We start from the raw sequence: 57,671 nt of genomic DNA, 5'->3' as shown, positions 1-57,671 counted from the left end.
CCATCACGCGGTTGACCGGTTGGCTGAAATAAAGCGCTTACAGATCGAATAAAAAAGCCGGCTCGAAAGCCGGCTTTTTTGTTGAGTTCGTTCAGGCTCAGAAAAAGCCCTTTCGCTGCCACCAACCCTGACGGCGCGGCTTTTCCTCGACCAGCGCTGCCTCGTTGGCCGGCTCGGGCCGCTCGATTTTCTCGGCGGGCGCAGGTACAGGTGCGGGAGAAGGTTCGGCGGGAACCGCCTCTTCGCTGCGGCCTTCGACGACTGCTTCCGCCGCCGCGCTTTCAGGCTCGACCGCAATGACGGGCGTGTCCTCCTTGGCGGCTTTCGTCTTGGCCGGTGCCTTTTTGCGCGTGGCACGCTTCTTCGGCGCGGGCTTGGCGTCTTCATCGCCGAGATCACTCGCCGCCGTTTCGGTCGCCTCGGTCTCGGATGTCGCCTTGTCCTCCGTTGCAGCCTTGGCACGGCTCTTGCGCGGCGCGCGAGCCCGCTTCGGCTTGACGGCTTCCTCAACCGGAGCTTCCGCTGCCTCAGCGGCTTCTGCGTCCGTTGTTTCGGTTGCGGCGACCGGCTCAGGCAAAGCTGCTTCCACAGCATTCATCGCCGCGTCGTCGACCTGTTCTGACGCCTCACCAGCCTCTGCCGATTGCTCGCCATCTTCGCGGCGATTGCGGCGGCCACCGCGCTTGCCGCGACGGCGCTTCTTGCGGGCGGCGTCGCCGTCATCGTCCGACGCCTGCTGCTCCCCTTCGCCAGCCACAGCGTCCTCGTCGTCAAGGTCGCCTGCGGCGGTCTCGACGGTCTCGGTTTCACCGTTTGGCTGCTGATCACGGTCCTTGCCGCGGCGACGGCGGCGACGGCGGCGTTTGCGATTGCCATTTTCCTCGGATGCCTCGCCGTTCTGCTGGGCGCGGTCTTGCTCCTGGTTCTGGTCCTCGGCCTCGTCTTCCGCGTCGTCCTCGAACGCGCCTGCGGCGGCTGCCGCAGCTTCGTCCTTTGCCGCTTCCGCCTCATCGTCCACGGTCGGCGTGGAAACGGGAAGCGTAGGCGGCTGATAGCCTTCCGGCCGATCGATCTGGGCACCGCGCGAAATCGCGTAGTGCTGCGCGCCGACTTCCTCGTCCGCCTCGACGGTGATGGTCAGATCGAAACGGCGCTCGAGATCGGCCAGCGTCGCGCGCTTGTGGTTGAGCACGTAAAGCGCAGTGGATGCGGGCGTTCGCACGGTGATGTGGCAGCGCGAATCCTTGAGCAGATATTCCTCGATGGCACGCACGACGAGCAGGGCGACCGACGATTCGGAACGCACATGACCCGTGCCGCCGCAATGGGGGCAGGGCTGCATGGTCGAATCGAGAACCGATGCGCGGATGCGCTGGCGCGACATTTCCAGAAGCCCGAAATGCGAGATGCGGCCGACCTGGATGCGGGCGCGATCGTTCTTGAGGCATTCCTTGAGTTTCTTTTCGACCGCCCGGTTGTTCCGGTTCTCCTCCATGTCGATGAAGTCGATGACGATCAGACCAGCAAGATCGCGCAGGCGAAGCTGGCGGGCCACTTCCTCGGCCGCTTCCAGATTGGTCTGGAGTGCGGTGTCTTCGATGGAATGTTCGCGTGTCGAGCGACCGGAATTGACGTCGATTGCGACGAGCGCCTCGGTCTGGTTGATGATGACATAGCCGCCGGATTTCAGCGTCACCTGCGGTTGGACCATCTTGTCCAGTTGCCCCTCGATCCCGTTGCGCGCGAAGATCGGCACGCTTTCGCGGTAAGGCTGGACCATCTTGGCATGGCTGGGCATCAGCATGCGCATGAAGTCCTTGGCCTCGCGATAGCCGTCCTCGCCCGCAACGAGAATCTGGTCGATATCCTTGTTGTAAAGGTCGCGCACCGATCGCTTGATCAGCGAGCCTTCCTCGTAGACCAGCGTCGGCGCGGTCGATTCGAGCGTCAGTCCGCGCACACTTTCCCACATGCGCATCAGATATTCGTAGTCGCGCTTGATCTCGGCTTTTGAGCGGCTTTCGCCGGCCGTGCGCAGGATAACCCCCATGCCGTCCGGCACGTTGAGGTCTTCCACGATCGACTTCAGGCGCTTGCGGTCGGCAGCGTTCGTAATCTTGCGCGAAATGCCGCCGCCGCGCGCCGTATTCGGCATCAGGACGGAATAGCGACCGGCAAGCGAGAGATACGTCGTGAGAGCCGCGCCCTTGTTGCCGCGCTCTTCCTTGACGACCTGCACGAGCAGGATCTGCCGGCGCTTGATGACTTCCTGAATCTTATAGTGCTTGCGAACCGGACGGCGGCGCGAGGCTGCTTCCTCGATGGCGTCTTCCGCACCGACCGATTCGATCTGGTCGTCGTCACCATTGGCTTCGTCGCCGTTCGTGCCACGCTCGTCGTCGCGATCGGTGACGGGACCTTCTTCGGACACGACGTCCGCGGCTACGCTTTCGGCGATGGCGTCGGAGCCTTGCGCGTCTTCCTCGCTAGCTTCGCCGTTCCCGACGGCTTCATCCTGGCTCGCGGATTTCTGGCTGGCGCGCTCGCGCCCTTTTCCGCCGCGTCGGCGGCGACGGTTCCGGCCGTTGCCGTCCTCATCGTCCTCTTCTTCGTCGGAGTGCGCGGCGGCTTCCGCCTCGGCGCGCAGGAGCGCCTGCCGGTCGGCGACGGGAATCTGGTAATAGTCGGGATGGATTTCGGAGAAGGCCAGGAAGCCGTGACGGTTACCGCCATATTCGACGAAGGCCGCCTGAAGCGAAGGCTCGACCCGCGTTACGCGCGCCAGATAGATATTGCCTTTGAGCTGCTTCTTGTCCTGGGATTCGAAATCGAATTCTTCAATGCGGTTGCCGCGAACGACGACGACCCGCGTCTCCTCCTGGTGGGAGGCATCGATAAGCATTTTGTTCGGCATGGGATAAAATCTCCCCGGCACGCACCGTCCCGGGGGAGGTCGTTGATACGCCGAGCCGCGAAGACGGATATGGCATGCCGGATAAAAGGGGGACCCGGGGCCGCTGGCGCAACACGTGAGGCCGACCACCCGCTGCCGTCGAGGCGCGGTCACATGCGGTCATGGGCCTGAATGTGTCGAAAGCCATGCTACAGCCTGCGGATCCTTTCTGAACCAAGGCCCGGCGGTCGCCGAACCAGCTGCGATTTGCTCGTGTAGCGAGCCGGCATGGGGTTTCCCTGCCGTTTTCCAAACGGCACGGGGCTGAAAGCCGACATGCCGAAGAATTCTTTCCGAACTTATGCGTGGCACGGGAGGAATGGCTCCTTAAAAGCCTGCGCGAGTGCGCTTCCTTCAACGGATTCCGCATAAATCCTGATTTGCTTTTATGATTTGCCAGCCTTCAAGGCAACCCTGATTTCCGAAACTATTTTCGTGGCTGCTAAAGCAGGGGATGACCGTTTGAAGACAGGTTCGTCGACTTGAAAAGGTTTGGTTAACCACGTCCGTCTAGGAGTTGGTGATCCCGGTCGCCGAGCGACTGCGCCGAAGCGGGACGTGCGAAATGCCATCATTCTTAAAAGGACCGGTTTCCGTCTTTTCGCGCATATTCGCATGCGCCATCCTGCTCGTGGCGTTTGGCTCGAACGTCCTTGGCGCGCCAGTTCAGGTTGATGAGCTGCGCGTCGTGGGCGATGCGTCTCGTGCGCGCATTGTCATGGACGTTTCTCAAAGCCCGGATTTGCGCTGGTTCCTTTTGCGGTCGCCGCACCGGCTGGTCATCGAGCTCGATAATGTCGAATACCTCCACGACGATGCTGCTGCCAAACCGCGCGGCTTGATAACGGATATCGCTTTCGCCCATGCCGGCGGCACGAAATCGCGCATGATCGTGACGGCCGATGGAGCCTTCGTGGTCGAGAACGTCGATATTCTCAAGAACGAGGACGATGCGGGTTATCGCGTCGTTGTCGATCTGGTGGCGGGTTCCGACCGGCAGTTCGAGGCGGCCCTTGCAGACCAGATCGCGACAACGGCGGTAACGAGCGTCGGCGAGGCGCCTGCCGCGCCACGTTTCACGATCGTGATCGATCCCGGTCACGGCGGAAACGACAGCGGCGCTCGTGGCGTTTCCGGTGTTCTGGAAAAGACGATCACGCTTGCCTTCGGGCTGGAACTGAAAAAGGCGCTGGAAGACCTCGGCGATTACGAGGTCCATATGACGCGCGATCGCGACAGGTTCCTGCGCCTCGACGAGCGGGTCAGGATCGCGCGGCGGCACGAGGCAGACCTTTTCATCTCGATCCATGCCGATGCGATTCGCCATCGCGACGTTCGCGGCGCGACCGTCTACACCGTTTCCGAGACACCGTCCGACGCGGCATCTGCGGCAAAGGCGATTCGCGAAAATCTCGCCGATCAGCTCGCCGGTTACGGATCGACCGAGGAAAGCGATGAGGTTTCCGGCATTCTCGCCGATCTCGTCCGGCGCGAAACGGACGGATTTTCGTTGCGCTTTGCGAACGCGCTTGTCGATCGCCTGTCCTCCGAAATCGCCATGATCAAGAATCCGCACCGCTTCGCGGGTTTTCAGGTTTTGAAAGCGCCGGACGTGCCGTCCGTGCTTGTCGAACTCGGTTATCTGTCGAACGTGGCCGACGAAGCGCAGTTGCGCGATGTCGAATGGCGCGCGCAGGCAACGTCGGCTATCGTTGAAGCGGTCGGCCTTTTTGCCGAAGGGCGCTCCGGCGCGATGGATTAGGGGCCAGGGACGGCGCTCAAATGATCGTGGCTTGACGGCAACAGGCTGGCGATTAATCCTCCCTATATGTAGGCACTTGCTTTCGGTGCCGCAATTTGCCCACAAGCGCACGACACGTAGCGTCTTGCGAAACGGCCGGCAGCGGGCAGGCTATCCAAGCGCGGCCGTATCGAACGACAGACTGGAGCGGGCATGATTCGTCTCATCGGGTATTTTTTCGGCATCGGCGTGATGCTGGCGCTGGTGGTTGCCGTCGGCGTCGCCGCCTATATCGGGACGGTCTCCAGGGACTTGCCCGATTACGAGGTGCTGGCCCGCTACGAGCCGCCGGTGACGACGCGCGTCCATGCCTCCGACGGTGCGCTGATGGCCGAATTTGCGCGAGAACAGCGTCTTTATCTGCCCATCCAGGCGATCCCCGACCGCGTCAAGGCGGCGTTCCTGTCGGCCGAAGACAAGAATTTCTACCAGCATCCCGGTATCGACGTGGTCGGCATCGTCCGCGCGCTCGTCACCAATGTGCGTACCGGCAGCATGCAGGGCGGCTCGACGATCACGCAGCAGGTCGCAAAGAATTTCCTTCTGGATTCCGAGCAGACCTATGAGCGCAAGGTGCGGGAGATGATCCTGTCCTTCCGCATCGAGCAGGCCTATTCGAAGGACCGCATACTCGAACTCTATCTCAACGAAATCTATTTCGGCTTCGTTTTTCCGGGGCGAGGCGCCTACGGCATCGCTGCCGCCGCGCTCGTCTATTTCGACAAGGCGGTCAATGAACTGACCGTTTCGGAAATGGCTTATCTCGCGGCGCTTCCGCGCGGGCCGTCGAACTACCATCCGTTCCGGCACACGCAGCGTGCGCTGGACCGCCGCAACTGGGTCATCGACCAGATGGTCGCAAACGGCTTCGTGGAGCCGGAAGAAGGCGCGCGTGCCAAAGCCGAGGACCTCGGCGTCAATGCGCGCCGTGGCGGCACCTACATGATGGCCGGCGAGTACTTCACCGAGGATGTGCGCCGCGAGATGATCGCGCGCTACGGCGAGGACGCGCTTTACGCCGGCGGGCTTTCGGTGCGCACGACGCTCGATCCGCAGACGCAGCTTCTGGCGCGCAAATCGTTGCAGCACGGCCTGATCCGCTATGACACGCTGCGTGGCTTCCGTGGCCCTGTCGAGGAAATCGAGCTTGGCGACGACTGGGGTGCGGCGCTCGGTCAGGTGCGTGCTCTGTCCGACGTTCCCGAGTGGCGGCTGGCAGTCGTGCTGGAAACGTCCGGCAGCGATGTCTCGGTCGGTCTCCAGCCTGCCCGTCAGGCGTCGGGCGAACTCGTTGAGGATCGCGAAACGGCAACGCTCAGCGTCTCCGACATGGAATGGGCACTTCGCCACACGGTCAACGATCAGCGCGTGCGCGCGGGTTCGATCGGCGAGGTCCTGCAGGCGGGCGACGTCGTCTATGTCGAAGAAAAGCCCGATGGCGGCTGGATGCTGCGTCAGGTGCCGCAGGTGTCAGGCGGCATGGTCGCGATGGACCCGCAGACTGGCCGCGTTCTTGCCATGGTCGGCGGCTTTTCCTTTGCGCAATCCGAATTCAACCGCGCCACGCAGGCGATGCGCCAGCCCGGCTCGTCCTTCAAGCCGATCCTTTACGCGGCGGCACTCGACAATGGCTACACGCCAGCGTCGGTCGTCGACGACGCGCCGATCTCGATCCGCGTCGGAAACGATGTCTGGGAACCGCGCAATTACGGCGGCGATTTCGCCGGTCCGTCGACGCTTCGCATGGGAATCGAGCGCTCTCGCAATCTGATGACGGTGCGCCTTGCCAACGATATGGGCATGGACATCGTCGCCGAATATGCCGAGCGCTTCGGCGTCTACGACAAGATGTTGCCGGTTCTGGCCATGTCGCTCGGTTCGGGCGAGACGACCGTCATGCGCATGGTCTCGGCCTATGCCGTGATGGCCAATGGCGGGCGCTATATTCAGCCTTCGCTGGTCGACCGTATTCAGGACCGCTACGGCAAGACCGTGTTCAAGCACGACCAGCGCGTTTGCCATGGTTGTAACGCCGCGACATGGGAAAGCCAGTCCGAGCCGGAACTCATCGACGAGCGCGATCAGGTTCTCGACCCCATGACGGCCTACCAGATCACGTCGATGATGGAGGGCGTCGTTCAGCGCGGCACCGCCACGACGCTTGCCGAACTCGGCCACCCGATCGCGGGCAAGACAGGCACGACCAACGATGCGCGCGACGTCTGGTTCGTCGGTTATACGCCCGATCTCGTCGTCGGCCTTTACGTCGGATACGACCAGCCGCGCTCGCTCGGTTCCGGCGCGACGGGCGGCGGTCTTGCCGCGCCGATCTTCAAGGAGTTCATGGCCGAGGCGCTGAAGGACAAGACCCCTGTCGCTTTCCGCGTGCCTGAAGGCATGCAGCAGATCGCCATCAACCGCCAGACGGGCATGCGCGCCCGTCAGGGCGAAGGCGGCACGATCATGGAAGCGTTCAAGCCCGGCACCGGCCCGGCCGACAGCTACTGGGTCATCGGCATGGACGGAGCGACCGCCGAACGTGCGCGCGAAATCTCGCCGCAGGCGAGCGAAGCCCTCATTTCCGGCTCCGGCGGCGGACTTTACTGACCGTCGCCTGCACGCGGACCGTGCCGGCTTTACAGGCCGGCACGCCCCTCCTATGTTCCGCGCCGATTTCCCACCCATCTGACAGAAAGGCGAAGCTCCATGCGCGCCGAGACGGAAAATCTCATCGACGAAATCAGGCAGGGCATAACCCTGCTGAGGAGGCATCTTTGACTGGGATCAGGCTGTAAAGCGACTTGATTACCTGAACAATCGTGCCGAAGACGCCGATCTGTGGAACGATCCGCAGGAGGCGCAAAAGCTGATGCGCGAGCGCCAGTCGCTCGAAGACGGGATCACGGCCGTCCGCGGGATCACACAGGCGCTCGACGACAATATCGGCCTGATCGAGCTTGGCGAGGAAGAGGGCGACCAGGAAGTCGTGCGCGACGCAGAGGCCGCGATCCGGTCGATGCGCGGTGAGGTTGCCGCGCGCCAGGTCGATACGCTCCTGTCGGGCGAGGCCGATGGCAACGATACCTATCTGGAAGTCCATGCCGGCGCGGGCGGCACCGAAAGCCAGGACTGGGCCTCGATGCTTCTGCGCATGTATACGCGCTGGGCGGAACGACGCGGCATGAAGGTCGAAGTGCTGGAAGTCCATGACGGCGAAGAGGCGGGCATCAAGTCCGCGACGATCCTCGTCAAGGGCGAGAAAGCTTATGGCTGGCTGAAAACCGAATCCGGCGTTCACCGTCTCGTGCGTATTTCGCCATACGATTCGAATGCGCGCCGCCATACCTCGTTCGCCAGCGTGTGGGTCTATCCCGTCATCGACGATTCGATCGAGATCGACGTGTCGGAATCCGACGTGCGCATCGACACCTATCGTGCTTCGGGTGCGGGCGGTCAGCACGTCAACACGACGGATTCAGCGGTCCGCATCACTCATATCGCGACCGGCATCGTCGTTGCCTGCCAGCAGGAGCGTTCCCAGCACAAGAACCGCGCCAAAGCGTGGGACATGCTGCGCGCGCGTCTCTACGAGGCCGAGCTGAAAAAGCGCGAGGAAGCGGCGAGCGCCACTGAAGCCTCGAAGACGGAGATCGGCTGGGGACACCAGATCCGCTCCTATGTGCTTCAGCCCTATCAACTCGTGAAGGACCTTCGCACCGGCACCGAAAGCACGTCGCCGCAGGACGTGCTCGACGGAGGGCTCGACGAGTTCATGGAAGCAGCTCTCGCCCACAAGATCGAAGGATCGTCGGGCGAGCCCATCGCCGATATCGACTGATCGGTTCCGGCGGCTCGATCGTTAAATCGGGCCACCGCTTTGATCGCACTGAGTCCGTATCGCAACGGTCAGCCGTCGGCGTCTATTGTCATTAAACATCCCGGTTGTGCCTCGCAAATCGATCGCGCACTGTAGTCGCGCGTGATTCGAGGGTTCACGTTGACTGGGGACGATAGATTGCGGACGTCTTTCAATTTCTGGCATCTGCTTTGTCTGGCAGGAACGGGGCTTGCTCTGGCCGCGTGCGCGTCGCCGACCGATCTCCAGCGTTCGAGCATGTCCGAACGCACCGGGCCGGCAGGCGCGATGGCCGTGCCGCCGCCGGGTGGTCCAACCATTGTCGACGTCGTCGAACGACGTTACGCCAATGCGATCCAGCAGGACGTGGTTCTTGGCGCGAATGCGTCGGTTCCGGGCCAAAACACCTTGCGCGTTCAGCTTTTCGGCTCTGTCGGCAACGAGGCGGGCCAGACGGACTTGTCAAACCTGCCACCAACGGAAGGCGTCATTCGCCGCGAGATGCGTACGGCATTCCCGGGCGTGGCGATGCAGGTTTCGCCGCTCTATGCCCAAAACAGCTATGGGCCGTTTGGCTATGCGATGGGCCGGTCGGGCCGCGATCTTTGCCTTTATGCATGGCAGCGTATCCGGGGCGCGGAGCGTGCCGCGCCGTTCGGGCAACGCGGCACGATCCAGACGCGGTTGCGACTGTGTCAGGCCGGGGCCAGCGAGCAGCAGCTTTTGGCGGTCATGTACGGCTATACAATCACAGGCGGCTTTGCGGCGGACGGCTGGAACCCGTTCGGCGCGGCGGCATCGCCCGATCCCCGGTTGGGTGCGGTCGGAACGCAGATATTTCCTGTCGGCGCGTCGTGGAACGAGACGGTCGCACCGGCCGAGCCCGAACCCCTGATTCTGCGACCGGCACGAAGGGCGGTATCGACAAGCGATGGAATGCGGGCTTCACAGACGATGCCTGCGGTCCAGCCTGCGGCTTCCAGTCCGGCTGTTCCGGCGCCAACGGTGGCGGGCGATGCTCCGCTCGTTCCGCCGCCGCCGGGTGCGTCGACCGCGAACCCTGTCGCCGCTCCTGCGGTGCCTGCGCCGCCTCCGACGCAGCCATGAAAGAAGCAAGGATCGAACCGGTTCGAAATTTACGGATGGTTAGTTACATCCGCCGGTTTCAAAGCCGCTTAATCTTTAACCCTGCCGTTTCGGCTAGGTTGGCCGTTGGCGGGGGTGCAGTGTCAATGAACGGTATTGGGCGCTGAATACGAAATGGCGAAGTTCGTATCTGTCTTGGTCTGGTTCACGATGGGGATATGCGTTCTCGCGATCGTATCCCTGCCCATCAATTTGCAGACACATTTGATCGCAGGGACGATTATTCTCGGCGTGATGATCGTCTTGAAGACCTTTGCGTCATCGAGCACGTGGCGGCTGATCGCGCTGGCGCTCGGTACGGCGATCGTCATGCGCTACGTCTACTGGCGCACGACCAGCACGTTGCCGCCGGCTACGCAGCTCGAAAACTTCATCCCCGGCCTGCTTTTGTATCTCGCTGAGATGTACAGCGTGTTCATGCTGTTTCTCAGCCTGTTCATCGTCGCAAAACCACTGCCGTCGCGCCCCGCCGAGGTCGCCGAGACGCAGAACATGCCGACCGTGGACGTTTTCATTCCAACCTATAACGAGGATGCCGCGCTGCTCGCCGATACGATATCGGCGGCGATTGCGATGGACTATCCCCCCGACAGATTGAACGTGTGGCTGCTCGACGATGGCGGCACGGTGCAAAAGCGCAACGCGGACAATGTGGTCGACGCGCAGGCAGCCGAGATGCGCTATCGCGAACTGCAAAAGCTTTGCACGGATCTGGGCGTGCGCTACCTGACGCGCGAAAGGAACGAACACGCCAAGGCCGGCAATCTCAACAACGGTCTTGCGCATTCCACCGGTGAACTCGTCGTCGTCTTCGACGCCGACCACGCGCCGACGCGCAGCTTCCTGAAAGAGACGGTCGGCTATTTCGCCGAGGATCACCGTCTGTTCCTCGTCCAGACGCCGCACTTCTTTCTAAACCCTGATCCGCTCGAAAAGAATTTGCGGACCTTCGAGAAGATGCCGTCCGAAAACGAGATGTTCTACGGCATCATCCAGCGCGGATTGGACAAGTGGAACGGCGCATTCTTCTGCGGCTCTGCGGCGGTTTTGCGCCGTGAAGCGCTGCTGGAGGCTGACGGATTCAGCGGTGTCTCGATCACCGAGGATTGCGAGACCGCAATCGAGCTTCATTCGCGCGGCTGGAACTCGATCTATGTCGACAAGCCGCTGATCGCAGGCTTGCAGCCGGCCACCTTCGCCTCGTTCATCGGCCAGCGTTCGCGCTGGGCGCAGGGCATGATGCAGATTCTGCGCTTCCGCTTTCCGCTTTTGAAGCGTGGCCTCTCGCTGCCGCAGCGCCTTTGCTACATGTCGTCGACACTGTTCTGGCTGTTTCCGTTTCCGCGCACGATCTTCTTGTTCGCGCCGCTCTTCTACATCTTCTTCGATCTTCAGATTTTCACGGCATCGGGCGGTGAGTTTCTGGCCTATACGCTGAGCTACATGCTCGTGAATTTGATGATGCAGAACTACCTCTACGGCTCGTTCCGCTGGCCGTGGATTTCCGAACTCTACGAATACATCCAGACCGTGCATCTTCTGCCCGCCGTCATTTCCGTGGCGCTCAATCCACGCAAGCCGACGTTCAAGGTGACCGCGAAGGACGAACAGATCACCAAGAGTCGATTGTCCGAGCTTTCGCGTCCGTTCTTCGTCATTTTTGGCGTGCTTTTGATCGGTGTGATTGCATCGGCATGGAAAATCTATGCCGAACCTTATAAGGCCGATGTCACGCTGGTCGTCGGCGGCTGGAACCTTCTCAACCTCGTTCTGGCGGGTTGCGCGCTCGGCGTCGTTTCAGAGCGCCGCGAGCGCGCTGCGACGCGCCGCATCCGCATCTCGCGGCGTTGCGAGTTCAGGATCGGCGATGACTGGGTGCCCGGATCGATCGAGGATGTGTCGGTCAACGGCGCCCGCGTGAAGGTCAATGCCACTTCGGCGGCGTTCGAGGTCGGCGCGACGACGGCTCTTCGGTTCAAACCCCATTGGTCGGACGTGCCCTGTGAGTTGCCGGTCATCGTCCGAAACAGTGACCGCGAAGGCAATGGCATCAATGTCGGGTGTTCCTATGATCGCCAGGAACCGATGCATCATCGCCTCGTTGCCGATCTCGTCTTTGCCGATGCCAAGCAGTGGAGTGGTTTTCAGGTCGGACGGCGCAAGAATCCGGGCGTCCTTTTCGGAACGATCTGGTTCTTCCAGCTTGCGATATTCCAGACGTTCCGGGGGCTGGTCTATCTGTTCGGCGGCCAGCCCGGCGGGCGGGAGCAACGGCAATGATGCGGCTGCCCCTGACATTTTGTGCCTTGCTGGCGCTTTCGACGAGTTCGATTTCCCAGCCGCAACCTTTCGATATGTCTCCTGAAAGACCGCTGGAAGAACGGCCACGGCAGCAACCGCCGGCCGTTTCACCTGCGCCTGCGCAACCGGACACCCAACCCGAACCGGATGAGGATACGGCCGATGACGCTTACACGGCGCCTCCGGCTTTGCAGCAGGAAGGCGCCGCGTTTCGGCGTAATCTGCTGCCCTCGTCGATCATGCGGCTCGACGGCGAGAACGATGCGCACCGATTCGCGTTTTATCTGACGGATGCGCAGGCCGATGCGCCAGCAAATCTGAGGCTCGGCTATCAAAGCGCCATCGTTGTCGCCCCGGAAGCCTCGCGGCTGGCCATCGACATCAACGGCGTGCGCGTGGCTGGCGAAAGCATATCGTCGCCCACCGGCATCAAGGAACTGACCGCCGATCTGCCCGCAGGCCTGCTTCAGCCCGGCCGCAATGAAGTCTCGATCCTGTCTTCCCAACGCCACCGGACCGATTGCTCGATCTCGTCGACATACGAATTGTGGACCGAGCTCGACGCGTCGCAAACTTACCTTACGCTCGATACGCCGAACGATGTCTCGCAATGGCAGATCGCCGATTTGAAGACGATCCCGGGCGATAGCGACGGCCAGGCGAAGATCGTGCTCGTCGTGCCCGCTTTGGCGACCGGAGACGTCGCGTCGGAAACGCTTCGGCTGGCGCAGGCCATCGCGCTTTTGACGAATTTTCCAAGCCCGCGCTTCGAAGTTGCGAGTGCTCTGACCGACGAACTGACCGCCGATGCGAACCTTATCGTCGTCGCCGGCACGAATGACGAGGTCGTTCGGATTGTCGGCGAGGGTACAAACGCCACCGCTGCACCTGTTTCGTTCACGCGTCTGGATGATATTGCAGCGCCCGCTCTCATTTTGTCGGGAGAGGATCGCTCCGGTTGGTTGGGCGCTATGGAGCAATTGGCGACGCATGTGGGACCATCGTCCTTTGCCATGCGCGCGGCGCTCAATACTGAAGCGTGGAGCCTGCCGAACGCGCCCATGCTGTATGAAGGCCGCGACATCACATTCGCCGATCTCGGAATGTCGTCGGAACAGTTTTCGGGTCGCCGCTACATTCGCCGGTTCCAGTTTGCGGTGCCAGCAGACTTTTACGCCCAGTCATACGGCGAAGCGCGTATTCTTCTGGATGCCGCCTACACCGACAACGTGAAACCCGGCAGCCTGATCAACATCTACGTGAACGGCAACATCGCGACGTCGATGCCGATCACGACGCGTGGCGGACGGGTGCTTCGTCAGTTCCCGATCAAGGTGACGATGCGCCATTTCCGGCCCGGCGTGAACGAAGTCGTCTTCGAGGCGGATCTTCTGACGGATGCGGACGAAGCCTGTGCTCCCGGTGCCGCGACCGACGAGACGCCGCGCTTCGCGCTGTTCGACACGTCTCGCTTTTCACTGCCGAATTTCGCACGTATCGCGCAGATTCCCAATCTGGCCGCGACCTCCGGCACCGGCTACCCCTATATCCTGAACAATGAGCCGATCCCCGTGGTCATGGGGCGTGGCAATATGGGAACCTTGTCGGCGGCCGCGAGCGTTCTCGGCCGGATCGCGATTTCCTCGAGCCGGATCATTCCGCTGAGGGTCGTCACCTCTCCTTCCGAAGCGCGCGATCGCGACGCCATATTCTTCGGAACGCCTGCGGGACTGGATGCGACCGTCCTTGCCCAGGTCGGCATCAGCGAGGCTGCGGCAGCGGCATGGGCACCGAGCGCGACCATAAATGGCGGCGCGGCCGTGGCCTCCGGCGACCGCATCGATATGGACACGTGGCGAACGCAGGTGGATGGCGGCTTTTTTTCTCGGCTCGCCGGCAATCTGAGAGATTGGCTGCAGGACACGTTCGACATCACCGTCGACATGCTGCGCTTCCTTCCGCAAGACGAGCAACCCTATGCACCCGGTCCCGACGACGCACTGATCATCGCGCAGTCTGCATCACCGACCGGGGTCGGGACATGGACCGTCATCACCGCTCCGCAGGAAGCGCAGCTTGCGACGGCAGCGCAAGCGGTAGTCAGCTATGGCGCCTGGCAGCAACTTGAAGCACATGTGACGACATTCGCCAGCGACGGCAGCATCCGCGCCAGCGAAGCCAGTCGCGAGAGATTCGTCCAGACCGTGCCGCCATCGGCGAGAAACTATCGTTTGATCGTGGCGAACTGGCTGTCGAGCAACATCTTGTCCTATTCGGCAATTCTTATCCTGGCCTGCGGGTTTCTCGGTGTCACCACGTCGGCGCTTCTGTCCAGATTGGGGCGTCGCGGATGACGAATCTTTGGTCCATTCTCCTTCTTTTGTCCGCTTTATTGATCGGGCCGGCTATGGCGCAGCAGGATCGAGCCCTTGTGAGCGATGCCGAATGGCAGCTCTATACGAGCCGCTTCGTCACGACCGAAGGTCGGATCATGGACGACGCGAATGCCGGCATCAGCCATAGCGAAGGGCAGGGGTATGGCCTTCTGCTCGCCGAGATGGCCGACAATCGCGCAGATTTCGACAGAATATGGGCCTTCACGCGCGATGAACTTCTCCTGCGCGACGACGGTCTGGCTGCCTGGAAATGGGAAGCAGACGCGTCGCCGCACGTCACCGACATCAACAACGCGACCGATGGCGATATCCTCATCGCCTACGCGCTGGCGCGTGCGGGCGAACGCTGGGGTGAGCCGCAATATACCGATGCAGCGACCGGTCTGGCCGAAGCGATCGCCGAACACGCTATCCTGCGCTATCAGGGTCGAACGCTTTTGATGCCGGCGGTCGACGGATTCGGCGCGGCCGATCGACCGGACGGTCCTGTCGTCAACCAGTCCTACTGGATTTTCGAGGCCTTCCCGGTTCTGGAGCGATTGGCGCCGGATGCGCCTTGGCAGGAGCTTTCGCAGACCGGGCGCGATCTGATCGCGCAGGCGCGCTTTTCTGACAGCCGGCTACCGCCCGAATGGCTTTCGGTTGCGGGCATTCCGCGCCCCGCACAAGGCTTCAAGGCCGAATTCGGTTACAATGCGCTGCGAATCCCCTTTTACATGATACGTGGCGGCATGGCGGACGATGAGGTGGCGTTGGAACTGGGTGCTGCGATGCGTGATGAGAACGGTAATCTTGTTCTCCATGATCTGACGAATGGCGAGCCGACGGCCACGTTGACCGACGCCGGTTATCGCATCCTCACGGCCCTTGGCGATTGCATCGCCGACCGTACTTCGCTTGCGCCCGACCTGCGCAATTTCGAGCCCACGGTCTACTATCCGTCGACGCTGCATCTTCTTTCGCTGGCGTATCTGCGCGAAGCTGCGCCGGAGTGCCTGCAATGAAAATGCGTGCCGCACCAATCGTTTTTGCGACCGGCGTCGCGATCTTTGCCGTCGCGGCGGGCGCACAGAACTGGCGAATGAACGACGCGCGGCAGGCCGTAACCACGACCGGCTCCATTCCGGCCACGCAGCCTTTCGAAGCGCATGAGGAAAGCGAGGCACCAGCGATTTTCGCCGAGCCCGAGCCGCAGTCTGAACGCGGCGCGGTGGTTGCACAAGCGCAGCAGCAGGCAGCGCCTGTTCAGCCGCTGCCGCAGGTCGATGAATCGGCGATCCGCTATTTCGCGCAGCGCGGCGACACGCAGAGGCTCGAAGCCGAGATCGCACGACTACGCGCTCTTTATCCAAACTGGACGCCGCCTGCCGATCCGCTTGCGGTGCCCGAAAATGTCGACGAACGGTTGGAAGAGATGTGGCGGCTTTACGCCGACGGTCGTCTGGGCGAGGTGCGTCAGGCGATATCACGGCGTCAGGCAGAACAGCCCGATTGGCAACCCCCGGCCGATCTTCTCGACCGACTGCAATTATCGGAGGCGCGCGAACGCCTCATCAACGCGTCCGATCTCGATCAATATCAGATGGTTGTGCGGCTGGGCTCGGAGCATCCAAGCCTTTTGACCTGTTCTGAGGTCGATGTTCTGTGGCGTGTCGCGGAAGCCTTCGCGATGACGGAGCGCCAGCCGCGCGCGCGGGACGCCTATCGCTACGTCCTGACGAGCTGCGACAATCCGCAGGAACGGCTGGCGACCATGCAAAATGCCAGCACGCTTCTTTCGGACGAATATGTCGATGAACTTCTCGCGCTGGAGCGCCCCGGCGAGGACGGGCAGGGCGAGTTTACCACCGTTCGCGATTCGCGCGCTCGCGATCTCCTCGCACGGGCGGGTGAAGAGCCCACACTTCAGGTTGGCAGCGAAATATTGCGCCGTGTCGAGCGGCTGGCGCAGGATGAGACCGACGGAAGCGATCCTCGGCTGCTGGGCTGGTATTATCTTCGCCGCGACGACGGCGCGGCTGCGGAGCGCTGGTTCCGCATGGCGCTGGAACGTGAGCCGAATGGCGAAGCGGCTGAAGGTCTTGCCCTGGCGCTGGTTGCACGCGACCAGTTCGCCGAGGCTGAAGACACGATCTACCCTTATCGTGACGAGAACGACGATCGCCGCGCGGTCTATCTGGCGGCGGCGGCCAACCTGCTCGGCACGGAGCCGCGTATCGCTCTGTCCTCGCAGGTCCTTTCGCGGATCGTCGCCGAGGCCGTGGCGTCCCGTGATGTTGAGGTCGCGCGGCAGCTTGGATGGTATGCCCGCGCCTACGGTCAGCACGAAACGGCAGGCCAGTGGTTCACGACTGCGCTGGGCTTCGATCCGGATGACGAGCCGGCGGCCTACGGCCTCGCATTGACACGGTTGCAACTTGGCGACGATGCGGGCGTGGCAGAACTTCGTCGGCTCTGGACAGGTCGGTCTGAACGTATCGTGGCTGTCGGCACGCCGATGGCTGCCGATACTGGTGAACCGGCCCCAGTGACCGCGTCCGCGCAACCTGTAAGGCCCCAGCCGCAACAAGAGGCCCGTCGGACCACGGCAGCGCCGCAATCGACCGCTCGCGCGGCTGCGCCCGCCGCACGGCAGCAGGTGGGGTGCCGCGATAGCGTCGATCCACGCACGCTTTCGCCTGCGACGGCGCTCGGCCGCGGATGGTGCCTCATGGAACGGGATCGCCCGCTGGAAGCCGCGCAGGCTTTCGACGTGGCGCTCGCCAGCGCTGACGAACAGTCGCGGCGCGATGCGGCCTATGGCAAGAGCCTTGCCTATCTGCGGGCCGGCCTCGTCGACGATGCGGCAATCGCGGCGGCTTCGGCACCGATGAGCGCTGCGCGCGGCGCGGAGCTTCAGTCGAGCATTCTGGCCGAACGCGCGCTCGGAGCATTCGAGCGGCGGCGCTACAACGAAGCGCTGATCGCGCTCGACCAGCGCGCGCAGATCGCGGCGGAGCGCAACGATCTTCTTGTTTTACGTGGCTATGCCTATTTGAATCTCGGCAGGGTCAGCGAGGCGGAGCAGGTCTTCCGCGCCGTTGCGGCAACGGGAAGCCGCGAAGGCTTGCGCGGGATCGCTGCCGTGGAGCAAACGCGCCGCGGCGACTAACGGCGGGTCTTCCGGATTGGTGGGCTTGGTGATCGCCCGGAGGGCTGCTACACTTTGTCCAACTTGAAAAACTGGGCGCCTGCAGCCGGGCTTATCGTGCCTGGCGCGGCGCTGAAGGACATGATGTGAAAGACCCCGAACACGGCGATGACAAGCCGTCGAATGGGGCACGCGGGCCGCGCGGCAACGCCGGCGAGAAGCATTCGCGACCATCTTCGGACGGTCGGAGTGCGCAGCCGCGGCCCCCTTTGGACGGAAAGTCGGATGATCCGGCGGCCGGAAACACCGGCAAATCAAGAAAGCGACGCAAGCGCAAACGCGGCCGAAAGGTCTATGCGCGTGATGGAGCCGTACCCAGCCAATCCGCGCATAATGGTGCCGTGCCAAATCCGGCGCAGCAACAGCCTGCGCCGCCGGAGCGCTCCGCGCAACCGCCAACACAAGGTCGCCCGACGCATGCCCGCGAGTTGCGGCACGAACAGGGCGTCTATGCCGCGCTGGATCTTGGAACCAACAATTGCCGCCTGCTCGTCGCGATTCCGGGACGCAACGGTCAGTTCAGGGTCATCGACGCGTTTTCGCGCATCGTTCGTCTGGGCGAAGGCTTGGCCGCGTCTGGTCGGCTGTCCGATGGAGCGATGGACCGTGCCGTCGAGGCGCTAAAGGTCTGTGCGGACAAGTTGCGCAACAGACGCCTGAAGCGCGTACGGCTGATCGCGACGGAGGCTTGCCGGTCGGCCGCGAACGGGGCCGAGTTCATCGCGCGGGTCAAGCGTGAGACCGGGCTGGCGCTCGAAATCATCGACCGCAAGACGGAGGCGCGGCTGGCTGTTTCCGGCTGCGGCTCGCTGGTCGAGCGGGAAACGAAGGGCGTTGTTCTTTTCGATATCGGCGGCGGTTCGTCCGAAATCGCGCTGATCGACCTGTCGCGTCACCGCACGCCGCGTCTGGCCAATCACATCGTCTCGTGGACGTCGCTTCCCGTAGGCGTGGTCTCGCTTTCCGAGCGCTTCGGCGGCCAGCACGTTACGCGCGAAATATTCGAAGCGATGGTGGAAGACGTCGCCGGCATGCTGACGGGTTTCGAGGGACGTGACCGGCTCTCACACGTCCTGAGCGAGGATGGCTTTCATCTTCTGGGCACGTCCGGCACGGTGACGACGCTTGCAGGTATTCATCTTGGCCTCGAACGGTACGACCGACGCCGCGTCGATGGGCTTTGGCTTCAAAATGCCGAAGTCGACACGATGATCGCCACCTTGCTCGACTGGGAATTCGAAAAGCGCGTCGCCAATCCCTGCATCGGCGCGGACCGCGCCGATCTGGTGCTCGGCGGCTGCGCGATTCTCGAAGCGATCCGCCGCGTCTGGCCCTCGAACCGGCTGCGTGTTGCCGATCGTGGCCTGCGCGAGGGGATGCTTTCCGAACTGATGGCCGATGACGGCGTATGGCGGCGTGCCCGCAAGCGGAGACCGACAGTATGAAGAAGCCGGCCAAGCCCGGAAGCGGCACGACCGGGGCGCGTGCGCTCAAGACGCGCGTGAAGAAAAAGCGTGGCTTGAAGAACTCGTCGCGCCGCTGGCTCGAACGCCATCTGAACGATCCGTATGTGCATCGGTCAAAGGCAGAGGGCTACCGTTCACGCGCGGCGTTCAAGCTGATCGAGATCGACGACAAGCACAAATTGCTCAAGCCCGGTCAGCGCATCCTCGATCTTGGGGCTGCGCCCGGCGGCTGGTGTCAGGTTGCCGCCGCGCGTATCAAGTCGCCGCTCGATGCGCCGACGGTGGTCGGCATCGACTATCTGCCCGTGGATATGATTCCTGGCGCGACGCTTCTTGAGATGGACTTTCTCGACGACGAAGCGCCCGCGCGTCTGATGGAAGCGCTTGGCGGCGAACCCGACCTCGTCATCTCCGATATGGCCGCGCCGACGACGGGGCATCGTCGCACGGACCATATCCGCACCATGCATCTATGCGAGGTCGCAGCCGACTTCGCCGTGTCGGTTCTGAAGCCGGGCGGCCATTTTCTGGCGAAGACGTTTCAGGGCGGAACCGAGAACAGCCTGCTCGATCTTCTCAAGCGCAATTTCCGCACGGTGCAGCATATCAAGCCGCCGGCCTCGCGCGACGAATCCGTCGAACTCTACATTCTGGCCAAGGACTTCAAGGGACGCGTTGATTCAGAAAGCGAAGATCAGGTTTCGGGCGGAGATACCTGATCCTTCGGCGTTTTCGCCAGTCCATGTCCCGACACAGTTCGGCCGGCCGTCCTCGACAGGCCGAGAATAGGCAGCACGGCTAACGCGGCAAGGCTGCCGACGGCGAAGAACGCGAACGAGAACGCTTCCAGCCCGATCGGCTCGCCGGTCCACAAATGATGGGCTTCCAGAAACATGCCCGCGGCCGAAACGCCGAGCGCAATCGAAATCTGCTGCGAGACGGCGGCGATCGCCGTCGCCTGGCTCGCCTGCGCGTCATCGATTTCGGCAAAGACGAGCGCGTTGTTCGAGGTGAAGAACAGTGAGCGGAAGAACCCGGCGAAGATCAAAGTGCCGATGATGACGGCATAGGGCGTGGACGGCGTGAAAAGCCCGTTTACCCCGATCAGGGTGGCTCCGCATAAGGTCGCGATGATGAGAACTGTGCGAAAGCCGAGCGCACGAAGCGCCGTGGTCGCCACGAATTTAAGCGAGATCGCTCCGATGGCACTCGCGAAGGTAAGCATGCCGGACTGGAAAGCGTCCAGACCGAAGGCGAGCTGGAACATCAGCGGCAACAGGAAGGGCGTCGCGCCGATGCCGATACGGAAGATGGAACCGGAGAGGATGGCGACACGCGCCGCCTGATTGTCGAATAGCCGCAGGTCGAGGATCGGCGACAGCGTGGAGCGCGCGTGGCGCACGTAGAGAACCGTTGCGACGATACCGAGCACCAGCGTCGAAACGCCGACCATGGGCGGGAGTGCCGGCAGCGACACCACGGAAAGTCCGAAGACGATGCCCGCTGTCGCGATTGCCGCGAGCGCGAATCCGCGCCAGTCGATGGGAGCGGCGATTCCGCCCGGCATTTCGGGCAGAACGCGGCCCGAAACGATGATGCCGAGAATGCCGATCGGCACGTTGATCAGGAAAATCCAGTGCCAGCTTACATAGGTCGTGATGAAGCCGCCGAGGGGTGGCCCAACGAGCGGGCCGATCAGGGCGGGCACCGTCAGCCACGCCATTGCCGAGACGAGCTGGTCGCGGCGTGTCGCGCGAACCAGGAGAAGGCGTCCTACGGGCGTCATCATCGCTCCGCCCATGCCCTGCAGGAAGCGTGACAGCACGAACGCACCCAGCGAATTGGACATGGCGCAAAGGATCGAGCCGACGACGAACACACCGATGGCGATACGAAAAACGCGCTTTGCGCCGAAGCGATCGGCCATCCAGCCGGAAACGGGAATGAAAATGGCAAGCGAAACGAAATAGGAGGTCAGCGCCAGCTTCAACGTGATCGGACTTGTGCCGATATCTGCCGCGATCGCTGGAAGCGACGTTGCAATAACGGTCGAGTCCATCTGCTCCATGAACAGCGCGACCGCCAGAATGAGCGGAATCGTGCGGTTCAAGCTGAATTTCCGTAAAGGCAATGGTGTCGAGCGGGCATGGCGTGCCCTCTAGCACGGACAGGCTGAAAGCGACAATTGCACGTGTGAACCGTATCGTGCGAGCTTCACTAACGTGTGAGATCGTTTGCTTCGCCGCTTCACTGGTCCATCTTTCCGACCGATCATATTCAAGAGGAGATGGGAAATGTCGTGGCAAACCGACCGCAGAACGATGTTCAAGCTCGCAGGAGGAGGAGCTATGGCACTTGCAACACCGCAATTGATGACGCGGGCTGCGCATGCCCAGACGGCGAATGCCGATGGGGCCAGTAATCCCGGCTTTCATTCCTTCGCAATCGGTGAATTCCGGATTACGAGCATTCTCGACGGCATGCGGGCGATGGACGGGCCGCATCCGATCTTCGGGCAGGATCAGGAAGCAGGCGCGGTCGAGGATCTGATGGAAGAGAATTTTCTTCCGAGGAACAGGTTCGTGAACGGCTTTACGCCGGTGATCGTCGATACGGGCGCCGAGCGGATTCTGTTCGATACCGGCATGGGCGAGGGCGGCCGAGCAAACGGTATGGGCCAGTTGAGCGAACGGATGCAGGCGGCGGGCTATGCACCCGACGATATCGATATCGTCGTTCTCACCCATTTCCATGGCGATCATATCGGCGGCCTGATGGAAGGCGACGCGCCGGCCTTCGCCAATGCGCGCTACGTGACGGGGCAAACCGAATACGATTTCTGGACCGCGCCGGAGCGCGCCGAGGGGCAGACAGCGGATGCCGCGCAGGCGGTGCAGACCAGGGTCGTGCCGCTCGCCGAAAACATGACGTTTCTCGAAGACGGCGGCGAGGTCGTTTCCGGCGTTACGGCGATGGCCGCATTCGGCCATTCGCCGGGCCATATGATCTATCATATCGAGAGCGGCGACAGGCGGCTGATGCTGACGGCGGACACGGCGAACCACTTCGTCGCCTCCCTGCAGCGCCCGGACTGGCACGTCCAGTACGACATGGACAAGGAAGCGGCGACCGCGACGCGTCGGCGTGTCTTCGACATGATCGCGACGGACCGCATACCCTTCATCGGCTATCACATGCCGTTCCCAGGCGTGGGTTTCATCGAGACCGTCGATCAAGGCTATCGCTTCGTGCCGGCGAGCTACCAGTTCGACGTTTGAGGCAATTGCGTCGCCGTCCACACTTTGCCCTATTGAGGCTGGATGAAACCCGCGTGATTCCAGCTTCCAGGGGCCAGCATGAAAGACAAGACGATCGACCGCCGCTTCCTTCTTCTTGGAGGAGGCGCAACACTTCTTCTTGGCACTCTTGCCGGTTGCGGGACATTGCGGCCCGTCGGCGACGGTGCGCGCATGACGCGGGATGCAGCGCCTGCCTTTGCCGAAATTCGCCGCTTCAACGCGCTTGGAGCGATCCGGGCGGACAGCGAACTTGAAACGGCGGCGCTCGAGCAGGCGGCCCATATGGCCCGAAACGGGAAAATGACGCACGATACGGGTCGCGGCAGGGACTTCGCCGCCCGCATGGGTGGCGTGACGACCAACGGCGCGGCGGCGGAAAATCTCGCGCGTGGCCGGTTCGACACGGCGCGCGTCATGTCGGTGTGGATGAATTCGCCGGGCCATCGTCGCAATATGCTCGATCCGCGCTTTTCGCGCTTCGGCCTCGCTTATGTCGCCGATCCGACGGATGCGGCCCGGCGCTACTGGACCATGGTGCTCGCAGCCTGAATGTTGCTGCCCGGCGCTTCCCAAGCGGGAACGGGCGTGGTACGAGCCGGCGCCAATCCAGTTTCCCGCGGGCAAGGAACGGCAATGGCCAAAATCATCGAATCGGCAACCGGCGCGATCGCGCTTACCTTTGACGACGTGCTGCTTCAGCCCGGTCACTCCAATGTGATGCCCGGCCAGACGGACGTCTCCACCCGGATTGCGCGTGACATCGATCTCAATATCCCGATCCTGTCTGCCGCGATGGACACGGTGACGGATTCGCGGCTCGCCATCGCCATGGCGCAGGCCGGCGGCATCGGCGTCGTCCACCGCAATTTCTCGCCCTCCGAGCAGGCCGAGGAAGTGCGCCAGGTCAAGAAGTTCGAAAGCGGCATGGTCGTCAATCCGGTCACCATCGGACCGGAGGCGACACTCGGCGATGCGCAGGCTTTGATGCGCGCGCATGGCATTTCGGGCATCCCGGTCGTCGCCAATGGCGGCACGGGCGGGCATCGCACCGGCGAACTGGTCGGCATCCTGACCAACCGCGACGTGCGCTTTGCCTCGGACCCGAGCCAGACAGTCCGTGAACTGATGACGCACCAGAACCTTATCACCGTGAAGGAAACGGTCGATCAGGAAGAAGCCAAGCGGCTTTTGCACCAGCACCGGATCGAAAAGCTTCTGGTCGTCGACGGGGAGGGCCGCTGCGTTGGTCTCATCACCGTCAAGGACATCGAAAAGAGCCAGCTCAACCCGAACGCGGCCAAGGATGCGCAGGGACGCCTGCGGGTCGCCGCCGCCACCAGCGTCGGCGATGACGGTTTCGAGCGCGCCGAGCGTCTGATCGACGCGGGCGTCGATCTCCTCGTCATCGATACCGCGCATGGACATTCGCAGCGCGTGCTCGATGCCGTGCTGCGCGCCAAGAAGCTGTCGAATTCGGTGCGCATCATGGCCGGCAATGTCGCGACCGCCGAGGCGACGAAGGCGCTGATCGACGCAGGTGCGGATTCGGTCAAGATCGGCATCGGGCCGGGCTCCATCTGCACGACCCGGATTGTGGCGGGCGTCGGCGTGCCGCAGCTTTCCGCCATCATGGCGGCGGCCGAAGAAGCCGATAAGGCCGGCTTGGGCGTCATCGCGGACGGCGGCATCAAGTTCTCTGGCGATCTTGCCAAGGCGCTGGCTGCTGGCGCGTGCGCTGCCATGGTCGGCTCGCTTCTGGCCGGCACTGAGGAAAGCCCCGGCGAGGTCTATCTGCATCAGGGCCGTTCGTTCAAAGCCTATCGCGGCATGGGTTCGGTCGGCGCGATGGCGCGTGGCTCGGCCGATCGCTATTTCCAGGCCGAGGTGCGCGATACGCTGAAACTCGTGCCTGAGGGCATCGAGGGGCAGGTGCCGTACAAGGGACCGGTCGGCGGTGTCCTGCACCAGCTTGTCGGCGGGCTGAAGGCCGCCATGGGCTATGTCGGTGCCCCGAACCTCACCGAACTGCGTGAGCGTGCGACCTTCGTGCGTATTTCGAATGCCGGCTGGCGCGAGAGCCACACGCATGATGTCGCCATCACGCGCGAAAGCCCCAACTATCCCAGCATGAGCTGATTGCTCACGCCGCTTTCGCCGTAGCGGCGGCGGGGAAGATCAGCGAACGGTGCGTGGCGACACCCGCCATCGCGCCCTTGCTGACAGCCATTGCGATCGACGCCATCGGACTGGCGGCGTCGCCGCATGCAAAAACGCCTTCGACATTCGTCGCCTGCATCGCGTCGACCTTGATCAGATCGCCGATCGCAGTCGGGTCGATCGCACAGCCGAGCTGCGCGTGAAGATCGTTGGTCAGGCGCACTTTCGGCGTGACGAACAATCCGTCGAAGGCGGCCTCTGAGCCATCGCTCATGACGAGAACTGGAGCGCCGAGCTCGCCGGTCACACGCGCGATCCGTGAGGCATTCACGGCGACGCCGCGCCGTTCAAGGTCCGCGTGGTCGGCGTCCTGCGGCTCGAACGTGCCGTTTGCAAACAACGTCGTCATGCCCCACTCACTGACCATGATCGCCTGATGCACGGATAGCGGGCCTGTCGCGAGCACGGCAAGCCGCCCGCGCTGCATCTCGTAGCCATGACAATAAGGGCAGGCGAAGGCGTTGATTCCCCATTGCTTCGCCAGCCCTTCGATTGATGGAAGCACATCCTCGACGCCGCCGGCCAGAATGATCCGCCGCGCCCGATAGACGTTGCCTTCCTCGGTCACGACGGTGAAATCGTCCAAAGCACCCGACGCGGAGACCGAACGGCCGTCGATCCAGTCAACATTTGGATAGGCGAGGAGTTGCGCTTTCGCTTCGTCCGCGATGATGGCGGGCGACACGCCGTCGCGTCCCAGAAATCCGTGCGAGTGCGAGGCGAACCGGTTGCGCCGTGCGCCCGCGTCGATGACGAGCACCGATTTGCGCGCCCGGGCAAGCTGGAGCGCTGCGGAAATGCCGGCATAGCTGCCGCCGACGACGGCGACATCATGAGTGGTCGTGGACATGGTGATGATCCTTGAGCTTGTGTTCGAAGTCGGAGCGGATATCGGCGAGCGTCACCGCCGCAAGGCGTTGCATGACCAGCGCCTGAACGTCGTCCATCGTCGCCGCCATGCGCCTGTTGACCGCTTGCTCGACAAGGCATTGCGGATTGTCGTTGCGGTTTCCAAAGGCAAGCAGCGCGGGATGGCCGAGCGCCGCATGGATATCCGCCAGCGTGATCTCGTCCAGCTTGCGCTCCAGCACCCAGCCGCCGCCATGGCCCTTTTCGGACCTGACGAGACCCGCTTGTCGAAGTCCCGCCATGGTGCGTCGGACGACGACGGGATTGGTGCTGAGCATCTGTGCCATCTTCTCGGAGGTCAAAGGCCCGCGGGCTTCGGCCATGTGAAGGACGAGATGGAGGATGGAGGAAAGTCGCGTATCCAGTTTCATGAAACAAATAAAGTTACGAATTTGTGCAATGTCAAGGTGACAGCCAAAAATCCGGGCTTTCGCTTTCCGATGCAGCCTGTCATTTTGACCTGAACGAGGGACCTTCGATGAACCAGATCGCTATTTTCTGGCCGATGATCGCGCATGTGGCGCTGGTGTTCGGCATCTATTTTCTCATCTTCCTGCGGAGGAAGGCGGCGGTTCAGTCCGGTTCGGCGAAGATTTCGCAATTCCGGGAAAATACGAATGAGCCGACGGAAAGCCTGTTCGTACGCAACAATCTGGCGAACCAGTTCGAATTGCCGGTTCTGTTTCATGTCGTGTGTCTTGCGCTTTATGTCGTCAACGCGGCGGATGTGGTCGCCGTCGTTCTCGCGTGGCTCTTCGTCATCTCACGCTACGTTCACGCCTATATCCACGTCACGTCGAATCGCATCCGTTATCGCCAGCCGGCATTTTCGGTCGGCTTCTTCGTGCTGATCGTAATGTGGGTCTGGCTGGCGATCGCTATCCTTTAGCGAGTTCGCCGATTGTCGCGGCAAGGGCGCGCAGTTCGTGTTCGCGCACGGCGCGCTTGCGCCAGGCCATGCCGATCATGCGCGAAGGGACCGGCTGTGAAAACGGCACGAACTTGACGCCGGGCAGGGCGCGCGAGGCAGGCAAGGCCATTTCCGGCACCAGCGTCAGCCCCTGTCCGTGGGCGACCATCTGCAACAGCGTCGTCAGGCTCGTTGCGCCGAAATTCGACATGGCGAGCGGCTTGACCGATCCGCAGATGGCGAGCGCCTGATCGCGTAGGCAATGCCCTTCCTCGAGCAGAATGAGCCGTTCGAGTTCCGGGCTTTCCGGCGCGACTGGCGGCTCGATGAAGTTCGGATCGTTTTCGGGAACGGCAAGCACGAAGCCGTCATTCATGATCGGCTCGCTTTCCAAGCGCTTTTCGTCGAGCGGCAACGCCGCGATGAAGGCGTCAAGGCGGCCGGCGAGTGTTTCTTCGACGAGTGTCGAGGTCACCGATTCCTTGAGTTCGAGGGACAATTGCGGGAAGCGTTGCGCAAGCGCCGGCAAGAGTGCGGGCAGGAGATAGGGCGCAACTGTCGGGATCACGCCGAGCCGCAACCGACCGGACATGGCCGCGCGCTCGCGCCTCGCAAGCCCTTCGATGTCGCGGATATCGCCCAATACGCGCTCGATGCGCGGCAAAAGCCCCTGTGCGTCGTCCGATAGCGTCACGCCGCGCCGTCCGCGCTCGAAAAGGCGCATTCCAAGCTTTTCCTCCATCTCCGCGATCTGTGCGGAGAGCGCCGGTTGCGTCACGCCGGCCAGTTGCGCCGCTCGGCCGAAATGCAGGGTTTCGGCAAGCGCAGCAAAATATTCCATCTGTCGGACGGTGAGTTTGATCATAAGGTGAGATTATCGTAATCGTTAGAAATCGCAATTTGAAATTATTCTAAAGAAGCGATATCTCCGCACCAAGACACGCCTGATCCGCAGGGTCGGGCAACCGAGCAAACCGCCAGGGAGAAATGACATGGATGCGAAGGTTGATGAAAACGGTGCGGGCAAGTGCCCTGTCCCGCATTCCCGTGGTCGGCAGAATCGTGACTGGTGGCCGAACCAGCTCAATGTGAGCGTGCTTCATCAGAACAATGCGGACGCCGACCCGATGGGCAAGGGGTTCGATTATGTCAGGGAATTCGAAAACCTCGACCTCGATGCAGTGATTGCCGACTTGCATGCGTTGATGCGGGATTCGCAGGAATGGTGGCCGGCCGATTACGGCCATTACGGCCCGTTCTTCATCCGCATGGCCTGGCACAGCGCCGGCACGTATCGCGTCGGTGACGGTCGCGGCGGCGGCGGGCGCGGTCAGCAGCGTTTTGCGCCGCTCAATAGCTGGCCGGACAACGGAAATCTCGACAAGGCGCGTCGTCTCCTTTGGCCGATCAAGCAGAAATACGGCCGGGCGCTGTCCTGGGCCGATCTGATGATCCTGACCGGCAACGTCGCGCTGGAATCGATGGGCTTCAAGACATGGGGTTTCGGCGGCGGCCGTGCCGATACCTGGGAACCGGAAAACCACGTCAACTGGGGCGCCGAAGACAAATGGCTTGCCGACAGTTCGCACGAGAACAGCCGCTATTCGGGTGACCGTGAGCTTGAGGGCAATCTCGGCGCGGTCCAGATGGGCCTCATCTACGTCAATCCCGAAGGTCCGGACGGCAATCCCGATCCGATGAAATCGGGCCGCGACATTCGCGAAACGTTCGGCCGTATGGCGATGAACGACGAGGAAACCGTCGCGCTGGTTGCGGGCGGCCACACCTTCGGCAAGGCGCACGGTGCCGGTCCCGCCGACCATGTCGGCTTCGAGCCGGAAGGGGCGGATATCGAGCATCAGGGTCTCGGCTGGGCATCGACCTTCGAAAGCGGCATGGCCGGTCACACGATCACCAGCGGCATCGAGGGTGCGTGGACGCCAACCCCGATCACTTGGGACATGACGTTCTTCGACACGCTTTACGGCTATGAGTGGGAACTGACCAAGAGCCCCGCCGGCGCAAACCAGTGGAAACCTGTCGGCCATACTGGCGACGACACGGTGCCGGATGCTCATGACGGCCAGAAGAAGCACGCGCCGATGATGACCACTGCCGACATGGCGATGCGCACCGACCCGGAATACGATCGCATTTCCCGTCGTTTCCATGCCAACCCGCAGGAATTTGCCGAAGCGTTCGCCAAGGCGTGGTTCAAGCTGACCCACCGCGACATGGGACCGCTCAAGCTCTATCGCGGAAAGCTCGTGCCCAAGGAGCCGCTGATCTGGCAGGACCCAATCCCGGAGGTCGATCACCCGCTCGTCGACGACACCGATGTGGCGGCACTGAAGGCGAAGATCGCCGAGACGGGCCTGACGGTTTCCGAACTGACCTCGACGGCATGGGCTTCGGCCTCGACCTTCCGCGAATCCGACAAGCGCGGCGGCGCGAACGGCGCACGTATCCGCCTTGCACCGCAGAAGGATTGGGACGTCAACAATCCTGCCGAACTGGCGAAGGTTCTGGCGGCGCTCGAAAAGGTCAAGGACGAGTTCAACGCCGCACAGACCGGGGGCAAGAAGATCTCGCTCGCGGATCTGATCGTGCTGGCTGGTTCCGTCGGTGTCGAAAAGGCTGCGAAGGATGCGGGACACAATGTCTCCGTGCCGTTCACGCCCGGTCGCATGGACGCCTCGCAGGAGCAAACCGAAGTCGAATCCTTCGAGTATATGGAGCCCAAGGCCGACGGTTTCCGCAACTATGTGCGCAATCCGATCATGTCGGTCGAGGAGCATCTGGTGGACCGCGCGCAACTGCTTGAGTTGACCGCGCCCGAGATGACGGCACTCGTCGGCGGCCTGCGCGTGCTGGGTGTCGGCAACCCCGAGCATGGCGTCCTGACCGAAAATGTCGGCAAGCTAACCAACGACTTTTTCACGAACCTGCTCGACATGGGCACGAAGTGGAAGGGGATCGAAGGCTCGAACGGCGTTTTCGAGGGGCTCAACCGCAAGACAGGTGAGAAGCGCTGGACGGCTACCCGCGCCGACTTGATCTTCGGCTCGCACTCCCAGCTTCGCGCCTTTGCCGAGGTCTATGGCAGCGACGATGCCAAGGACAAGTTCGTCAAGGACTTTGTTGCCGCGTGGGTCAAGGTGATGGAACTCGATCGCTTCGATTTGAAGGAAGCGCGCCGCAAGGCCGCCTGATCTATCGAGACAGGTTGGAACATGGGAAGGCCGGGCATTGCCCGGCCTTCTTGCGTTTGCGGTGCCTTTCGGCTTGCGCGGATGCGCCCGTGCGGCTAGCAAGCGTCCATCCGGGTAACCGACGACAGGATACGATATGCGCTTGGGCGGCAGGCTGGCGGCAGCCATCGATGTTTTGACCGAAATGGAAACCCGTCACCGGCCGGCGGCCGAAGCGCTGAAGGATTGGGGCCTGTCGCATCGTTTCGCCGGCGCAGGAGACCGCGCCGCCATCGGCAACATCGTCTACGATGCCCTGCGCCGCAAGCGCTCCGCCGGCTGGATGGCCGGTAGCGACACCCCGCGCGGCATTGCGCTTGGTGCGCTTGTTCTCGAACAGGGCATGAGCGCTCCCGACATCGCAGCATTGATCGAGGGCGACCGGTTCGCCCCCGAGCCGCTGGCGTCAAACGAGATCGAAGCGCTGACGACACGCCGGCTGGACGATGCGCCGCCTCTCGTTCAGGCGGACTGCCCGGACTGGTGCGAACCGCTTTTGCACGAGACGTTCGGCGAGGACTGGATCGAAGAAGCGGCCGCACTTGCCGCGCGCCCGCCGCTCGACATGCGCGTCAACACGCTGAAATCGGACGACGCCAAGGTCGCGGCCGAATTGCGCCAGACAGGCGCATCGGCGACGCAGATCGCGCCGCACGGTCTGCGCATCGCGCCGATCGAGGGTGCTGGCCGTCATCCGAACGTGCAGGTCGAGCCGGCTTTCCAGAAAGGCTGGTTCGAGGTGCAGGACGAGGGTTCGCAGATGGCGGCCGCGCTCGCACAGGCCGCGCCCGGCATGCAGGTGCTCGACTATTGTGCCGGTGCTGGCGGCAAGACGCTCGCTTTGGCGGCAGCGATGGAGAACAAGGGGCAGATTTTCGCACATGACGCCGACAAGGCGCGTCTTGCACCGATCTTCGACCGGTTGAAGCGGGCAGGGGTGCGAAATGCGCAGGCCGTAGCCGGTGAAGCCAATCTCTCCGGTCTGGAGGGCCAGATGGATATGGTCCTCATCGACGCGCCCTGCACAGGTTCCGGCACTTGGCGTCGTCGCCCCGACGCCAAGTGGCGGCTCACCGATCGCCAGTTGGATACCCGCACGAACGAACAAAGCGAAATTCTTGAAAAGGCGAGCCGTTTCGTCAAGCCGGGCGGGCGCATCGTCTATGTGACTTGCTCGGTCTTCGATGCCGAGAACGGTTCGCGGGTCGACGATTTTCTGACCCGCAATCCGGCATTCGCGCCCGTCGACCATGAGGCGCATTTCGCCTCGGTCTTTCCCGGCCATGCCGGTCGCGCGCGGATCGCCAGGGATAGGGGCATCGTGCTGTCGCCGCATTTGACGGGCACCGATGGGTTCTTCATCGCGGTACTGCAAAAGACGATCTGACGGTAACCATTGACGCGGGCATGAAGCGCGCCAGATTTCCGGACCTGTTCGCCGGAGTCTCCAATGTCGCGATTTCTCACGCTTGCCCTGTTCGTCATACTCGTCGTCGGTGGCGGCTTGCTGATCGGTATCAACAACATACCGGGCGAGTGGTACCAATCGCTTCAAAAGCCGCCCTTCAATCCGCCGAACTGGATTTTCGGCCCGGTCTGGACGATCCTTTACGTGCTGATCGCGGTGGCGGGCTGGCGCGTCTGGCAGGAAAGCACGACGCGCGGCGCGATGACGGCATGGTGGCTGCAACTCGGCCTTAATTTCCTGTGGTCGCCGGTCTTCTTCACGCTCAATTCGATCGGCCTTGCCCTTATCGTCATCCTGGCCTTGCTTGTGACGATCATCGTCTTCATTCGCATCAATTGGGCGCGCGACCGCATTTCGGCGGTGCTTTTCATCCCCTATCTGGCGTGGGTGGCGTTCGCGACGCTCCTCAATGCCTCGATCTGGTTTCTGAATTAGGGAAGGAGACCGGCATGCCGATGATACTCAAGAGAGGCGATCAGGAACGGTCTCCTGGTGGGACGGTGCTTTTCGAGGGCGAAGACCACAGCGCGCCGGTCGCGCTTTTCCTTCTCGATACGGAACGGGGAGCCGGACCTGAGCTTCACCGCCATCCTTACGCCGAGTTGTGGGTGATCCACGAGGGCACGGCACGTTTTGTCGTCGATGACGAAGAGATTATCGCCGAGGAAGGCGATGTCGTTCTGGTCGAGGCTGGAATCTGGCATGGGTTCAAGAGCGTTGGCGACGTTCGGCTGAAGGCGACCTGCATCCATTCCAACGGTCGCGTCGTGCAGGAATTCAAGGCCGATACCGGAGCCTGAACCGGCCACCAGCCTGCCAATTGCCACTTTCATGCTGCTCTGCAATAAGCGGAACAGCGAAAGGTGGACGATGACCGATCTTTTCAAACCCGACGGCGACGTTGAGGAACGCGTGCGCGCCAGTTTCGACCGTCAGGAGGTCATGCGCACGCTCGGCGCGGAACTGACCAGCGTCATGCCCGGCACCATCGAAATCGAGATGGATTACAAGGCGTCGCTCACTCAGCAGCACGGCTATCTTCATGCTGGCGTGATCTCGGCAGCCCTCGATTCGGCCTGCGGTTACGCCGCCTATTCCGTGATGCCCGCCGATGCGGCGGTGCTGACCATCGAGTTCAAGGTCAATCTCCTGTCTCCCGGCAAGGGCGAGCGCTTCCTGTTTCGTGGGTCGGTGACCAAGCCCGGCCGCACCATCATCGTCGCGGATGGGCAGGCCTATGCAATCGACGGTGACAGCAATCCCAAGCTCGTGGCGACGATGACGGCGACGATCATGGTCGTATCGGGCCGCGAGGGCATTCGCGGATGAGCGGCACTTCGATCGCCGAGACGCCCATCTCGGAAACGCTCGTCGGCGATCATCGCATACTCTTCCTGATGGCCGCGCCGGCCGAATATGGCGAGCATTTGAAGCGCCGCTTCACACCGCTGATCGTCGGCGTCGGCCCTGTGGAGGCTGCTGTCGGAACCGCTGCTGCCCTCGCGCGGCTCGATGCGCGCGGCCGCCTGCCGCATCTCGTCGTCTCACTTGGCTCGGCCGGCTCGCGCACGCTCGATCATGCCGCCGTCTATCAGGCGAGTTCGGTCTCGTACCGTGACATGGATGCTTCCGCACTAGGGTTTGCCAAAGGGACGACGCCCTATCTCGATCTTCCGGCGGAAATTCCGCTGCCATTGACCGTACCGGGCATCGCCTCCGCCAGATTGTCTACCGGCGCGAATGTCGTTTCCGGCGCGGCCTACGACGCGATCGATGCGGATATGGTCGACATGGAGACCTTTGCGGTGCTGCGCGCGTGTCAGAAATTCGCCGTGCCGCTCGTCGCCTTGCGCGGCATCTCCGACGGGCGCAGCGAACTGAAGCGTCTCACCGACTGGACTGACTATCTCGCCATTGTCGATGAACGGCTCGCCGAAGCCGTGGAAAAACTGGAGCTGGCGATCGTCGCCGGACTTCTGGAAAGCCGGATTTCTGGAAAGAAAGTGAATCCCATTGCGCCGCGCCAGCCTTTTCTCTAAACGCCCGTCATGACAAGCGAAGCTCATCCCGACACCGTCCTCATCATCGATTTCGGCTCCCAGGTTACGCAGCTGATCGCACGCCGCGTGCGCGAGGCTGGCGTCTATTCCGAGATCGTCCCGTTCCAGCTTGCCGGTGAGGCGTTCGAGCGGATCGCGCCAAAAGCCGTGATCCTGTCCGGCGGCCCGGCCTCGACGACCGAGACGGGCAGCCCTCGTGCGCCGCAGATCGTATTCGAGGCCGGCATTCCCGTTCTCGGCATCTGCTACGGCGAACAGACCATGTGCGCCCAACTCGGCGGCAAGGTCGAGGGCGGGCATCACCGCGAGTTCGGCCGCGCCTTCCTCGACATCGAGGAAGACAACGCCCTGTTCGACGGCGTCTGGGCCAAGGGCACGCGCCATCAGGTCTGGATGAGCCATGGCGACCGGGTGACGGCCATTCCCGACGGCTTCCGCGCCATCGGCACCTCGACAGGCGCGCCTTTCGCCGCCATCGCCGATGACCGGCGCCGGTTCTATGCCGTGCAGTTCCATCCGGAAGTCGTGCATACGCCGGACGGCGCGAAGCTTCTGTCGAATTTTGTCCACAAGATCGCGGGTCTTGCCGGCGACTGGACGATGGCCGCCTATCGCGAACAGGCGGTCGAGGCGATCCGTGCGCAGGTCGGTGACGGCAAGGTCATCTGCGCGCTGTCGGGCGGAGTCGATTCGTCGGTCGCCGCGCTTCTCATTCACGAAGCGGTCGGCGATCAGTTGACCTGCATCCTCGTCGACCATGGGTTGATGCGAAAGAACGAAGCGGCGGATGTCGTCGCCATGTTCCGCGAGCACTACAATCTGCCGCTGATCCTCGTGAACGCGCAGGATCGCTTCATCGGCGCGCTGGAAGGCGAGAGCGACCCGGAAAAGAAACGCAAGACGATCGGCCGTCTGTTCATCGAGGTCTTCGAGGAAGAGGCGAAAAAGCTCGGCGGAGCGGATTTTCTCGCGCAAGGCACGCTCTATCCCGACGTGATCGAGAGCGTCTCCTTCACCGGCGGACCTTCGGTCACGATCAAATCGCACCACAATGTCGGCGGCCTGCCCGAGCGCATGAACATGAAGCTCGTCGAGCCGCTGCGCGAGCTCTTCAAGGACGAGGTACGGGTTCTCGGCAAGGAACTTGGCCTGCCGGAACATTTCATCGGCCGCCATCCGTTCCCCGGACCGGGTCTTGCGATCCGCTGCCCCGGTGGCATCACGCGCGAGAAGCTGGAGATCCTGCGCGAGGCCGACGCGATCTATCTCGACGAGATCCGCAAGGCCGGTCTTTATGACGCGATCTGGCAGGCGTTTGCAGTCCTGCTGCCGGTCCAGACGGTTGGTGTAATGGGCGATGGGCGCACTTACGAATTCGTCTGCGCCCTCCGCGCGGTCACGTCCGTCGACGGCATGACGGCCGATTTCTATCACTACGACATGGAGTTTCTCGGCCGCGCCGCGACCCGCATCATCAACGAGGTCAAGGGCGTCAACCGTGTTGTTTACGATGTGACTTCCAAGCCGCCCGGCACGATCGAGTGGGAGTGATGCTGGCTACCTAGCCGGCATCTCTTCGAAACGCGATCATGGCCCCGTGCCCACGCCCGATGCCTGACTGTCCGACTCAATCGACGACTGAGACGCGAAGGCTCGCCTGATAGAATAGTCGTCGCCCTCGGTTGGGATGGAAGCTTTAGCGAGAGCGAAAATGGGCGCGAGGCTCCGTTTCGTCGTCTCGCATCACATAACGCCGCCAACGTCGCTGGCGGCGTTACGTCATTTCAGATGCTCCACATAGGCGGCAAGCTGGTCGATCGTGGTGCCCCAGCCGTCATGAAATCCCATTTCCGCGTGCTTGCGGGTATCGGCGCTGTTCTTATGCATCACATGCGCGCGATACTGCGTGCCTTTCCCATGTGCTTCGAACGTGATGATCGCGGTCAACGCCAGCCAGGGTTCTATCGGTTGCCAGCCTTCGGCAAGTACGGTGGTGAAGGCTAGGCGCTTTTCCGGAGCAATATCGAGAAAGCAGCCTTCGACATGTGGCTTGAATGCGCCTTCGCCTTCGCGCATCTGCGTTTCGAACCCGCCGCCCGGCCGCAGGTCCAACTTGATGACCTTGCATTCGATCGGCTCGGGTATCCACCATTTGGAGAAATGCTCGGCGTTACTCCATGCGCTCCAGACCACAGCCGGAGGAGCATCGATGAACCGTGAAATATCCAGTGCGATATCGTCAGCCGTCATTTTCATTTTCCCGTGACATTTGGGTTTCGACATAATGGGCAAGGCGATCCGTCCGGCCCTGCCAAAGTTCGCGCTGCTGCGACAACCAGGTTTCCGCCTCGGCCAGTCGTTCGATCTTCACGCGACAGGTGCGCGTGCGCCCGGATTTTTCCGAAGCAATAAGCCCGCTGTCTTCAAGGACTTTGAGATGTTTGAGGAAGGCCGGTAGTCCCATCGAGAACGGCTCGGCCAGTTCCTTGACAGGGGCAGGGCCAACCATCAGCCGATTTACGACCGCCCGCCGGGTCGGGTCGGCCAGAGCGTGGAACGCGGCGTCGAGCGTCGCTGAAAAGATTTCCATGTGGTGAACTATAATTAATATGTCACCATTTGGCAAACTAAAATCTGCGCGAAAATACCCTATATGTCGGGATCGAATGGCGATGAAAGCAGATGCAGCCATGAAGATCGTGGCGTGCCTGGGTTTCCCAAAGAGCAATGGAGGCGTTCATGAAATACGAGAAATCGCAGTCGATAATAGATCGGCTGACCCCGGAGCAGCGACGGGTCACGCAGGAGTCCGGCACGGAACGGCCCTTTACCGGCGAATATAATGGGAACGCGAAGCCCGGCATATATGTCGATGTCGTATCGGGAGAGCCGTTGTTTGCGTCGACCGACAAATTCGAATCCCACACGGGATGGCCGTCATTCACCAGGCCGATCGTCCAAGAAAATATCAACGAGATTCGCGATGATTCTCACGGGATGACCCGGACCGAAGTGAGATCGATCCACGGCGACAGCCATCTCGGCCACGTCTTTCCGGATGGCCCGTCCGATCAGGGCGGTCTGCGTTACTGCATCAACTCGGCTTCACTTCGTTTCATTCCGCGCAACGAAATGGAAGCCGAGGGATACGGCAAATATCTCGACCAGATAAAGGAGGCTTGAATGAACCAGCGCGCTATTCTTGCAGGTGGATGCTTCTGGGGTATGCAGGATCTGATCCGCAAGCTGCCCGGGGTCGTCTCGACGCGTGTCGGATACACCGGCGGCGACGTTCAAAACGCGACCTATCGCAACCACGGCACACATGCCGAGGGCATCGAGATCATCTTCGATCCCGAAAAGACCAGCTACCGGCGCATTCTGGAATATTTCTTTCAGATTCATGACCCGACAACGCTGAACCGTCAGGGTAATGATATCGGACTGTCCTATCGCTCGGCCATCTACTACGCCGACGACGAGCAGAAGCGTGTCGCGGAAGATACGATCGCCGATGTCGAGGCATCGGGTCTGTGGAACGGCAAGGTCGTTACGGAAGTCGAACCTGTCGGCGATTTCTGGCAGGCCGAGCCGGAACATCAGGACTATCTCGAACGGTATCCGAATGGCTACACCTGCCATTTTCCTCGTAAGGATTGGGTGCTCCCCGAACGCAGGAACGCTGAGCCTGCCAGCGTGGCTGCGCAGTAGCGGCACCCGCGTTTTTGCGGCGAGCCGATGATTGCAGGACGAGGCGGATACGATATTCGCCTCGTCTTTTTTCCAGCCTCCCGACCCCGTTTCGTAACGGCTTTGCTGGCGGGTCTCGTGCGCGAGACCCGCTATTTTCGGGCGTTCTGCCGGCCATCTTCGCAGGCTGCTCCAATCTTATCCATGCTTAGCAATGACGGACAAAAACCCGATTTTTGCTCGTGCTAGCTTCATGATTGCCGTCTCGGCCGTTGCCTCAAAGGCGCGTCGATAAGGGCCTGTGCATGGGGGCTGTCACTCACCGCTGTTGGCGACTGGGGAAGGCCGGCAATCGGGGAGCAAGCCATTGTCCAGGATCATCGCCATCCACTCGTTCCGGGGAGGGACGGGCAAGTCGAACACCGTCGCCAATCTTGCTGCCATGTCCGCTGCCCAGGGCCTGCGGGTCGGCGTGATCGATACCGATATCCAGTCGCCCGGAATTCATGTGCTTTTCGGCATCGCCGGCGGTGCGGTCGCTCACTCGCTGAATGATTATCTGCGTGGCAAATGCCGGATCGAGGATGCCGCACATGATGTGACGGACGGCCTCGATTATCCGGTAACGGGCAAGCTGTTCGTCATTCCCTCGAGCATTCAGGCCGGTGAAATCGTCAGCGTGTTGCGGGAAGGGTATGACGTCGGGCTTCTCACAAACGGGTTCAGATCTCTGATCCGAGAACTCGAGCTCGATCTCCTGCTTATCGATACTCATCCGGGGCTCAACGAGGAAACGCTGTTCTCGCTCGCCATCGCCCACGCCGTCGTCATCTTGATGCGGCCGGACCATCAGGACTACGAGGGAACCGGCGTCACGGTGGAGGTCGCCCGGTCGCTCGACGTGCCGCGATTGTTCATCGCCGCGAACAAGGTCCCGGCGAATATGGACCCGGACGTGGTGAGAGAGCGGATCGAACAGGTGTTTCAATGCACCGTTTGTGCGGTTCTTCCGCACTGCGACGAGATGATGTCTCTGGCAAGCGGCGGCATCTTTGCTTTCCGCTATCCCGGCCATCCGATGAAGGACCGTTATCTCGAGATATTGGATCGTCTGGAGATCGGCGCGGCGACCACATCTGCAAAGGTGGCGGCACATGGTGGATGAAACGCGACAGCCGGGTTCCCGATCGCATCGCCTTGCAGGCAAGCGGGTGCTCATCGTCATGGGAAGCTATGAAGGCAAGAGGCCGGTCTACGAGGCGCTGCACGCTCTCGGGGTGAGGCTTATCGTGATGGACGGAGCCGGGCACTGGAGCCAGCACAACGGCGCGGGCACGCTTTTCGAGCGGTTCCTGCTGGTCGATCTTCGCGCTGATCAGGGCCGACTGGCACGGGCGCTGGATGCGATCCGGGAATGCGGCCTGCCGATCGACGCGGTCGCGACTTTCGAGGAATTCGCCGGTGAACTGACGTCGCAGATCGCCGATGCGCTCGACATGCCGGGACACCACCCATCGGTGATCGCCATTTCACGAGACAAGTTGCGTGTGCGCCAGGCATGCGTCGACGCCGGAATTCCAACGCCGCGCTTCGCCGGCGTCAAAAAGATGGCGGATCTGGAGGCGGCGGCCGATCATGTAGGGTTCCCCGCAATCCTGAAGCCGACATCAGGTGCGTCATCCGTCAGCTCCTACCGCGTCACCAGCCTTTGCGACCTGCAACTGCGATATGCAGAGATCGAAAGCGCGGTCTCTCGGTTGTCGAAATCGCGCCAACTCAACAGTGACGACGAATTCGACCTCGTCTGGAATGGCGGCCAAGACATGGTTCTGGAGGAATGCCTGACGGGTGAGGAGTTCGATGTCGATTGCCTGCTCTCAGATGGCAAAATGGTTTTCGCCGGCCTGACGCGGGACTGGCCGCAGCCTTATTGCAAGGAGGTCGGCGCAGAAATCCCGCCGCATTTTTCGGTGCAGCGGCTGAAGGAAATCGAGGCCTTCGCAGCGCGCACGCTTCTGGCGCTCGGTTTCCAGAACGGGGTTTTCCACGTCGAGGTGATGTATACGCCAGCCGGGCCTCGCCTTATCGAGGTCAACGCGCGGATGGGCGGCGGCCCACGGCGCGACATGAACAGGCTCGTTTGGGGTGTCGATCTTGCCGAGCAATACATACTGACCGCGCTCGGTCTGTCGATCAGCCCGCAGCCGGCGGGTGAGCCTCTGATGCATATCGCGCAAAGCTTCCTGCCCGCGCCCTGGAGCGGCCGAATGCGGCACACTGATTTTCTGGCGTCGATCCGAAACGATGAACGCGTGATCGAATGCGCGACATATGTGAAACCGGGGCAGAGCGTCTGCGGAGGCGAGGGCGGACCGGCCGACTGGCTGGGAAATATCATGGTCCGCGGCGACAGTCCCGAAAAGGCCATTGCGGCGCTTCATGAGATCGTCGCGCGGATCGACTTTCCGATTGTTCCGGCGCAGCGCGCTTAGATGGCTGCCGCATCGCTCCATTCAAGGCTCGGCGACCTGCTCGACATCCGGGCCGGCGAAGGTCGCCTCGTCACTCAGGTCTTCTTTTTCGGCCTGTTCGTGAGCATGGTGACCACGCTCGCGCGTACTACGACCTTCTCCATCTTCATTGCCAGCTTCGGCTCACAGCAGCTTCCGCTCGTCTATATCGGGCTCGGGCTTGTATCGGTCGCCTGCTCCTATTTTTATCTCCATGCTAGTTCACGGCTGCCGTTGGCGACGGTTCTGGTCGCCACCTTCTGTTTTCTGATCCTCGCATTCTCGGCGCTCCGGCTGGGACTGGGGAGCAGCGATGCGCGCTGGCTTCTCTTCGCCCTGCCGATCTCATGGGGCGTCCTGAACGTGCTGGTGCTCACCATGTTCTGGAACCTGGCGGGACGACTGTTCCATCTGCAACAGGGCAAGCGCCTGTTTGGTCTTTTTGCGGCGAGCGCGGAGATCGGTGCCATCGCGATCGGACTTCTCACGCCCACGCTCGTCGCGCTTTTGGGAAGCATCGATCTCCTCTCGGTCACGGTCGGCCTGCTGATCGCAGCGCTCGCCATTTTGGGCATGATCGTGCGAAGTTCGCGTGCGCCTTTGTCCATTCGCCCGACACCTGCAACGCGCCAGTCCAATGTCGGCTTTCGCGCCCTTGCATCCGACCGGTACATTGGCCTCCTGTTCATGGTCTTCACACTGTTCGTCGTCGGCATCTATTTCGTCGACAACATCTTCTACGCTCAGCTTGAGATCGTGATCGGCACGGCCGACGAGATGGCCATCTTCGTTGGCAAATTTTTCGCCGTCGTAGGTGCGATCAGTCTTTTCACGCAGACCTTTCTGACAGGGCGCATGATCAACCGCTTCGGCGTGAAGTCGATGATCATCGTAACGCCGGCGGTTCTGGGCATCGGCACGGCGCTGATCGCATTGATCGGCACCTTCACCGAAGCGTTCCTCGTCGTCTTCTGGCTCGCGGTTCTCACCAATCTGGCGCGATGCGTTCTGGATGCGGTCGACAACGCGGCCGTCAATGTTCTCTACCAGCCGCTTCCCGCGCTGGAGCGCACGCGGGCACAGACGATCGTCGACGGCATCCTTTATCCGCTGGGCATCGGTCTTTCAGGTGTGCTGCTTATCGTGTTGCGCGAGGTTCTCGCGCTCGAACTCGGTGCAGGTTTCATATGTCCAGTTGCTGATCCTGGCGGGCTGGCTTGTCTGCGCGGTCCTGCTCGGTCGCGCATACCCGGATCGCCTTGCCAGAGCGCTCAGGGATCGAACGCTGGGCACGAATGCCGTTGCGGACAAGACGAGCCTCGGTCTCGTGCGACAAGGCTTGAAGAGCCCGCATTTCGGTGCGGTCATTTATTCTCTCGAATTGCTCGAAGCTCTCTCCCCCGCGGAACTGCCCGAACATCTGTCGGCATTGATGGACCATCACGACGCGCGTGTAAGGATCGACGCGGTGAGGCGCGTGGAGCGATTGCAACTTGTCGATCTCTTGCCGGCGATCAGTCGCCGATTGCCGTTCGAAGCGTCTCTTTCCGTGCGCAGTGCATCGGTGCGGGTACTTGCGGCGCTTGGTGACACGATCGCTTTGGAGGAGATGCAGATATACCTCGACCGCGATGAGCCCGAGATGACCAGAGGTACGCTGGTCGGCCTGCTGCGCAGCGGCGAGGTCGAGGCCATCGTGGCAGCAGCCGAAAAACTGGGGGTGCTCGTCGGCAGCGCGGATGCGAAGGAGCGTGAACTGGCCGCGCGCGTGCTCGAAGAGGCAGGCGTCGCAGGTCTCTATCGTCCTGTTGCGAAGCTGATGGGCGATGAAAATGCCGACGTGCGAAACGCCGCCATCACGGCAGCGGGCGCGCTCGGGCATCATCGGCTATGGCCGGACATTCTGAGCCACCTTGGCGATTCTCTGGCTCATGCATCCGCATCCAGGTCCCTCAGGCAAGCCGGTGCGGCGGCCGTTCCGCTTTTGGTTCGCTCGTTGGCGACCGAGGAACGCGAGGAAGTGCAGGTGCGGCTCGCAAACCTGTGCGGCGCGCTCGCAGATGCGCGTTTGATCGCGCCGCTTCAGTCAATGCTGGTGCGCAGCACCGAACCTGCCCTTCGAACAGCGATCCTGGAGGCGCTCGCCGCCTGCGGTCATCGCATCTTGGATCAGGAGGCTCATGATTGGGTGTTGCGGGAAGTCGCGGAAGCGACCTGGGTTCTGGCAGGTTTCTGCGAGATAGCCGAGCAATCGGACCTTCGACCGGTTCGGCTCGCACTTGAAGCGGAAATCGAACGGCGCAAATCACACATCTTCACGGTTCTTTCCATGCGCCATGATGCAGGGCTTGTGCACAAACTGCGTGACGGCCTGCGCGATGCGAGCATGGAGCAGCGCGCCTATGCGCTTGAACTTCTGGACGTGATGGTGTCGTCGACGCTCAAGCCTCTGCTTGTGGCATTGCTGGACGATTTTTCGCATCAGCAGAGATTTCGAAGGCTGAACAGGCGCTTTCCCCAGACACAACTCTCCCCAACGGATCGGCTGCGCGCGATCATTGAGGCGCCGCCGACATATGTGCGGCCGTGGACCAGATCGTGCGCGATCTACGCTGCCGGTCAAAGCGAGGAAAAGAGTTTTACCGAGACATTGGCGCGTGCCGGACAAATGCGTGACCCGATGGTCCGCGAGACCGCGTCATGGGCTGTGCGGCGGATCGGTGCCGCCTCCGGGCGTGAGTTGGAAACTCCAAAAATCGGCGAGCCGCTCACGCGATAACCGAAAGGATTATGCCGCATGCTTCTGATCGAAAAGGTCATTCTGCTCAAGGCGCTGGACTTCTTCGCCGAGACTCCGGAAGAAATCCTGGCCGAACTTGCCGCTGCGAGCGAAACGCGCGAGTTCGCGGACGGCGATTTGGTCTGGAATGGCAATTCTGCCGATCGCAATCTCTACATAATCGCATCGGGCAATATCGCGGTCAGGAAAGACGGAACGCGAACGCTTTCGCTCGGGACCGGCGATATGTTCGGGGAATTGTCGCTGTTGGGAGGAGGGACGTCGGACCTTTCGGGAGCCGGCCTGTCGGATGGAACCTTGCTGATCGTTCCGCAAGTCGCTTTCGACCAGCTTGTCGCGGACCATGCGGTGACGACGCGTTGCATTATGAGCGTGCTCGCACGTCGTCTGATGCGCAGTTCGGCTGTCCAGCGCTCCGCCAGACTGGAAGATGATGTTCTCGGGGGGCTTCAGGAGCGCCTTTCCCAATCGGGCGCGCGCAGAAGCGCTGTGGGTGAACGACCATGACCACTCAGAAAATATCTGCCGAAGCTGTCGCGCGTTCGACTTCCGCAATCATGGATGCTCAGCCGGTTCCGACGCTGATCTGCCGCTCTACTGACGGCCTCATTCTTTACGTCAACGAAGCATTCGGGGCGCTTCTTGGAACAACGACCGACGCAGTCGTTGGAACGAGCCTGACGAAATATCTGAAATATGCTTCGGATAATGCCGACCCCGCCTTCACCGGGACCCTGCAGGCTTCAGGAAAAGTCGTGTGCGCTCAGGGAGCCGATGGTGGCTCGCTTCGCCTCAGCATTTTCACCCATAAGCTGACGTTCGACGGGCATGATTCATGGCTGATCAACATGCTGGACGTCTCCCGCTATGTTGCCACGGAGGCGGCGTTGCGCGAGAGCGAAGGTCTGATCCGCGCCGTCGTCGACACGGCATCCGACGCGATCATCACCATGTCCGCACAGGGTGCGATCTTGTCATTCAATCACGGCGCCGAACGAATGTTCGATTATCATGGCGACGAAGTGATCGGGCAGGGGCTTACGATGCTGATGCCCGAACGGTTGCGCGCCCTGCATGAAAAGGGATTGCAACGGTATCTTGCCGACCGCCGCCCTCACGTCATCGGCAATACGGTCGAGGTGACCGGCATGCGCCGAAATGGCGACGAGTTGCCCGTCGAGTTGAGCATCGCAGAGGTCCACGGCGGCGACCACCCTGTTTTTGCGGGAATCCTTCGCGACATCAGCGCGAGGAAACAAGCCGAACAGGAACTGACGCGCGCGCGGGGGGCAGCCGAGGCCGCCAACGACGCCAAGAGCGCCTTTCTCGCCACCATGAGCCATGAGATCCGGACCCCGATGAATGGCGTCATCGGAATGACCGACCTGTTGCTCGATACCGGTCTTTCGCCCGAACAGCAGGAACTCGTCCAGACCATTCGCGATTCGGGCGAATTGCTGATGATCATCATCAATGACATCCTCGACTATTCGAAGATCGAGGCTGGAAAGTTCGAACTTGAGGAGCACCCGTTCGACGTCAGGCTCATCGTTGAAGGTGTGCTCGATCTCGTGGCGCCAAGGGCGGCGGAGCGTGGCATCGCGCTGGCCGGGCGCGTCGGCGACAACGTTCCAACCGGTATTCTCGGCGACAGCACGCGCATGCGGCAGGTTCTCCTCAATCTTTTGACGAATGCGATCAAATTTACCGAGCGCGGCGAGGTCGAACTGCGGATCGATCTGGAAAAGGCCGCCGGACTTGCGGGCCAGGAACTCCACATCTCGGTGCGGGACACCGGCATAGGCATTCCGCCCGACCGGCTCGATCAGCTTTTTCAGTCCTTCAGCCAATTGGATACTTCGATCGCCCGCCGCTACGGCGGTTCCGGGCTCGGTCTTGCGATCACGCGCCGCATCGTCGAACTGATGGGTGGCCGGGTCTGGTGCGAAAGCGCGGGCAAGGGGCATGGTGCAACTTTTCACCTGATCGTGCCTGCGACGAATGTACCGGGTTATCGCGCCAGAAAACATATGCATCCCGACCAACCGCGTTTGCGCAGCAAGCGGGTTCTGGTCATCGACGGTAATGAGACCGACAGAGCCATCCTGACCCATCAAATCCAAGCCTGGGGCATGGTGCCCTACGCCACCTCATCGCTTGAGGAGGCATTTCGATGGATTGCGGCCAAGCCGGATTTCGATCTCATGATCGCCGACCAGACGATTGTCGAGGCGAGCGGCGACGTACTCCTTGCGGCCTCCCATCCGCCAGGCGGGTCGAAGATGCCGATCGTGCTTTGCTGCGCTGTCGGCCAGCGTCAGCGTTTACAACAGACGGAAACTTATGCCGGCGTGATAACGAAGCCCCTCAAGCCGTCACAGCTTTACGACACTTTGGTTGGGCTGTTCACGGACGATCTGGACGACAACCTGTCGGCGAAGGGAGACGACGAAAATGACGACGCCCCTTCAGCCGTCAGTTCGCTGCGCATCCTGCTTGCAGAGGACAACACCGTAAACCAGCAATTGGCGTTACGGTTTCTTCATCGTCTGGGCTACGAAGCCGATCTTGTCGAAAATGGCAGGGCCGCTATCGAGGCATTGGAACGGGATCGCTACGACGTCGTGCTGATGGACGTCCAGATGCCCGAGATGGATGGGCTGGAAGCGACCAGACGCATCCATGAAAGATGGCCCGGTCCCGAACGTCCATGGATCGTTGCAATGACCGCGAACGCGATGCAGGGCGATCGCGAGGCCTATCTTGCGATCGGCATGAACGACTATGTGAGCAAGCCGATACGACCCGGCGAACTCGAACGTGCCCTTCGGGAAGCGCCTGCGGCCGCTGCCAGCCTGAAGGCTCAACGATGAACGACCCGGACATCGAAGGGCTGGAGAGCAGTATCGCTGCGGCGCTCGATACGATGGTGGAGGACACAGGCGGTGACGTCGAGTTCGTCAACGACCTTATCGAGGCGTTCATCGACGATGCGCGTGTGCTGATCATGCAGATCGAGGCTGCCGCGAGCAGGCATGATCGCGAGGCGCTGCGTCGTGCGGCACATACGCTCAAATCGAACAGCGCCACTTTCGGGGCAGACGCCCTTTCCTTGAGCGCTGCGGACATCGAGGCCCGCAGTCCGTCCGGCGAACTCGGCGATGTTCTTGCCGGTCTTGATGAAACCAGACAGCGATTTGACGCCGTGACGGCGGCGATCGACGGATACCGAAAGGAGAAGGGCATATGACCGAGCCGCCTGCCGGTAGTCGCGTTCTGGTCGTGGACGACAGTCGCGTGAACCGAATGCTCCTACGCCGTATCCTCGAAGGACAGGGGCATCGGGTTGATACGGCGGAAAATGGTCGCGAAGCCCTGGCGACGCTTCGCGCAAAGACGTCGAATAGTTTCGACCTCATCCTTCTCGATATCGTCATGCCGCAGCTCGATGGATACCAGACGCTGTCGTCGATCAAGGCGGACGCGGCCCTGCAGCACCTTCCCGTGATCATGATCACGTCCATCGAGGACCTCGACAGCGCCATACGATGCATACGCATGGGCGCGACCGACTATCTGCCAAAACCCTTCAACGTCGACATCCTCAAGGCCCGCATAGACGCCTCATTGTCGGCGAAGCGACTGCGCGATCTCGAGCGCGAATATCTCGAACAGGTCGACATCGTGACCAGCGCGGCTACAGCGCTGGAAAAGGGGAACTTTGCGCCGGCCATGCTCGACGGTGTCGTTGAACGGGCGGATGCATTGGGCCATCTCGCACGCGTTTTCCTTGATATGGCCAACGAGATACAGGCGCGGGAGGCGCGCATGCAAAGACAGGTTCAGGATATGCGAATCGAGATCGATGAAGCGCGCAGATCCACCAAAGTCGCGGAAATTACGGGGTCGACCTATTTCCGGCATCTGTCGGAGCGCGCCGGCGAATTGCGAACCCTTCTCAACGAGGATCAGAATAAGGGCAAGGCGCGGTGACGGCTGCTCAGCCGGTTCGCGCGGCAAGGCGTTCGATATTGCCTCGCCGCTGAAGCGCTTTGACTACAGCACCGGAAACAGAATGTTGAGTACGAGATCGTTTCGCGGCATCAATGGTCGTGGGCGTGGATGAAGTTCGATGGCGGGGTCGTCCGTAACCGAATAATTGCTCGAACTCAGCCAATGATCGCTCAGATAGGTGTAGCTGTCGAAAACGTCCTCGGCCGGCCCACGGTGTTCGAGGCTGGCATAGCGTCCCGGTCGCGTTTCGATGATGCGCACGCCCTCCTTGCAAAACTCGCTCGCCCCGAAGTCGGTGTCAGGAATGGTCACGCAGCAATCGTACCGCAATTGATGGACTGGCGTGAAACGCGGATCGTCGTAAATCAGCCCGAGATGCAGATGCCTCGCCGAGGCGACGACCTCGTCCGGCAAAAGCGCGAGAAAACTGCGCCAGTTTTCGCGAACGGCGCCATAGTCGCCATAGAACCGCTTTCCAAGAAGCCGGATCGTCGAAACGGTACGCAGGGAAACGCGCCGACTGTTGTGTCCACGCGTTACATGCCTTGGCCAGCGAACCAGATCACGCCTGAACCGGCCCGGCGTCATGCCGAACTGTTCCGTGAATGCCCGCGTGAAAGCGGCCTGTTCGGCATAGCCGAGGCTGAAGCCGATCGCGCCGGCCGTCTCTGAGGTCCAGCGAAGACGCAAGCAGGCCGCATCCATCCTGATGCGTCGAAGGTATCCGCCGGGCGTCTCTTTCTTTTCCTGGGCAAACAAATGATGGAACCGATAGGCGGAAAGCCCGACCTCGCGCGCGACGGCTGTGAAGCTCACCTGCGTGGACATATCGCGTTCGAGAATTGCGATCGCCTGAATAATACGGATATCCAACGCGCCCGACTTTCCTTTCCAAAGGGAAGACATGAACATTGCCGCATTTTAAAAAGTAAAACCAGCATAAAAGGCAGATAGATTTGATATACCGAAATCTTATGAAGTCAGTGGCAAGCGCTGATCAACGCGCTTCGCTTTGAGAACATTATCGCCGCATTAAAGCTCGCATCCCAAAGACCGCTTTCGCCTATTGGCCATATTGACAGCCACGGCTCCAGGCATTCCTGTTGTCGAGCGTTGCTTTGTGGGTTCTGTGTGGTGATGATGAATAGAAAGCGAAGTAAAGGCGAAAAAGTATATGGAGGGTCGCTTTTTCCCCGAAGTGAGACGCATCAAGTCGGATTCGGGCCGCAAAGCACGCTTTATTCCACAAGCGAAGCAGCGTCGTGGTCATTTGCTTACGTGTCCCGGCAGACGGAGCAGCCATATCAGCAGAAATATGATGCTTGCCCACATACGATGATTGCGGTCATGCTTGGCAGTTCGGTTGGCGTTACGCTCCAAATGCGAAATTGGCGCAAACGCGAAGAATTGGCTCCCGGCGGCTTTTCCATCGTACCCGGAGGCATGTCTTTCGAAGTCGGCATCGACACTCAATCGGAAACATTGCTTCTTTATCTGAACAGATCGACGATGATTTCTTTGTCGTCCGAATTGGGTGATGGCGACACAGACGCTGTCGAACTGCTGCCGCAACTGGGAGTGGTCGATCCATTCGTCGAATATGCCGCGCGATCACTTTTCAAAGTGTCGCAAGGCTTGTCACCTGTCGAAACGCTTTACGCCGAGCAAGTCACCAACGCGCTGGCGGCATATCTGATCGTCAATCACTCGAGGCTGAATCGGTCGAACATGCGCGGCGTACGGCCGGCGCGCCTCGAAGCAGGCCTTTTGCGGCGGGTTCACGAATATATAAATGCGAATGTCGCGTCCCCCATTTTGCTCGAACAGATCGCGAAACAGGTCGGCATGTCCACCGTTCGATTTTATCGCGCGTTCAAACTTGAAACGGGGCAAACGCCCTATCAGTACGTTCTCAAGCTGCGCATCGAATATGCCAGAAGAATGATCGACGAATTGGACAAGCCGCTTGCACAAATTGCTGTTGAAAGCGGTTTTGCAAACCAGACGCACTTTACCAGGATATTTAAGAAGATTGTCGGGGTTAGCCCGGGTGTGTACCGAGGCGCGGGTGGCACATAGCTGAATTTGGAGCCGACCGGTCGCCAAGGCTTGAATGATCCCTGGCTTGCAGCCGACGGTATCCGAGAATGGGAATGATCGATGAGCGTGACGATCTACGGCATCCGAAACTGCGACACGATGAAAAAGGCGTTCGTCTGGCTCGAGGCCAATGCGGTCGAATACGTCTTTCATGACTATCGGGCGAACGGAATCGGCAAGAACGACGTGTCGCGCTGGTGCAGCGCGGCTGGCTGGGAGAAGGTTCTCAACAAGTCGAGCCGCACCTTTCGCGCGCTACCCGAGAAGGATCGCGAAAATCTCGATGAGGCGCGCGCAATAGACCTGATGGTCGCTGAGCCGACCATGATCAAGCGGCCTGTGCTCGACGTCGGCAACGCGATCGAAGTCGGATTCAAGCCGGAACGTTACGCCGAACTTTTTGACCGATGACCGTGTGATGTCTGCGGCCCTACCCAATCCCCTTCGTCTGGCGCTTGCCGGAATGTTCGCCATGGCCACGGCGATGGGGATCGGACGGTTCGTCTACACGCCCATCCTGCCGGGCATGATGGAAGCGCTCGACCAGTCGGCGTCCGAAGTGGGCTTTATCGCAGCCGCAAATTATGCCGGCTATCTCATCGGCGCGATTGTCGCTGGGGGAGGCTGGGCGCATGGCTTTGAACGACGCATCGCCCTTGCAAGCCTTCTTGCGAGCGCGGCGCTTTGTCTGGCGATGGCAGCAACGAATGAGCTCGCAGCCTTCATGGCGATTCGTTTTGCGGCCGGTGTCGCAAGTGCGTTCATCATGGTGTTCCTTTCCAGCATCGTCTTTGCAGAACTTGCCCGCGCGGGGCACGCAAAGCTGCAATGGCTGCATTTCGGCGGGGTGGGGCTCGGGATCGCGCTTTCGTCGCTCGTCGTTGCGGGTGTCGCGTCGGCCGGCTTCGGCTGGAAAGGCGAGTGGGTTGCTGCCGGGCTGGTGTCCTTCGCGGCGATAGCGATCGTCTACTGGCTCCTTGGCGATGCAGGCAGCCACATTGCCGATGCGAAAAAGGAACCGCCGCTCGTCTTTTCTCCGGCCTTGCGCAGCATCGTATGGGCCTATGGCGTCTTCGGCTTCGGATATATCGTCACGGCGACGTTCCTGATTGCGATCGTCCGCTCGAACGCGCCAGATCCGGCGCTCGAAACCGGCGTATGGCTGGTGACGGGACTGGCCGGCTTTCCTTCGGTGCTGGTCTGGAGTTGGATCGCGTCGAAATGGGGCCTGCGCCCCGCCTTCGCGGCAGCGTGCATCGTCGAGGCTCTCGGCGTGGCCGCAAGCGTCGCGATCGGCGGTGCGGCAGGCCCGCTTCTGGGAGGCGTTCTTTTAGGCGGCACGTTCATCGCCATCACGGCGCTCGGGCTTCAGGCAGGGCGTATGCTCGCCGGTCCGTCGCCACGCAAGGCGCTCGCGGTGATGACGGCGGCCTTCGGTACGGGGCAGATCGTCGGTCCTGTCGTAGCCGGTTTCATCGCCGACTGGACGGGCGGCTTCTTCTGGCCGTCGATACTTGCCGCGCTGGCGCTCGCTATTTCTGCATGGCTGGCGCTGTCGTCAAAGGCGGCTGCGCCCCGTCCCGCCGCGTGAATTTGCCACGCGGCCCTTCCATGGCGGCGAATTTCGGCTAAAAGCTGCTCCAAAGAGGGTGCGAACCGCGCCCCGTCTCAAAATTTCGGTTGGACCTCAATGTCGGACGAGAGTTTTTTTCGCGAGATCAATCAGGAGCTTCGGCAGGACCGCGCCCGTCATATATGGGACAGGTATGGCCTGACGGCGATCGGTATCGGTCTGGCGATCGTTCTGGCCGCCGGCATCTACGTTACGTGGGACTGGTGGCAGACACGTCAGGCGAACGAATCGGGTGACCGTTTCTCGCAGGCTTTGACGCTCGCCAATGAAGGCAACAGCGAAGAAGCCCTCACGCGGCTTTCCGAACTCGAGGCCGATGGGCACGGCGCCTATCCGGTTCTGGCGCGTCTTCGCGCCGCGACCGTCCAGGCGAATGCGGGCGACTTTGACGATGCGGTCGCTTCGTTCGATGCGGTTGCCGCCGACAGTTCCATTCCCCAGTCGATCCGCGATGCCGCCCGGCTTCGCTCGGGCTATCTTCTGGTCGACCACGGCTCCTATGACGACGTCGCCAGCCGTGTCGAAGCCTTGACGTCGGATGACAACTCCATGCGCCACTCGGCCCGCGAGGCGCTCGCGCTCGCGGCATGGGGTGACGGTCAGTCGGCCGAGGCATTGCGCCTGTTCGACTTGATCCTCGAGGACGAGCGGGTATCGGCCAATATGCGCCAGCGCGCACAGTTGATGTCGGAACTGATCCGGGGCACGCAGGAGCCCTCGTGAGTTTCAAGCTCGCCATCATCGGACGACCGAATGTCGGCAAGTCGACGCTGTTCAACCGGCTCGCGGGCCGCAAGCTCGCACTCGTGGACGACACGCCCGGTGTGACGCGCGACCGGCGCGTTCATGCCGCCAAGCTCTACGATCTCGAATTCGACGTCATCGACACGGCCGGGCTGGAAACGGCCGAGGCTGCGAGCCTTGCCGGACGCATGCGCCAGCAGACCGAGATCGCCATCGAGGAAGCCGATGTCGTCGTCTTCGTGGTCGATTCCAAGACCGGGCTGATGCCTGACGACCGTTCCTTCGCCGATGTCGTGCGCCGGTTCGGCAAGCCGGTGGTGCTTGCCGCAAACAAGTCGGAGGCGCGCGGCTCGCAGGCCGGGTTCCTCGAAGCGTGGGAACTGGGGCTGGGCGAGCCGATCCCGATTTCCGCCGAGCATGGCGAGGGCATGGTCGATTTGCGCGATGCCATCGTCGATGCGATCGGCGAGGAACGCGCTTTCGTCGATGAAGAAGAAGACGAATTCGTCTCCGACGCGCCGCTGATCGGTGAAGACGTCAATGATGACGACGAAGAGGCGATTCCGGCCTATGACACGACGAAGCCGTTGCGCATCGCCGTCGTCGGTCGCCCGAACGCCGGCAAGTCGACGCTCATCAATGCGCTGGTCGGCGAAGAACGGCTTTTGACCGGGCCCGAGGCTGGCATCACGCGCGATTCCATTTCGGTCGATTGGGACTGGAACGGCCGCAAGATCAAATTGTTCGACACGGCTGGTCTGCGCCGCAAGGCGCGTGTGCAGGAAAAGCTGGAGAAGCTTTCGGTCGCCGACGGCTTGCGTGCGATCCGCTTCGCCGAGGTGGTGGTCATCGTTTTCGACGCGACGATCCCGTTCGAAAAGCAGGATCTGACGATCGCGGATCTGATTATTCGCGAGGGCAGGGCACCTGTTCTCGCCTTCAATAAATGGGACCTGATCGAAAACCGGCAGGAACTTTTGAACGAACTACGCGAGAAGACGACACGCCTTTTGCCGCAGGTGCGTGGTCTTCAGGCTGTGACGATATCGGGAGAAACAGAACGCGGCCTCGACAAACTGATGGAAGCGGTCGAGCGCACGCACCGCGTCTGGAACACGCGCATTTCGACCGGCCGTCTCAACCGTTGGCTGGAAGGCGTGACCGCGCATCACCCGCCGCCCGCCGTCGCCGGACGTCGCCTGAAGATCAAATACATCACGCAGATCAAGACGCGGCCGCCCGGCTTCGTTCTGTCATGCACGCGTCCCGACGCCGTGCCGCAAAGCTACATTCGCTATCTGACGAACGAATTGCGCTCGTCCTTTGACATGCCCGGCGTGCCGATCCGCATGCTGGTGCGCGCATCGGACAACCCGTTCGCGGGCCGCGCAAAGAAGCGAAATTGACGCAGGGCCGGCTTTTCGGCCCGTCATGTTCCGATACGACACATTGATGCCGCACTCCTTCGCGAAACGCCGCGCCGATTGATTTCGCGCGGCGTTCTGTCGTCGGATTCACCCGGACGTGATCGTAAATGCCGTTGCGGCATTAACCGCTCATAAAGGTTAATCGATCATTTTTGTCCGGTCTTTGCAGCGATTTTTATGGAGCGGGACCTGTGCGGGTAGCGCGTTTGTCACGGCGTTTAAAACGGATTCTGGAAAACCGCTCCCTCGTGACGCCCGCCTTGCTTGGCCTGGGTCTCTGGGTCGCTTTTCCTACATCTGCCGCCTTTCAGGATATGACCAGCATGATCTCCGGCCTTGAGACGGGGTCGGGAAGGTGGGGTGCGGTCGTCGAGCAGGCGCAAGCCGGCTCCGTACATCAGGCCGAACTGCCTTTCGTCGATTCGACGGTGACCGGCGCGATCGCCGGTGCGGGTCTCAAACTGCCCGGCATCGGCACCGTCGCCTTGCGCTCGCAGGACGGCGAGAAGAATACGAGTCCCGATGAGGATCGCGTCAATCGCACGGGCAAGCAGGACCGGGTCATCAACGTTACCCCGGTGTCGCCGCCTCGGTTCTTCAACGCCGGATCGATTCTCGAGCGGACGAGTCTTCTTGAGGGTATCGAACCGGATCAGGCGATGTCGTTCCTGAGTCCAGAACTCGACGGCAAGGAGGTCGAGATCGCGCGCGCCTTCCACCCGACGCATCGCCAGATACCCGAAGACCAGATGCCAGCCATGCTCGCCGCACTGGTGACGAATGAAAAGGCCGACATTCTGGCGACCGCCTATGCGCCCGCCGAGCCGAACTATGCAACGTCGTCACCCTTTGCCAGCCTGCTGAAGGAAGAAGACGCGGCTGCGGGTCGGTTCATCCCGCCGATGGCGCCGGGCGACCATGCGTGGATGAACAATCCGCTGCCGGCCGGCGTATTTTCAGCCAGAGAGCAGAAATGCCTTGCCGAAGGCATCTATTTCGAAGCGCGCGGCGAGGAAGTCGCTGGGCAGGCGGCGGTCGCCCAGGTCATCTTGAACCGCGTGCGCGCACCGTCCTATCCCGATACGATCTGCGGCGTCGTCTATCAGAATCGGAGCTGGCGCAATCGCTGCCAGTTTTCTTTCGCCTGCGACGGCACAACGCCGCGTGTGCGCAGCGCCGCTCATTACAGGCTGGCGGAAGATGTGGCGATGGCCGTCACTGCAGGCAAGGTTTTCCTGCCAGAAGTCGGATCGTCGACGCATTACCACGCCACCTACGTTAATCCGCGCTGGGCGCGCGCGATGGACAGGGTCAAGAAGATCGGCCTGCATATTTTCTACCGCACGAAGGGCGGTGGCTGGAGCTGATCTGGCTGTCCGACGTGCCTGTGAGCGTGGCGATTCTGCCCGGACTGACCTGCGCGCATTGTCGCAGTTAGCTAATGCGCTGATTTTCATAATGAAAACCTGTCGGATTCAATCCCTCGGCTCGGCTTGACTGGCGCGGATGCCCTGAATATGTTGCGCGCGACTTCGAAGCGGCAGCCAGTCGGTGCCTGATGGGTCAGGAGGTTGCGATGGCCGAAGACAAAAGGCCTGACGAAACCGGCCAGACCGGTCAGGGTAAAACTGGCGGCGAAGCCGATTTCGAGCGTCGCCGTCGCGAACTCGACTCCCGTCTTTCCGCATTGCGGCCTGCGGGGAAAGTCGAGGCGGATGGTCCGAGATCCCGCGATATGGCCGGGATGGGCAAGGCCCTGCGTTTGTCGAGCGAGTTCATCGCCGGCATCGTGGTTGGCGCCGTTATCGGATGGTTCGTCGATCAGGTGGCAGGCACGAGCCCGTGGGGACTTATCGTGTTCCTGTTGCTTGGGTTCGTTGCCGGCGTCCTGAATGTGATGCGTTCGGCAGGCGTTGTTGCCGAACACCCAGTGCGGACGCCGGACGGCGACCGGAACTGATACGGAACTGATACGGAACTTGGAATTTGACACGGCGCGGTTGGCGCCGGCTTTGTTATCGAGGGGCGCCTGATGGCCGACGATCCGATCTCCCAATTTCAGATCTCCAGACTGATTCCGATCGAAATCGGGGGACTCGACTTTTCTTTCACCAATTCGTCGCTCTTCATGGTCGCTTCCGTCGTGACCGCCGGTGCGTTTCTTTATCTGACGACATCGAGCCGCGGCCTTGTGCCGGGCCGCGCCCAGTCGGTTTCGGAGATGTCATACGAGTTCATCGCCAATATGCTGCGCGATGCGACCGGCCAGCACGGCATGAAGTTCTTCCCGCTCGTCTTCTCGCTGTTCATGTTCATCCTGACGGCGAATATGTACGGCATGTTCCCGTATTTCTTCACGGTGACGAGCCACATCATCGTGACGTTCGGCCTCGCCATGCTGGTGATGACGACGCTCGTCGCCTACGGTCTGAAGACCCACGGGCTGCGCTTTTTCAAGCTGTTCGTCCCGCACGGCGTCCCCGGCGTGCTCGTGCCGCTGGTCGTCGCGATCGAGATCATTTCGTTTCTCTCGCGCCCGGTCAGCCTTTCGGTTCGTCTCTTCGCGGCAATGCTTGCCGGCCACATCACGGTGAAGGTCTTCGCAGGCTTTATCGCGACGCTGGGTTCGCTCGGCGCTGTCGGTATCGCAGCGGCCATCCTGCCGCTCTTCCTGACGGTCGCGATCACCGCGCTCGAATTCCTGATCTCGTTCATCCAGGCCTATGTCTTCGCGATCCTGACCTGCATGTATCTGAACGACGCGCTTCATCCGGAGCACTGAGTTCGACAAGTTTCACCGGCGGTCCCGCCATCCTCGAACACCAACATTCGAACAGTCCACGAAGGAGTTTTGAAATGGAAGTAGAAGCAGCAAAGGCGCTTGGCGCAGGCATCGCCTGCCTCGGCATGGCCGGTACCGCTCTCGGTCTCGGCAACATCTTCGGCAGCTACCTCTCGGGCGCGCTGCGCAACCCGTCGGCAGCCGACGGCCAGTTCGGCCGCTTGATCTTCGGCTTCGCCGTCACGGAAGCTCTGGGCATCTTCTCGCTGCTCATCGCTCTGCTCCTCCTCTTCACGTAAGATGAGGCCCGGCCGGCGGGCGCTTTCGGTGCCCGCATGGCCGGAATCTACCAAGTGCTGAGACCCGCCGGTCGCCAAGCGTGGCCGGCAACATGAGCAGGGGATGCACATGTTCGTAACGCCTGGATACGCGCAGGACGCCGTTCCCGCCGAAGGCGAATTGCAGACCGAAGTGGTGGAAGTCCACGAGGAGAGCGGTTTTCCGCCCTTCGAGACGGAGTTCTATCCCTCGCAGCTTTTGTGGCTGGCGATCAGCTTCGGCCTTTTCTATCTTTTCCTGCAAAAGGTGGTGCTGCCGAGAATCGGAAACATTCTCGAAGTACGCCGGGACCGCATTGCCCATGATCTCGATCAGGCGGCGCGGAACAAGGAAGAAGCCGACGCTGCGATTGCTGCTTATGAGCAGGAACTCGCCGATGCGCGTTCCAAGGCGCATGCGATCGCGCAGGAAGCTCAGGATTCGGCCAAGGCCGATGCCGAGGCACAGCGCAAGTCGGTGGAAGCCGAACTTGATCGCAAGCTTGTGGACGCCGAACGCCGCATCGCTGCCGTTCGCGACACGGCGATGAAGGATGTCGGCACGATCGCCGAGGAAACGGCCGGCGCGATCGTCGAGGCGTTGATCGGGCAGAAGCCGGACGACAAGGCGGTATCAGCCGCTGTCGGCCAGGTTCGATAGGAGGCACGGATGGATGCAACATTTTGGGCCACCGTAGGCCTCGTCGTCTTCCTCGCACTCGTCGTCTATCTGCGCGTTCCCGGCATGATCGGGCGCAATCTCGACCAGCGTGCCGAGCGCATCCGCAACGAACTCGAAGAAGCCCGCAAGCTGCGTGAAGAAGCGCAGCAATTGCTGGCCGAGTATCAGCGCAAGCGCAAGGAGGCCGAGCAGGAAGCCGGCGAGATCGTAGAGGCGGCCAAGCGTGAAGCGGGCCACCTCGTCGAGGAAGCCAAGCAGCGGTCGCAGGAATATGTCGCGCGCCGCACGGCGCTGGCCGAGCAGAAGATCGCGCAGGCCGAGCGCGACGCAGTCAACGCCGTTCGCTCGAACGCCGTCGACATCGCCGTCGCGGCTGCTTCCAAGCTTCTGGAGGAGCGCGCTGACGCCAAGGTGAAGACGCAGCTCTTCAAGTCTTCGCTTGATGACGTGAAGGCTCGGATGAACTGATCCGTCGCGATCTGCACAATAACGAAACCCCGCCTCGGCGGGGTTTTTTTGTTTGCGGAGATTGATCCGGTCCTCACTCGCAGTGAGCGTTCTTGAACGCTAATGCATTGTCTTTCAAAAACGGGAATCGGGTTCGGGATAAAGACGCGTGTAAAACAACAACTAAGCGCGCGGAGTGAATCTGAAAGATCGCGACGCAACAAAGCCGAAGCGTGAATTCTTGTGAGCCTTGTAACAAGTACGACAGCAGGCCGGCACAGGAATGACGGCATCAAGGTCTATGCAAACGAGAGGCGTTCGCGCTTGGCATTCGCATAACTGCATCCGTCATTCCTGATTGAAGCGGAGCATGGGCTGAAGGACGAGCACGGGAATGACGGTCTTCAAAATCGCAAACGCCGAAGACTGACGAAAAGCTTTAGTGCAGTCATTCCTATGCTCGTCACATGAATCCACGCCTCGACCTGACCATTGAATGACAACAATTAGAAAATGCGGCCTTTAGCCTACTCTGCCGCGTCCAGTCTGAAGGGCGCAAAGGACAGACGGTGAAGCCGCGTCAGTGGACCATGGGCCTCGATGGCTGTGCGATGGCGCACGGTGGCATACCCCATATGCACATCGAAGCCGTAGCTGACGTGGATTGAAGCCGTGCGTGTCATCATCCTGTCGCGCGTCACTTTCGCGATGATGGACGCGGCTGCAATGGATTGCGATCGCTGGTCGCCCTTGACGACCGCCTTGCCATCGCAGGTGAGGCCTGGAGGAATGTCGCGGCCATCGGCAAGAACCAGTCTGGGTTCGACGCAGAGCAGCTTCACCGAGTGGCACATGGCCTCGAGGCTCGCCTTGCGAATGTCGCTGCGGTCGATCGAATGCGCGGACACGGAGGCGACGGAAACCGCCAGTGCCTTTTTCAGGATATCGTCGAAAACGACTTCACGCTCGGCATGACCCATGCGCTTCGAATCGTCGAGGCCCTTGGGAATACGCTTGGGATCGAGAATGACGGCGGCGGCGACGACCGGACCTGCAAGCGGCCCGCGTCCAGCTTCGTCTGTTCCGCAGACTGGCCAAAGCCCCTCGCGCTGTGCGGCGCGCTCCATCCGGAAGTCCGGGCGCACAGGCAGGTTGAAGAGAAGCGGAGAATCGGAGCGTTGGCGAGCCATGTTGCGGCAATGCTCGCATCGCGTCCGATTCTCCGCAAGTCCTTCCCGTCCTTGGGGCGGGGCGGGAAGGGCATTCCGTCAGGCTGGATTGGGGACAGGCCGGACGAAACTG

At 61.5% G+C, this 57,671-nt stretch carries 52 protein-coding genes (1 of these 52 running past the window's edge); 43 read left to right on the top strand and 9 right to left on the bottom strand.

Annotated elements, in window-relative coordinates:
- Positions 1-32, top strand: partial view of a pyridoxal phosphate-dependent aminotransferase gene (locus ACX82Z_RS09705; RefSeq protein ID WP_459911690.1) — the 3' portion only. 1,069 nt of this gene lie to the left of the window's left edge; 32 of the gene's 1,101 nt are visible here — the last part of the coding sequence; its start codon lies off the left edge, out of view; it ends in the stop codon at positions 30-32.
- Positions 33-97: 65 nt separating this feature from the next.
- On the opposite strand, the gene ACX82Z_RS09700 is transcribed toward ACX82Z_RS09705, so the two are convergent.
- On the bottom strand, positions 98-2,914 hold the full coding sequence (locus ACX82Z_RS09700; protein WP_459588290.1) for an Rne/Rng family ribonuclease: 2,817 nt from the start codon (positions 2,912-2,914) through the stop codon (positions 98-100).
- A gap of 604 nt (positions 2,915-3,518) precedes the next feature.
- Here ACX82Z_RS09700 and ACX82Z_RS09695 point away from each other — a divergent pair.
- The 10 genes from ACX82Z_RS09695 to ACX82Z_RS09650 all read left to right on the top strand — a co-directional run bounded on the left by ACX82Z_RS09695 (position 3,519) and on the right by ACX82Z_RS09650 (position 19,828).
- The gene (locus ACX82Z_RS09695; protein ID WP_459588288.1) at positions 3,519-4,715 is read left to right on the top strand and encodes an N-acetylmuramoyl-L-alanine amidase; all 1,197 of its coding nucleotides are present in this window, start codon (positions 3,519-3,521) and stop codon (positions 4,713-4,715) included.
- 192 nt (positions 4,716-4,907) lie between these two features.
- Positions 4,908-7,361, top strand: a complete 2,454-nt coding sequence (locus ACX82Z_RS09690; RefSeq protein WP_459588286.1) for a penicillin-binding protein 1A — start codon at positions 4,908-4,910, stop codon at positions 7,359-7,361.
- Positions 7,362-7,460: 99 nt separating this feature from the next.
- A protein-coding gene (gene prfB, locus ACX82Z_RS09685) for a peptide chain release factor 2 (RefSeq protein ID WP_459588283.1) occupies positions 7,461-8,592 on the top strand; the annotation gives its coding sequence in 2 pieces (ribosomal slippage) (positions 7,461-7,526 and positions 7,528-8,592; 1,131 coding nt in all).
- Between the two features lie 177 nt (positions 8,593-8,769).
- Positions 8,770-9,717: a cellulose biosynthesis protein BcsN gene (gene bcsN, locus ACX82Z_RS09680; RefSeq protein ID WP_459588282.1), complete on the top strand. Its 948-nt coding sequence runs from the start codon at positions 8,770-8,772 to the stop codon at positions 9,715-9,717.
- 153 nt (positions 9,718-9,870) lie between these two features.
- Entirely contained in the window at positions 9,871-12,036 is a 2,166-nt protein-coding gene (gene bcsA, locus ACX82Z_RS09675) for a UDP-forming cellulose synthase catalytic subunit (protein ID WP_459588281.1), read from the top strand.
- A complete protein-coding gene (locus ACX82Z_RS09670; RefSeq protein ID WP_459588279.1) occupies positions 12,033-14,411 on the top strand; it encodes a cellulose biosynthesis cyclic di-GMP-binding regulatory protein BcsB in 2,379 nt (792 codons plus the stop codon). Before bcsA ends, ACX82Z_RS09670 begins: the two co-directional genes overlap by 4 nt.
- Positions 14,408-15,457: a glycosyl hydrolase family 8 gene (locus ACX82Z_RS09665; protein ID WP_459588277.1), complete on the top strand. Its 1,050-nt coding sequence runs from the start codon at positions 14,408-14,410 to the stop codon at positions 15,455-15,457. Before ACX82Z_RS09670 ends, ACX82Z_RS09665 begins: the two co-directional genes overlap by 4 nt.
- A complete protein-coding gene (locus ACX82Z_RS09660; protein ID WP_459588275.1) occupies positions 15,454-17,604 on the top strand; it encodes a cellulose synthase in 2,151 nt (716 codons plus the stop codon). Before ACX82Z_RS09665 ends, ACX82Z_RS09660 begins: the two co-directional genes overlap by 4 nt.
- A 125-nt stretch (positions 17,605-17,729) precedes the next feature.
- The gene (locus ACX82Z_RS09655; RefSeq protein WP_459588273.1) at positions 17,730-19,088 is read left to right on the top strand and encodes a Ppx/GppA phosphatase family protein; all 1,359 of its coding nucleotides are present in this window, start codon (positions 17,730-17,732) and stop codon (positions 19,086-19,088) included.
- Positions 19,085-19,828: an RlmE family RNA methyltransferase gene (locus ACX82Z_RS09650; RefSeq protein WP_459588271.1), complete on the top strand. Its 744-nt coding sequence runs from the start codon at positions 19,085-19,087 to the stop codon at positions 19,826-19,828. Before ACX82Z_RS09655 ends, ACX82Z_RS09650 begins: the two co-directional genes overlap by 4 nt.
- Here ACX82Z_RS09650 and ACX82Z_RS09645 read toward each other — a convergent pair.
- Positions 19,804-21,219, bottom strand: coding sequence for an MFS transporter (locus ACX82Z_RS09645; RefSeq protein ID WP_459588270.1), 1,416 nt, complete (start codon positions 21,217-21,219; stop codon positions 19,804-19,806). The two genes, ACX82Z_RS09650 and ACX82Z_RS09645, sit on opposite strands and share 25 nt — an antisense overlap.
- Before the next feature lie 184 nt (positions 21,220-21,403).
- Between ACX82Z_RS09645 and ACX82Z_RS09640 the strand changes: the two genes are divergently transcribed.
- The 3 genes from ACX82Z_RS09640 (at position 21,404) to guaB (ending at position 24,544) form a co-directional block, all read left to right on the top strand.
- Positions 21,404-22,387 carry an MBL fold metallo-hydrolase gene (locus ACX82Z_RS09640; RefSeq protein ID WP_459588268.1) on the top strand — a complete coding sequence of 328 codons (984 nt, stop codon included), beginning with the start codon at positions 21,404-21,406 and terminating at the stop codon, positions 22,385-22,387.
- A gap of 78 nt (positions 22,388-22,465) precedes the next feature.
- Positions 22,466-22,957: a CAP domain-containing protein gene (locus ACX82Z_RS09635; RefSeq protein ID WP_459588266.1), complete on the top strand. Its 492-nt coding sequence runs from the start codon at positions 22,466-22,468 to the stop codon at positions 22,955-22,957.
- Positions 22,958-23,041: 84 nt separating this feature from the next.
- Positions 23,042-24,544 carry an IMP dehydrogenase gene (gene guaB, locus ACX82Z_RS09630; RefSeq protein ID WP_459588264.1) on the top strand — a complete coding sequence of 501 codons (1,503 nt, stop codon included), beginning with the start codon at positions 23,042-23,044 and terminating at the stop codon, positions 24,542-24,544.
- 4 nt (positions 24,545-24,548) lie between these two features.
- On the opposite strand, the gene ACX82Z_RS09625 is transcribed toward guaB, so the two are convergent.
- Positions 24,549-25,475, bottom strand: coding sequence for an NAD(P)/FAD-dependent oxidoreductase (locus ACX82Z_RS09625; protein ID WP_459588262.1), 927 nt, complete (start codon positions 25,473-25,475; stop codon positions 24,549-24,551).
- Positions 25,456-25,905, bottom strand: a complete 450-nt coding sequence (locus ACX82Z_RS09620; RefSeq protein WP_459588260.1) for an Rrf2 family transcriptional regulator — start codon at positions 25,903-25,905, stop codon at positions 25,456-25,458. Before ACX82Z_RS09620 ends, ACX82Z_RS09625 begins: the two co-directional genes overlap by 20 nt.
- A 107-nt stretch (positions 25,906-26,012) precedes the next feature.
- Here ACX82Z_RS09620 and ACX82Z_RS09615 point away from each other — a divergent pair, with 107 nt between their 5' ends.
- Positions 26,013-26,423, top strand: a complete 411-nt coding sequence (locus tag ACX82Z_RS09615) for an MAPEG family protein (RefSeq protein WP_459588258.1) — start codon at positions 26,013-26,015, stop codon at positions 26,421-26,423.
- On the opposite strand, the gene ACX82Z_RS09610 is transcribed toward ACX82Z_RS09615, so the two are convergent.
- Entirely contained in the window at positions 26,413-27,309 is an 897-nt protein-coding gene (locus ACX82Z_RS09610) for a hydrogen peroxide-inducible genes activator (protein WP_459588256.1), read from the bottom strand. The genes ACX82Z_RS09615 and ACX82Z_RS09610 overlap by 11 nt on opposite strands.
- A 127-nt stretch (positions 27,310-27,436) precedes the next feature.
- Between ACX82Z_RS09610 and katG the strand changes: the two genes are divergently transcribed.
- From katG to guaA, 7 genes are all read left to right on the top strand, one after another.
- A complete protein-coding gene (katG, locus tag ACX82Z_RS09605) occupies positions 27,437-29,656 on the top strand; it encodes a catalase/peroxidase HPI (RefSeq protein WP_459588253.1) in 2,220 nt (739 codons plus the stop codon).
- Between the two features lie 136 nt (positions 29,657-29,792).
- Positions 29,793-31,082, top strand: a complete 1,290-nt coding sequence (locus tag ACX82Z_RS09600; RefSeq protein WP_459588251.1) for an RsmB/NOP family class I SAM-dependent RNA methyltransferase — start codon at positions 29,793-29,795, stop codon at positions 31,080-31,082.
- A gap of 63 nt (positions 31,083-31,145) precedes the next feature.
- On the top strand, positions 31,146-31,598 hold the full coding sequence (locus tag ACX82Z_RS09595) for a TspO/MBR family protein (protein ID WP_459588250.1): 453 nt from the start codon (positions 31,146-31,148) through the stop codon (positions 31,596-31,598).
- 14 nt (positions 31,599-31,612) lie between these two features.
- Positions 31,613-31,963, top strand: coding sequence for a cupin domain-containing protein (locus ACX82Z_RS09590; protein WP_459588248.1), 351 nt, complete (start codon positions 31,613-31,615; stop codon positions 31,961-31,963).
- Positions 31,964-32,033: 70 nt separating this feature from the next.
- Complete coding sequence (locus ACX82Z_RS09585) at positions 32,034-32,492, top strand: PaaI family thioesterase (RefSeq protein WP_459588246.1); 459 nt, start codon at positions 32,034-32,036, stop codon at positions 32,490-32,492.
- Positions 32,489-33,202, top strand: coding sequence for a 5'-methylthioadenosine/S-adenosylhomocysteine nucleosidase (locus ACX82Z_RS09580; protein ID WP_459588243.1), 714 nt, complete (start codon positions 32,489-32,491; stop codon positions 33,200-33,202). The genes ACX82Z_RS09585 and ACX82Z_RS09580 overlap by 4 nt, the downstream gene beginning before the upstream one ends.
- 9 nt (positions 33,203-33,211) lie before the next feature.
- Positions 33,212-34,774: a glutamine-hydrolyzing GMP synthase gene (gene guaA / locus ACX82Z_RS09575; protein WP_459588241.1), complete on the top strand. Its 1,563-nt coding sequence runs from the start codon at positions 33,212-33,214 to the stop codon at positions 34,772-34,774.
- Positions 34,775-35,002: 228 nt separating this feature from the next.
- Here the strand turns inward: guaA and ACX82Z_RS09570 are convergent, their stop codons facing one another.
- The gene (locus ACX82Z_RS09570; RefSeq protein ID WP_459588240.1) at positions 35,003-35,473 is read right to left on the bottom strand and encodes an SRPBCC family protein; all 471 of its coding nucleotides are present in this window, start codon (positions 35,471-35,473) and stop codon (positions 35,003-35,005) included.
- Positions 35,463-35,915 (bottom strand): ArsR/SmtB family transcription factor, encoded by a 453-nt coding sequence (locus ACX82Z_RS09565; RefSeq protein WP_459588238.1) that lies wholly within the window; start codon positions 35,913-35,915, stop codon positions 35,463-35,465. The genes ACX82Z_RS09570 and ACX82Z_RS09565 overlap by 11 nt, the downstream gene beginning before the upstream one ends.
- 47 nt (positions 35,916-35,962) lie before the next feature.
- Here ACX82Z_RS09565 and msrB point away from each other — a divergent pair, with 47 nt between their 5' ends.
- From msrB to ACX82Z_RS09515, 10 genes are all read left to right on the top strand, one after another.
- Positions 35,963-36,406: a peptide-methionine (R)-S-oxide reductase MsrB gene (msrB, locus tag ACX82Z_RS09560; RefSeq protein WP_459588235.1), complete on the top strand. Its 444-nt coding sequence runs from the start codon at positions 35,963-35,965 to the stop codon at positions 36,404-36,406.
- Positions 36,407-36,934: a peptide-methionine (S)-S-oxide reductase MsrA gene (msrA, locus tag ACX82Z_RS09555; RefSeq protein WP_459588233.1), complete on the top strand. Its 528-nt coding sequence runs from the start codon at positions 36,407-36,409 to the stop codon at positions 36,932-36,934.
- A 346-nt stretch (positions 36,935-37,280) separates the two neighbouring features.
- Positions 37,281-38,078: a MinD/ParA family ATP-binding protein gene (locus tag ACX82Z_RS09550; RefSeq protein ID WP_459588231.1), complete on the top strand. Its 798-nt coding sequence runs from the start codon at positions 37,281-37,283 to the stop codon at positions 38,076-38,078.
- Positions 38,068-39,405 carry an ATP-grasp domain-containing protein gene (locus tag ACX82Z_RS09545; RefSeq protein WP_459588230.1) on the top strand — a complete coding sequence of 446 codons (1,338 nt, stop codon included), beginning with the start codon at positions 38,068-38,070 and terminating at the stop codon, positions 39,403-39,405. Before ACX82Z_RS09550 ends, ACX82Z_RS09545 begins: the two co-directional genes overlap by 11 nt.
- A complete protein-coding gene (locus ACX82Z_RS09540; protein WP_459588227.1) occupies positions 39,406-41,013 on the top strand; it encodes an NTP/NDP exchange transporter in 1,608 nt (535 codons plus the stop codon).
- Positions 40,901-42,202 (top strand): HEAT repeat domain-containing protein, encoded by a 1,302-nt coding sequence (locus ACX82Z_RS09535; RefSeq protein ID WP_459911946.1) that lies wholly within the window; start codon positions 40,901-40,903, stop codon positions 42,200-42,202. Before ACX82Z_RS09540 ends, ACX82Z_RS09535 begins: the two co-directional genes overlap by 113 nt.
- An 18-nt stretch (positions 42,203-42,220) precedes the next feature.
- The gene (locus tag ACX82Z_RS09530) at positions 42,221-42,730 is read left to right on the top strand and encodes a Crp/Fnr family transcriptional regulator (RefSeq protein ID WP_459588226.1); all 510 of its coding nucleotides are present in this window, start codon (positions 42,221-42,223) and stop codon (positions 42,728-42,730) included.
- Complete coding sequence (locus tag ACX82Z_RS09525; protein WP_459588225.1) at positions 42,727-45,096, top strand: PAS domain-containing hybrid sensor histidine kinase/response regulator; 2,370 nt, start codon at positions 42,727-42,729, stop codon at positions 45,094-45,096. The genes ACX82Z_RS09530 and ACX82Z_RS09525 overlap by 4 nt, the downstream gene beginning before the upstream one ends.
- Complete coding sequence (locus ACX82Z_RS09520; RefSeq protein ID WP_459588224.1) at positions 45,093-45,473, top strand: Hpt domain-containing protein; 381 nt, start codon at positions 45,093-45,095, stop codon at positions 45,471-45,473. The genes ACX82Z_RS09525 and ACX82Z_RS09520 overlap by 4 nt, the downstream gene beginning before the upstream one ends.
- A complete protein-coding gene (locus ACX82Z_RS09515; protein ID WP_459588222.1) occupies positions 45,470-46,216 on the top strand; it encodes a response regulator in 747 nt (248 codons plus the stop codon). The genes ACX82Z_RS09520 and ACX82Z_RS09515 overlap by 4 nt, the downstream gene beginning before the upstream one ends.
- A gap of 63 nt (positions 46,217-46,279) precedes the next feature.
- Here the strand turns inward: ACX82Z_RS09515 and ACX82Z_RS09510 are convergent, their stop codons facing one another.
- A complete protein-coding gene (locus tag ACX82Z_RS09510) occupies positions 46,280-47,110 on the bottom strand; it encodes an AraC family transcriptional regulator (protein WP_459588220.1) in 831 nt (276 codons plus the stop codon).
- Between the two features lie 264 nt (positions 47,111-47,374).
- Between ACX82Z_RS09510 and ACX82Z_RS09505 the strand changes: the two genes are divergently transcribed.
- The 11 genes from ACX82Z_RS09505 to ACX82Z_RS09455 all read left to right on the top strand — a co-directional run bounded on the left by ACX82Z_RS09505 (position 47,375) and on the right by ACX82Z_RS09455 (position 56,390).
- Entirely contained in the window at positions 47,375-48,316 is a 942-nt protein-coding gene (locus ACX82Z_RS09505; RefSeq protein WP_459588219.1) for a helix-turn-helix domain-containing protein, read from the top strand.
- 81 nt (positions 48,317-48,397) lie between these two features.
- A complete protein-coding gene (locus ACX82Z_RS09500; RefSeq protein WP_459588218.1) occupies positions 48,398-48,748 on the top strand; it encodes an arsenate reductase in 351 nt (116 codons plus the stop codon).
- A 7-nt stretch (positions 48,749-48,755) separates the two neighbouring features.
- Entirely contained in the window at positions 48,756-49,928 is a 1,173-nt protein-coding gene (locus ACX82Z_RS09495; RefSeq protein WP_459588217.1) for a YbfB/YjiJ family MFS transporter, read from the top strand.
- 99 nt (positions 49,929-50,027) lie between these two features.
- On the top strand, positions 50,028-50,693 hold the full coding sequence (locus ACX82Z_RS09490) for a tetratricopeptide repeat protein (RefSeq protein ID WP_459588216.1): 666 nt from the start codon (positions 50,028-50,030) through the stop codon (positions 50,691-50,693).
- A complete protein-coding gene (gene der, locus ACX82Z_RS09485; RefSeq protein ID WP_459588214.1) occupies positions 50,690-52,120 on the top strand; it encodes a ribosome biogenesis GTPase Der in 1,431 nt (476 codons plus the stop codon). Before ACX82Z_RS09490 ends, der begins: the two co-directional genes overlap by 4 nt.
- A gap of 227 nt (positions 52,121-52,347) precedes the next feature.
- Entirely contained in the window at positions 52,348-53,508 is a 1,161-nt protein-coding gene (locus tag ACX82Z_RS09480) for a cell wall hydrolase (RefSeq protein ID WP_459588212.1), read from the top strand.
- Positions 53,509-53,699: 191 nt separating this feature from the next.
- Complete coding sequence (locus tag ACX82Z_RS09475; RefSeq protein WP_459588210.1) at positions 53,700-54,101, top strand: AtpZ/AtpI family protein; 402 nt, start codon at positions 53,700-53,702, stop codon at positions 54,099-54,101.
- Positions 54,102-54,173: 72 nt separating this feature from the next.
- Entirely contained in the window at positions 54,174-54,923 is a 750-nt protein-coding gene (locus ACX82Z_RS09470) for a F0F1 ATP synthase subunit A (protein WP_459588207.1), read from the top strand.
- Between the two features lie 74 nt (positions 54,924-54,997).
- Positions 54,998-55,222 carry a F0F1 ATP synthase subunit C gene (locus tag ACX82Z_RS09465; protein ID WP_459588205.1) on the top strand — a complete coding sequence of 75 codons (225 nt, stop codon included), beginning with the start codon at positions 54,998-55,000 and terminating at the stop codon, positions 55,220-55,222.
- A 109-nt stretch (positions 55,223-55,331) separates the two neighbouring features.
- On the top strand, positions 55,332-55,901 hold the full coding sequence (locus ACX82Z_RS09460) for a F0F1 ATP synthase subunit B (protein ID WP_459588204.1): 570 nt from the start codon (positions 55,332-55,334) through the stop codon (positions 55,899-55,901).
- Positions 55,902-55,910: 9 nt separating this feature from the next.
- Positions 55,911-56,390, top strand: a complete 480-nt coding sequence (locus tag ACX82Z_RS09455) for a F0F1 ATP synthase subunit B (protein WP_459588202.1) — start codon at positions 55,911-55,913, stop codon at positions 56,388-56,390.
- Positions 56,391-56,896: 506 nt separating this feature from the next.
- Here the strand turns inward: ACX82Z_RS09455 and ACX82Z_RS09450 are convergent.
- Positions 56,897-57,559: a ribonuclease HII gene (locus tag ACX82Z_RS09450; RefSeq protein ID WP_459588201.1), complete on the bottom strand. Its 663-nt coding sequence runs from the start codon at positions 57,557-57,559 to the stop codon at positions 56,897-56,899.
- Positions 57,560-57,671 lie beyond the last annotated feature (112 nt).

Source organism: Aliihoeflea sp. PC F10.4 (genome assembly GCF_054612275.1).
This window is presented reverse-complemented; position numbering and strand designations above follow the sequence as displayed.

Coding starts and splice junctions, on each gene's coding strand:
- ACX82Z_RS09700 (WP_459588290.1), bottom strand. CDS start 2,914: ATGCCGAACAAAATGCTTATCGATGCCTCCCACCAGGAGGAGACGCGG.
- ACX82Z_RS09695 (WP_459588288.1), top strand. CDS start 3,519: ATGCCATCATTCTTAAAAGGACCGGTTTCCGTCTTTTCGCGCATATTC.
- ACX82Z_RS09690 (WP_459588286.1), top strand. CDS start 4,908: ATGATTCGTCTCATCGGGTATTTTTTCGGCATCGGCGTGATGCTGGCG.
- bcsA (WP_459588281.1), top strand. CDS start 9,871: ATGGCGAAGTTCGTATCTGTCTTGGTCTGGTTCACGATGGGGATATGC.
- ACX82Z_RS09670 (WP_459588279.1), top strand. CDS start 12,033: ATGATGCGGCTGCCCCTGACATTTTGTGCCTTGCTGGCGCTTTCGACG.
- ACX82Z_RS09665 (WP_459588277.1), top strand. CDS start 14,408: ATGACGAATCTTTGGTCCATTCTCCTTCTTTTGTCCGCTTTATTGATC.
- ACX82Z_RS09660 (WP_459588275.1), top strand. CDS start 15,454: ATGAAAATGCGTGCCGCACCAATCGTTTTTGCGACCGGCGTCGCGATC.
- ACX82Z_RS09650 (WP_459588271.1), top strand. CDS start 19,085: ATGAAGAAGCCGGCCAAGCCCGGAAGCGGCACGACCGGGGCGCGTGCG.
- ACX82Z_RS09640 (WP_459588268.1), top strand. CDS start 21,404: ATGTCGTGGCAAACCGACCGCAGAACGATGTTCAAGCTCGCAGGAGGA.
- ACX82Z_RS09635 (WP_459588266.1), top strand. CDS start 22,466: ATGAAAGACAAGACGATCGACCGCCGCTTCCTTCTTCTTGGAGGAGGC.
- guaB (WP_459588264.1), top strand. CDS start 23,042: ATGGCCAAAATCATCGAATCGGCAACCGGCGCGATCGCGCTTACCTTT.
- ACX82Z_RS09625 (WP_459588262.1), bottom strand. CDS start 25,475: ATGTCCACGACCACTCATGATGTCGCCGTCGTCGGCGGCAGCTATGCC.
- ACX82Z_RS09620 (WP_459588260.1), bottom strand. CDS start 25,905: ATGAAACTGGATACGCGACTTTCCTCCATCCTCCATCTCGTCCTTCAC.
- ACX82Z_RS09615 (WP_459588258.1), top strand. CDS start 26,013: ATGAACCAGATCGCTATTTTCTGGCCGATGATCGCGCATGTGGCGCTG.
- ACX82Z_RS09610 (WP_459588256.1), bottom strand. CDS start 27,309: ATGATCAAACTCACCGTCCGACAGATGGAATATTTTGCTGCGCTTGCC.
- katG (WP_459588253.1), top strand. CDS start 27,437: ATGGATGCGAAGGTTGATGAAAACGGTGCGGGCAAGTGCCCTGTCCCG.
- ACX82Z_RS09600 (WP_459588251.1), top strand. CDS start 29,793: ATGCGCTTGGGCGGCAGGCTGGCGGCAGCCATCGATGTTTTGACCGAA.
- ACX82Z_RS09595 (WP_459588250.1), top strand. CDS start 31,146: ATGTCGCGATTTCTCACGCTTGCCCTGTTCGTCATACTCGTCGTCGGT.
- ACX82Z_RS09590 (WP_459588248.1), top strand. CDS start 31,613: ATGCCGATGATACTCAAGAGAGGCGATCAGGAACGGTCTCCTGGTGGG.
- ACX82Z_RS09585 (WP_459588246.1), top strand. CDS start 32,034: ATGACCGATCTTTTCAAACCCGACGGCGACGTTGAGGAACGCGTGCGC.
- ACX82Z_RS09580 (WP_459588243.1), top strand. CDS start 32,489: ATGAGCGGCACTTCGATCGCCGAGACGCCCATCTCGGAAACGCTCGTC.
- guaA (WP_459588241.1), top strand. CDS start 33,212: ATGACAAGCGAAGCTCATCCCGACACCGTCCTCATCATCGATTTCGGC.
- ACX82Z_RS09570 (WP_459588240.1), bottom strand. CDS start 35,473: ATGACGGCTGACGATATCGCACTGGATATTTCACGGTTCATCGATGCT.
- ACX82Z_RS09565 (WP_459588238.1), bottom strand. CDS start 35,915: ATGGCTGCATCTGCTTTCATCGCCATTCGATCCCGACATATAGGGTAT.
- msrB (WP_459588235.1), top strand. CDS start 35,963: ATGAAATACGAGAAATCGCAGTCGATAATAGATCGGCTGACCCCGGAG.
- msrA (WP_459588233.1), top strand. CDS start 36,407: ATGAACCAGCGCGCTATTCTTGCAGGTGGATGCTTCTGGGGTATGCAG.
- ACX82Z_RS09545 (WP_459588230.1), top strand. CDS start 38,068: ATGGTGGATGAAACGCGACAGCCGGGTTCCCGATCGCATCGCCTTGCA.
- ACX82Z_RS09540 (WP_459588227.1), top strand. CDS start 39,406: ATGGCTGCCGCATCGCTCCATTCAAGGCTCGGCGACCTGCTCGACATC.
- ACX82Z_RS09530 (WP_459588226.1), top strand. CDS start 42,221: ATGCTTCTGATCGAAAAGGTCATTCTGCTCAAGGCGCTGGACTTCTTC.
- ACX82Z_RS09525 (WP_459588225.1), top strand. CDS start 42,727: ATGACCACTCAGAAAATATCTGCCGAAGCTGTCGCGCGTTCGACTTCC.
- ACX82Z_RS09520 (WP_459588224.1), top strand. CDS start 45,093: ATGAACGACCCGGACATCGAAGGGCTGGAGAGCAGTATCGCTGCGGCG.
- ACX82Z_RS09515 (WP_459588222.1), top strand. CDS start 45,470: ATGACCGAGCCGCCTGCCGGTAGTCGCGTTCTGGTCGTGGACGACAGT.
- ACX82Z_RS09505 (WP_459588219.1), top strand. CDS start 47,375: ATGATGAATAGAAAGCGAAGTAAAGGCGAAAAAGTATATGGAGGGTCG.
- ACX82Z_RS09500 (WP_459588218.1), top strand. CDS start 48,398: ATGAGCGTGACGATCTACGGCATCCGAAACTGCGACACGATGAAAAAG.
- ACX82Z_RS09495 (WP_459588217.1), top strand. CDS start 48,756: ATGTCTGCGGCCCTACCCAATCCCCTTCGTCTGGCGCTTGCCGGAATG.
- ACX82Z_RS09490 (WP_459588216.1), top strand. CDS start 50,028: ATGTCGGACGAGAGTTTTTTTCGCGAGATCAATCAGGAGCTTCGGCAG.
- ACX82Z_RS09475 (WP_459588210.1), top strand. CDS start 53,700: ATGGGTCAGGAGGTTGCGATGGCCGAAGACAAAAGGCCTGACGAAACC.
- ACX82Z_RS09470 (WP_459588207.1), top strand. CDS start 54,174: ATGGCCGACGATCCGATCTCCCAATTTCAGATCTCCAGACTGATTCCG.
- ACX82Z_RS09465 (WP_459588205.1), top strand. CDS start 54,998: ATGGAAGTAGAAGCAGCAAAGGCGCTTGGCGCAGGCATCGCCTGCCTC.
- ACX82Z_RS09460 (WP_459588204.1), top strand. CDS start 55,332: ATGTTCGTAACGCCTGGATACGCGCAGGACGCCGTTCCCGCCGAAGGC.
- ACX82Z_RS09455 (WP_459588202.1), top strand. CDS start 55,911: ATGGATGCAACATTTTGGGCCACCGTAGGCCTCGTCGTCTTCCTCGCA.
- ACX82Z_RS09450 (WP_459588201.1), bottom strand. CDS start 57,559: ATGGCTCGCCAACGCTCCGATTCTCCGCTTCTCTTCAACCTGCCTGTG.